The organism is Pseudomonas sp. 9AZ (assembly GCF_902506525.1).
GTDB lineage: Bacteria > Pseudomonadota > Gammaproteobacteria > Pseudomonadales > Pseudomonadaceae > Aquipseudomonas > Aquipseudomonas peli.
This window is the reverse complement of the sequence record NZ_LR733840.1, coordinates 3,108,838-3,163,608: the sequence shown is the minus strand read 5'-3', so window position 1 is coordinate 3,163,608 and position 54,771 is coordinate 3,108,838. Positions and strand designations below refer to the sequence as shown.

Below are 54,771 nucleotides of genomic sequence, written 5' to 3'. Positions count from 1 at the left end.
GCGCAGCACCGGGGCGTTTACCCTGGTGGGTTGTACGGTGACGCCGGGTTTCGACTTCGCTGGCTTCCAGTTGCTCAGCGATGACCCTCAGGCCCAGCGCGACTGGCCCATGCTCGCGCAGCTGCATCCCGAACTGGTTTGACCTGCAAGGCCACCATGCTGGCCGCTAGAGCGACTCACCTTTGCGGCATCCCTCGCTAGACTCCTTGGCACTTCAATAACAAAAGCCGAGGAATTCATCATGACCGTTGCCCACGCACTGCCTGTTGTCAGCCTCAAGGATCAGGTGTCTGCTGCCGAATGGCAGACCCGCGTAGACCTTGCCGCTTGTTACCGGCTTATTGCCCTGTATGGCTGGGATGACCTGATCTTCACCCACATCTCGGCGAAGATCCCCGGCAGCGAAGACTTCCTGATCAACCCCTATGGTTTGATGTTCCATGAGATCACCGCCTCCAGCCTGGTGAAGATCGACCTGGCCGGCAACAAGCTGATGGACAGCCCGTTCGACATCAACCCCGCCGGCTACACCATCCACAGCGCCGTGCACGAGGTGCGCCACGATGTTGGTTGCGTGCTGCATATCCACACCCCGCAGGGGATTGCCGTATCCGCGCAAAAGCAGGGTTTGCTGCCACTGTCGCAGCAGTCGCTGTTCGTTCTCGCCAGCCTGGCCTATCACGGCTATGAAGGGGTGGCGCTGAACCATGACGAGAAGTCGCGGCTGCAGGCGGACCTTGGCGACAAGAACTTTATGATCCTGCCCAACCATGGCTTGCTTACCGCTTTCGGCAGCATCGCCGATGCCTTCCTCGGCATGTTTACCCTGCAGCGCGCCTGCGAGATTCAGGTGATGGCGCAGAGTGGCGGGGCGGAGCTGATCCATATCCCGCAACAGGTCCTCGACGGTGCCCGGGCGATGATTGCCGGCGTGATGAAAAGTCCGCAGGGCATGGGTGGCGCTTTGCCGTGGCCGGCGCTGCTGCGCAAGCTGGATCAACAGATGCCAGGTTACGCAGCATGACGGCGCTGCCAGGGATTGCCCTGGCGGATTGGCGCAGTGCGGGGCTGACCTTTAGCTTTAACGGCCATGGCATCCGCTACTGGACGGCCGGTCAGGGCGAGCCGCTGTTGCTGATTCACGGCTTTCCGACCGCCAGCTGGGACTGGCATTACCTGTGGGCTTCACTGGCTGAGCGTTACCAGGTAATTGCCTGCGACATGCTCGGCTTTGGTGACTCGGCCAAACCCCGTGGACATGCCTACAGCCTGCTGGAACAGGCTGATCTGCAACAGGCGCAGCTGGCGCATCTGGGGATTGGTCAGCCAGTGCATGTGCTGGCCCACGACTACGGCGACAGCGTGGCGCAGGAGCTGCTGGCACGGCATCAGAACGGGCGCGTACAACTCGCCAGTTGTGTCTTTCTCAATGGCGGGCTGTTTCCGGAAACCCACCATCCGGTATTGGTGCAGAAGCTGCTACTCAGCCCCATCGGCCCGCTGATTGGCCGGCTATTCAGCCGCCAGAAGCTGGCGCAGAGTTTTGCCAAAGTGTTCGGCCCACAGACCCAGCCCAGTGAGCGTGAATTGGATGACTTCTGGAGCCTGATCGCCGCCCACAACGGCCCGGCGGTGATGCACCGCTTGATCCGCTATATGCCCGAGCGCCGCGTCAACCGCGACCGCTGGGTGGCGGCGATGCAGTCCACGGCGGTGCCGATGCGGGTGATCGATGGCGCAGTCGACCCGATTTCCGGGGCGCATATGGTGGCGCGTTACCGCGAGCTGATCCCCCAGCCCGACACTGTGCTGCTGGACGGCATTGGTCATTATCCGCAGACCGAGGCCCCAGCTCAGGTGCTGGCGCATTACCTGCAATTCCGTGAAGGGCTGGAGGCCACATAATGCAACGACGTACTGTCCTGAAAGGTGCCGCCCTCGGTGGTGTGGCTGCGCTGGGCGCGGGCTTCTGGGCATTGCCCAGCGGCGAGGCGCCAGCCGCAGTCAGCCTGGATGCGGCCCTGCAGCTTTTGGCCGGTTTGGTCGATCAGCCATTGCGCAGCCTCAAGGGTTGGAGCCCGGCCGAAGTGTTCAACCATTGTGCGCAGAGCATCGAGTATTCCATCAGCGGTTATCCCGAACTCAAGCCGGGTTGGTTCCGTAGCAGCGTTGGCCCGCTGGCCTTTAGCGTATTTGCCGCGCGTGGGGCGATGCGTCATCCGCTGAATGAGGCCATTCCCGGAGCTGCCCCGCTGAATGCGCCAGCCACGCAAGCCCACGCGCTACAGCGTTTGCAGCAAGCCTTTGCCGATTTCGCTGCGTATCAGGGCGAGCTGCAGCCGCACTTTGCCTATGGCGTTCTTAGCCATGCCGATTACGCCCAGGCCCATGTGCTGCATCTTTACAACCACTTGAGCCTGATCCGCCCGGCCTGACTATCCCGCTGCTTTATTGCGCACCATTCAGCGCTGCGCGTAGCTATTGTGACCAGAGCGCGACTGCTGGACACTCGGCGCATTGTTAATCTGCCGAGGAATGCTGCATGAGCGACGCCATCCGTTTTCAAGATCAGGTTGTAATCGTCACAGGGGCCGGCGGCGGCCTGGGCCGCGCCCATGCGCTGTTGTTCGCCAAGCACGGTGCCAAGGTGGTGGTGAATGACTTGGGCGGCAGCACCCACGGTGAAGGCGCCAATGCCTCGGCGGCCGATAAGGTGGTTGAGGAAATCCGCGCAGCGGGCGGCACCGCTGTGGCCAACCACTACTCAGTGACCGACGGCGAGAAGATCGTGCAGTGCGCCCTGGACACCTTTGGCCGCATCGATGTGGTGGTGAATAACGCCGGTATCCTGCGCGACAAGACCTTCCACAAGATGGAAGACGCCGACTGGGACCTGGTTTACAAAGTCCACGTCGAAGGTGCCTACAAGGTCACCCGCGCCGCCTGGCCGCATATGCGTGAGCAGGGTTATGGTCGGGTGATTTTCACCGCATCCACGTCGGGCATTTACGGCAACTTCGGTCAGTCCAACTACGGCATGGCCAAGCTCGGCCTGTACGGCCTGACCCGCACCCTGGCCCTCGAAGGGCGCAAGAACAACATCCTGGTCAACGCCATCGCGCCGACTGGCGGCACGCGCATGACCGAAGGCCTGATTCCGCCGCAAGTGTTCGAGCAGCTCAAACCTGAGCTGGTCAGCCCGCTGGTGGTGTACCTGGCGAGCAACGCCTGCGAAGAAACCTCCGGCCTGTTCGAAGTCGGCGGTGGCTGGATGGGCAAAGTGCGTTGGGAGCGCAGCCTGGGTGCCGGCTTCGATCCGCGTGAAGGCTACAGCCCGGAAGATGTGGCGGCCAACTTCGCGCAGATCTGTGACTTCGAGGGCGCGGCCCATCCGAAGGACAATATCGAAGCGATGAAAGAGATGATGGCCAACCTGCAGAAGTTCGCCCTCTGATTGCGCCACTCTGGCGGGGAGATCGGTCAGCAGGCTGATTTCCACCGCGCAGGGCTTTAAGGTGAAGGCCGGCTAAATGCCGGCCTTCGGCTTTTTAGGGAGCAGGTTATGCGCGTCATTATCGAAAAAAACGGCCCGGTCACCACCCTGATCATCAACCGCGCTGAGGTGCGCAATGCAGTCGACCGGCCGACGGCTGAGGCACTGGCCGCGGCATTGCGGGCTTTTGAAGCGGATGAACAGGCGCGGGTGGCGGTGTTGACTGGCGCGGGTGGGACTTTCTGCGCGGGCGCTGATCTGGGTGCGGTGGCCGCAGGCGCTGAGCGCGCCAATCGCCTGGAAACCGAGGGTGATGGGCCGATGGGGCCGAGCCGCATGCAGCTGAGCAAACCGCTGATTGCCGCCATCGAAGGCCATGCGGTGGCCGGTGGCCTGGAGCTGGCGCTGCTCGCCGACCTGCGGGTGATGGCCGATAACGCCGTACTTGGGGTGTTCTGCCGGCGCTTTGGCGTGCCGCTGATCGACGGCGGCACCGTGCGTTTGCCACGGATTATCGGCCAGGGCCGCGCGCTGGATCTGATTCTCACCGGTCGCCCGGTAGTGGCCGAGGAAGCGCTGAACATAGGCCTGGTCAATCGGGTGGTCGCAGCCGGTAGCGCGTTGGCTGCAGCGCAGCAACTGGCACTGGAGATTGCCGGCTTCCCACAACGCTGCATGCTGGCCGACCGCGCCAGCGCTTATGCGCAGTGGGATCTGCCTTTTGGGCAGGCGCTGGGCAACGAGTTTGCAGGCGGCATGGCGGTGATCGCCAGTGGCGAAACCCAGGCCGGCGCGCAGCGCTTCAAGGATGGTACAGGGCGCCACGGCAGCTTTTGACCGCCGCGTTTAACCCTTGCCCGGAATCCCGTATTTGCGCAGACGCATGGCAATCGCGCTGTGCGAGGTGTGCAGACGGGTCGCCAGTTGCCGGGTCGAGGGATGGCTGGGATACAGCTTTTCCAGCAGGGCTTTTTCGAATTCGTCCACAGCCGCTTCCAGGCTGCTGACTTCGCCTTCGGCCTGCTGCGCTGCTACTGCGGTGCCAGCGATATCCAGATCATCGATCTGCACCAGATTGCTTTCGCAGATCGCCGCAGCGCGGAAGATCACGTTCTGCAATTGACGCACATTGCCCGGCCAGCGATTGCCCAGCAGCGCCGGGTAGGTGTCCGGCGTCAGGCGGCAGGGCAGGCGTTGGATCTGCGCGCAGGCCTGCTGCATAAAGTGCCGCGCCAGCAGCAGGATGTCCTGACCTCGTTCGCGCAGTGGCGGCACCTCCAGGTTGAGCACGTTGAGGCGATAGAACAGGTCCTCACGGAACGCGCCCTCGTTGACCATCTTTTCCAGGTCGCGGTGGGTGGCGCTGAGGATACGCACATTCACCTTGACCTCGCTCTGCCCGCCGACTCGGCGGAAGCTGCCGTCGCTGAGAAAGCGCAGCAGCTTGGCCTGCAGGTACGGTGACATTTCGCCGATTTCATCGAGAAACACCGTGCCCTGGTTGGCCAGCTCCAACAGCCCCGGCTTGCCGCCGCGCTGGGCTCCGGTAAAGGCGCCGGGGGCGTAGCCGAACAGCTCGCTTTCGGCGAGGTTCTCCGGCAATGCCGCACAGTTAAGCGCGAGAAATGGCGCGGTGCGTCGCGTGCTGATGGCATGGCAGGCGCGCGCCACCAGCTCTTTGCCGGTGCCGGTTTCGCCCTGGATCAGCAGCGGCGCATCCAGGGTGGCAACGCGCTGGGCGCGGGTTTTCAGGCTGCGAATCGGCGTGGAGTCGCCGAGCAGCGAGTCGAAACCCTCGGCATGGTCGTGGTGCAGCGCCGCCAGGCGTTCGCCGATACGGCTCGGCGCATACAGGCTGAGCAGGCCGCCGGCCAAATGCCGAGCGCCGCCGTCAACGCCTTCGGTGATCGGCTGCGCATCCAGCAGCAGGGCCTGGCCCTTGAGCGTGACCTCACGCATCGGCAGGCGGAAACCCTGGTCGAGCAGCGCCTGGTGCAGATCGTTGTCGGCGAACAATTCACCAATGCCCAGGCCATCAGGCTGTTGACCACAGAGTTCGATCAGCGCCGGGTTGGCCAGCAACACGCGGCCCTGGCTGTCGACCGCCAACACTGGGTCGGTCATGGCCGCGAGCAGGGCGTCGAGTTGCAGATGCCGGCGCTGGCCCGGGAGGATGTCGACGATGGTCACCGCCTGTACGCCACGCACCTTGAACAGCGCCTCGCGCAGCTCGTCGAGCACATCGGGGCTCAAGGTCGGCGCGTCGATATAGACATTCGGCGGCACCATTTCCACCGCATCCAGATTGAGATTGCGCCCACCGAGCAGCGCCAGCACTTCCTGGGTGATGCCAACGCGGTCGATAAAGGTGACGTGAATACGCATGGAAACGGGCGGCCGACTGGTTTACAGGTGCGCCAGTATGCCCGGTCTGTGGGGCTTAGTTAACCGAGGGGCGCTCAACCGCACGTCAGGCGAATGATCACTTCGCTTTCATCGATATCGATGTTCAGGCGCTGCGGGTTGTAATCCATGGTCGCGGCGTCGCCGGGGGCGAGCACGCGGAGGGTTTTGGCGTTGGCCTGCTGCTGCACCTGCTCGATCAGCTCGCTGCTGGCGGTCTGACCGAGTACGCCATGAACCTGCTCGACATTGCAGTCGCCGCTGATTTCGGCGCTTGGTTGGGCGGGCTGCTGTGAGCTGCAACCGGCCAGTAGGGCGAGGAGGCTGAGGCCGGTGAGGGCGTGACGAAGTGCCATGTTCTATTTCCTTGTCTGCATAAAACTCGGGTCAGCCTAGCAGCCGTATCCGTTGTAGCTCAACGTTGGGCTGCTCAATCCGTGCAGGTTACTGCATCAGCATTTCCGCAAGCCCGGCCAACTTCCCTACAATTGCGCTTTTCCCCAGAGCAGGAGGTTCTGTGCAAGCGGTGATCTCGATTCAACAGCTGAGCAAGACCTACGCCAGCGGCCATCCGGCGCTGCAGGACATCAACCTGGATATTCGCCCCGGCGAGATCTTTGCGCTGCTCGGCCCCAATGGCGCGGGCAAGACCACCCTGATCAGCATCATCTGCGGCATCGTCAATCCAGGCGGAGGGCGGGTGCTGGTGGGCGGCCAGGACATCATCAAGGACTACCGCGCCTCGCGCTCGCAGATCGGGCTGGTGCCGCAGGAACTGGTCAGCGATGTGTTCGAGACCGTCTGGGCGACGGTGAAATTCAGCCGTGGCCTGTTCGGCAAGAAGCCCGATCCGGCCTATCTGGAGCAACTGCTCAAGGACCTGTCGCTGTGGGACAAGCGCGATGCGAAGATTTTCGAGCTGTCCGGCGGCATGAAGCGCCGCGTGATGATCGCCAAGGCGCTGAGCCACGAGCCACAGATTCTGTTCCTCGACGAACCCACGGCAGGCGTTGACGTCGAGCTGCGTCGCGATATGTGGAACATGGTGCGCCGTCTGCGTGAGCGCGGTGTGACCATCATTCTCACCACCCATTACATCGAAGAGGCCGAGGAAATGGCCGACCGCATCGGGGTGATCAGCAAGGGGCGGATCATTCTGGTGGAAGACAAGCAGGCGCTGATGCACAAGCTCGGCAAGAAGCAGCTGACCCTGCAGCTGCAGCAGCCGCTGGCGAGCATCCCCGCCGAGCTTGCGCGCTACCCGCTGGAGCTGATCGACGAGGGCCACGCCCTGGTGTTCACCTTCGACACCCAGAGCGAGCACACCGGCATCGCCGAACTGCTCAAGGACCTGGCCCAGCACGGCATCGACTTCAAGGATTTGCAGTCCAGCCAGAGTTCGCTGGAAGAAATCTTTGTGTCTTTGGTCAAGGAGTCGCGCGCATGAATTTCTACGCAATCCGTGCCATCTACCTGTTCGAACTGGCGCGCACCTGGCGCACCTTGCTGCAGAGCATCGCCACCCCGGTGATCAGCACCTCGCTGTATTTTGTGGTATTCGGTTCGGCCATCGGTTCGAGCATGACCCAGGTGCAGGGCGTCAGTTACGGCGCGTTTATCGTGCCGGGGCTGATCATGCTGGCGCTGCTGACCGAGAGCATTTCCAACGCCTCGTTCGGCATCTACATGCCCAAGTATTCGGGGAGTATCTACGAGCTACTGTCGGCGCCGGTGTCCTACCTGGAAATCCTCATCGGCTATGTCGGCGCGGCGGCCACCAAGTCGATCATTCTCGGCCTGGTGATCCTGATTACCGCGCGGCTGTTCGTCGATTTCGAGATTCTCCACCCGCTGTGGATGCTGGCGTTTCTGGTGCTTACCGCACTGACCTTCAGCCTGTTCGGCTTCATCATCGGCGTGTGGGCCGATGGCTGGGAGAAGTTGCAGGTGGTGCCAGCGCTGATCGTCACGCCATTGACCTTCCTAGGAGGCGCGTTCTACTCGATCAGCATGCTGCCACCGGCCTGGCAGACGGTGACCCTGTTCAACCCGGTGGTGTACCTGATCAGCGCGTTCCGCTGGAGTTTCTACGGCGTGTCCGACGTCAACGTCGGCCTGAGTTTGGCGATGATTCTCGGCTTTCTGCTGCTGTGCATCCTGGCTGTGGGCTTTATCTTCAAAACCGGTTATCGGCTGAAAAGCTGAAGCGCGCTTGATGCGCTAGGGTGAAATGGTTCTTGCTGCGCGGCAGGTGCATCACGCAGCCACTGCCGTTATGGAGTGTAATGCAATGGACCATTCTGCCGCCTTGCCGGCTCTGCTGGCGCTTCTCTACCGCGATGAATCGCGCGCGTGCTGGCCACCCTGATTCGTCTGCTGGGCGATTTCGACCTGGTCGATGACGCGCCGCTTCTCAATCGCCGCCTGGGCCGCGTCCAGCCTGCCCGTGATTCCTATCTGCGGGCATTGCAACTGGCGCAGCAGGGCACTGATCGGCAGTTTCTGCAGATGCGCCTGGACGAGTTGCCGACCGGCTAAGCCGATATCCGCCTGGCGGATAAGCGCAGCTTGGCTACCGTTGGCCAGGCCTGAAAATATTTTGGACGGCGCTGTCGATTCAGCGTCGCGCCAATCGATTAGTCAGTAACCGCGCCGCATCCCCGGAGAACGCCATGAAATTCCCGTGCTTGGTCTACAGCAACGAGCATGCGCTGCATCACTCGCCTGACAGCACGCGTTACGAGGAATGTTTCGCCTACGCCGAGTCGGTGGCGCAGAGCGGCCGCATGCTCGCCGCCGAAGCGCTGGAATCGGTGCAGACAGCCACCACGGTGCGCATGCGCGGCGGCAAGCGGTCGATCACCGACGGGCCGTTTGCCGAAACCAAAGAGCAACTGGCCGGTTTCTATCTGGTCGAGGCCCGCGACCTGAGCGAAGCCATCCAGCTGGCCGGGCATATTCCGGCGGCGCGCGTCGGTTGTGTGGAAGTCCGCCCGGTGCGCGAGCTGCAGGTTTGACCCCACCACGAGAGCAAGGAGCGTAGAAATGAGCAGCACTCAAGCACAGATTCAACAGCAATTGGACTCCTGGGCCACCGCCTGCCGCAGCAAGGATGTCAGCCAGATCATGCGCCATTACGCCGAGGATGTGGTGGCCTACGATGCCATTGGCCCGCTGCGCTTTGTTGGCCGTGAGACCTATCAGGCGCACTGGCAGGCCTGCATGGAAACGTGCCCCGGCCCGGGCTTGTTCGAGATTCATCAGCCGAGTTTTTTGCTCAGTGGCGAGCTGGCCATGGTGCACTACCTGTTCCACTGCGGCGGAACCGATGACCAGGGCGTATTGCACAGTAGCTGGATGCGCGTCAGCCAGTGTTTCCGCCTGCTGGGAGGGCAATGGTTGATCGCCCACGAGCATTTCTCCATGCCGGGCGACATGGAAAGCGGAAAAATTTTGTTTGATTTGCAGCCCTAGTCTTGTAACTCACGAGGGGCAAGGGTTTGAGCACTTCTACAGCATGAATATTGCACATTTGTGGCTGCGACCAACGTCTTAGGGGTTGCCTACAGGGGGGCTTAGTGGCGTAGGCTGGAGTTGTCGCCTTGCTTGGCGACGCTTTCGCGAACAGTTGAAGAAGGAAAGCTTTATGCAAATCCAAGTTCACAGCGATAACCACATCGAAGGCAGTGCTCGTCTGGTTGAGTGGGTGAGTGCCAGTGTTTCCAGCAAACTGGAGCGCTTCGATGACGAGTTGACCCGCATCGTTGTCCACCTGCATGACGACAACGGCGCCAAAGCCGGCGCGCACGACAAACGCTGCCAGATCGAAGCACGGCCAAAAGGCCTGCAACCTATTTCCGTCACCCACAAGGCCGAGTCACTGGAACAGGCCATCGACGGCTCCATCGAAAAACTGCACCACGCCCTTGAGCATCAATTCGGCAAACTGCGCAGCAAGCGCGTCACGCCACTGCACGCCGATGAGGCGAACGATATTCCCGGTCAGGACGCATTGCTGGAAGAGGACTTCCTTGCCGAGGAACGTCTGCGCGCTGTCTAGGTAAACATCACGGGCAACCGGCCAGACTGGCTGCCCATCAACCCATCACACGCGCCCCCGCAGGTTTCTGCGGGGGCGCTGTCGTTTCAGGGCCTCACTAAGTGGTGCGCTGCCTGCCAGCGGCAACAGCCTGCCTGAGGCGGCAAAGCGTTTCCTCTTCGTTCAAGGCTTAGTGCGCAGAAAGCCCGGTTTTACTGGCGTGTAGGTGGTTGGCCCATATTCTGCAGAAATGCCTGCCAGCTGACCTATGCAGGGATTCGCCATGACCAGTATTTCCAACAACTCGCCTCTGGCGAGCTACTTTGCCAACACCGCCAAACCCACGACGGATGGCGCTGCGGCCAGTGCCAACAGCAAGGACAAACCCGCTGCGGCCACTGACCCGCTTGCGGAAATTCGCCGCTTTGCCAGCGGCATGGTGGCCAACAGCCGCGGCGGATTGTTGCGCGCGATGAACGCTGAAAGCAGCGGTGCCAGTAACGCGATTGCCAGTGATCGCTTCCGCCCGGTAACCGAGCAGGCCAGCGATACGTCGAAAATTGCCTTGCCGGATGTCGCTGAACTGGACCGTGACGATGCGGCCAAACTGCTGGCGCAAATCAACAAGCTGGTCGACGCCGGCCTGGACAAGACCGACAGCTTTGTGGGTTACAACGGCGACAAACAGACAGAGTCGTTGACCACCTACCGTGATTGGCTGCAGGCCAGGGGCGGCGTCAGTATTTACGTCTAAGCATTCAGCCGTTGATATTGCCGTCGGGCGTCCAGCCCGTTGGGCTGGTTTCAGCGCGCGAGGTGCGCCAAGATCACCCGAACACATTGATGGACATGCCAGTGAGCCTGTTCAGGTCGAGGGGGATTATGGCTAGCAAGAGTTTTATTCGGGCGATCGTCGCCCCGGGGTTGGCGCTGCTGTGCGCTGCGGGTGCACAAGCCGCCGAGGACGCGCAACTGGTTGGGCTGATCAACAGCTACCGCAGCGAAGTGCAGCGGTGTGGCGAGCAGGTTTCTGCCGAGCTGCCGCCGCTGACGGCAGATCCACGCTTGGTGCAACCGGTAGGACGCGCGGGGGATCTGCAGCAAGCGATGAGCGCCGCCGGCTACCCGATGGTCAACGTGCAGGCCATCAGCCTGTCCGGCCCGCGTGACGCGGCGGCGGCGCTGAACGTGCTGCGGGAGAGCTTCTGCACGATTGTGCTGGACCCGCAGTTTGTCGATATCGGCGTCAATCAGCAGGGCCGCGAGTGGCGCATTCTGCTGGCCCGACCGCTGCTCACCGCACGCCTGGGCGACTGGCAGGCGGAAGGGCAGAAGCTGCTTGAGCAGCTCAACAGTGCGCGCAGCACCGCGCGTCAGTGCGGTAATCAACCCTTTGCCGCCGCTGCGCCGCTGACCTGGAATGCCACCCTGGGCAGTACCGCTGAAGCTCACAGCCGCGCCATGGCCAACGGCAACTTCTTTGACCACCAAGACCCTGATGGCCGCACCCCCGGCGATCGTGCGGAGCTGGCGGGTTACAGCGGCCAACGTGTCGGCGAGAACATCGCTGCCGGGCTTGATACCGCCAGCAAAGTGATCGCCGGCTGGCTGGCCAGCCCGGGGCACTGCGCCAACCTGATGAACCCGCAGTTCAGCGAATTGGGCGCGGCCTACGCCAACGACCCGAAAAGCGATGCCGGGATCTACTGGACGGCGCTGTTTGGCGCGCCGTAACGCCGCCGAGCGTGCCCAGACAGCCGGTCGTGTGCGGACCCGCGTTGCCTAACGCGCCATGCGTTCTGACTCAGCAAGGTGAACACGCTGTTCACCTTGCGCCAGGTCACCTGCGTAATCAGCCCAGTACCCGCGCCAGATGCTGCTCGTAGCGGGCGATATCTGTTTCGATGGCCGGGCGCTTCATCACGTCGACGCAGAGGAAGGTCGGCAGGGCGCTCATGCCGAGGAACTGGTTGGCCTTATGGAATGGGAAGTAGACGGCGTCCACGCCTTTGCCTTCAAAGAAGTCGCTCGGGTCATCGAAGGCCTGCTGCGGGGCGTTCCAGGTCAGTGACAGCATGTACTGCTTACCCTGGATCAGGCCGCCGCTGCCGTATTTCTGCGAGGCGTCCGAGCGGGTGCGGCCGTCGCTGGCATAGAGGCTGCCGTGGCCTTCGGTAAACACCTCATCAATGTACTTTTTCACCGTCCAGGGCGCGCCCATCCACCAGCCCGGCATTTGATAAATGATCACGTCGGCCCAGAGAAACTTCTGCACTTCCTCAGCGATGTCGTAACCGCTGTCGATGTGGGTGTGCTTGAGGTCGAAACCTGCGTGGTCGAGAAAGGCCAGCGCGGTGTCGTGCAGGGTGGCGTTGTAGCGGCCGTCGGAGTGGGCGAACTGTTTACCGCCGTTGAGCAGCAGAATCTTCTTCATGGCATGAGCCTCGGTAAATGATGGCCGCATGCTAGGGCGTGCAGGCGAGTGAAAACAGCCGTTGGCGGGCAAATGACATGTGACTAAAACGCATGAATACGCCGAGTTTGGTTGTTGTAGGGTAACTAAACCCACCCTGCCAGGAGCCCACGATGGCTGATCACTACGGATTTATCCTGCATGCCCATACCCGCCCGGAAAAAGCCGCCGAGTTCGAGGCGCTGTTCCGTGCGTATGTTGCACCCAGTCGCGCGGAGCCTGGCTGCATCGCTTACCACATGCTGCGTGACCAACAGGACCCGACGCTGTTTATCTTCTATGAGGTCTGGCAGTCACGGGCGCACTTGGCCACTCACAGCGCCTTGCCGCATATGCGTGAGTTTCATGAGCGGCGCATGGAATACCTGCGCAGTGATTTCGAGATTCGTGAGATCGAGATGCTTAGCCCGGCAGGCTGACGGCGCGCGTCTGTATGGCATTAGTGAAGGGGCGACTCTCCTGTGCGAGAACCGCCAAGCACTATGTCTGCGGCTTCTCCACCACGACATAACGTTTGCCGCCACTGCGTTTGGCCACGTACATGGCTTCATCCGCGAACTGCACCAGCTGCAATTCGTTCTGGCAGTGTTCGGGGTACACCGCGATGCCCAGGCTTGGCGCGCTGAGCAAGCGATGCCCATCCAGCAGGTAGGGCGCGCTGAGGGCGGTAATAATCTTCTCGGCCACCAGGGTCGCATCCTCCTGCCGGCCGATGTTGTCCAGAATCACCGCAAACTCGTCGCCGCCCAGGCGGCCCACCGTGTCGGACTCGCGCACGCACTGGCGTAAACGCCGCGCCACTTCCTGCAGCAACAGATCGCCGGTGCTGTGGCCGAAGCTGTCGTTGATCTGCTTGAAGTTGTCCATGTCGAGGTAGAGCACCGCCAGCTGCAACGTGTCGCGTTTGGCGCGCTGCAAGGCGCTGCGCAGTCGGTCGAGAAACAGCGTACGGTTGGAGAGTTCAGTCAGCTGGTCGTACTGGGCGAGAAACTCCAGGCGCGACTGTGTGCGTTTGCGCTCAATCGCCGTCGCCACCTGACTGGAGACAAACTGCAGCAGCGCCTGGTCCTGTTCGGTGTAGCGCTCCTTGGCGCTGTGGTTCTGCAGCACCAGTGCGCCGATGGTCTGGGTGCCGGAGATCAGCGGCACGCCCAGCCAGTCCAGCGCGCGCGGCGCGGCCTCGGGTTCATGCTGGGCAAGCCATTGGTTGGCGGTTTCCGGCGTCAACAGCAGTGCGTTGCCGGTGCGGATCACCTCAGCACAAAAGCGGCTGGTGGCCGTGGGCGTGGCGCATTGCTCGACCTGATAGGTCAGGCTCAGCTGATCACTCGCTGCGTCATACAACGCCACGCAGAAATGCCGGGCGGGCAGCAGCTGCGCCATCACCTCATGCACGCGGCCGTAGAGCATGTGCAGATCACCCGCCGCGTGGGCCGCCTCCGAGACCGCATACAACGCCGCCTGCACCGCCTCGGCCCGCTTGCGTTGGGTGATATCACGCGCCACACCAACGCGCACTTGCTCGGCCTCCAGCCACTGGGCAGACCACATGATGTGCACGATATGGCCGTCTTTGTGGATGTAGCGGTTCTCGTGGTCGTGCGAGGGCTGGCCCGAATTGATCTGCTTGACCAGCGCGCGGGTAGCCGCGCGGTCGTCCGGGTGCATCAGTTCAAAGGCGGTGCGGCCAACCATTTCTTCGGGGCGGTAGCCAAAAACCCGTTCGCTGGCCGCGCTGACGGACAGAAAGCGGCCCTCTACATCCACTACGCAGACAACGTCCAGCAGCAGATCCAGTAGTTTGTCGTGAGGCAGGTGCGGGTTTGACGTCATGGCCGTGAATATACTGCCCTGTTTGCGCGGTTCGCTAACGCTATGGTAGCTCTCCGCACGCGGTTGGTCTGTGCCTGCCCAGGCCTGCTGCGCTTAATCAATGTACGGTCAATCGCTCGCGTACCAGCGCTTGCGCGTGCTGGGCCATCTGGTCGAGCAGGCGGTCGCGCTGCTTCTCGGCATCGCTCATGGCGCGCTTGCCGTGTTGTTTCACCAGGTAGGCGTGGATCTGCTGGACTTCGGTGGAGCGGAAGATCGGCGCCAGGTCCTGCACCGCCACCAAACCGTTCGAACGCTGGCTGCGGGTGTTCATCAGCACCTGTGGTCCCTGCGCGGCCAGCACCTGAAAACCCATGGCCTCGAAGGTTGAAACCTTGCTGGCGACGCAGGCCAGTTCAGCGTGCGGGTACTGGGCGACCATCTGCTGCAGCAGGGCGCGGGCAATCCCGCGACGACGCTGGTTAGCCTGCACCGCCATGTAGGCCAGGGTGCAGGCCTCGGGATCATCCTGGGCGGGCAGGTAGAGCGCAAAACCGAGTACCTGGGACGGGTCCGCGTCATCAAGCGCCAGCAGCAACTGCGCGCGGCTGTTGAGGGTGCTGTCCATGGCCTGCAAGTACAGGTGCATTTCGTAGCCGATCACGTACTGGTACAGCTGATACAGCGGGTTGCTGGGCGTTAGCGACACCGGGCTGATGTCACTGAGGTAGTCCACCACCATCTGCAAAACCTGGCTTTTCAGCGACTCGGGCGGTGGGGTGTCCAGGTGTACAAGGGTGAACATCGTCTATAAGGCTCCGGGCGGGCGCGATTGGGCGTTAGCGTGGGCGGCATTGTAACGCCCTCAGCAGTGGATGGTTCCTACGCCAGGCGTGACGACGGCCTGAATAATCCGCTGCCGCGCTGCATCGATAACGTCCCAGGGTGCAGGCTTGCTATATGATGCGCCACCCTCAAAATCCGCGCGTCAGTCATCAGGTCACTATGTCCGTTAATGCTCTTTATAGTGATCTGTCCGATTACTACGACCTGATGTGCGCCGATATCGACTACCAGGGGCAAAGCCACTGCATTCAACGGCTGCAGCAGTTGTTTGGCAATGCCGGCGTCCGCCATCTGGATGTGGCCTGCGGGACAGGGCCGCATGTGCGCCATTTTCTCGATGCCGGTTACAGCAGCAGCGGGCTCGATATCAATCAGCCGATGTTGGATAAGGCCGCCATTCGCTGCCCGCAGGCGCACTTCGCCTTGCAGGACATGTGCAGTTTCAGCGTGACTGAGCCGCAGGACCTGATCACCTGCTTTCTCTATTCCATCCACTACAGCGGCACGCTTGCGCGGCTGCAAGCCTGCATCGCCAGCGTGCATGCCGCGCTCGATGCCAATGGCTTGTTCTGCTTTAACGCAGTTGATAAAGGCAAGATCGATAACAGCCTGTTTGCGGCGCACAACGCCCAGCATGACGACAGCCAGTTCATCTTTAGCTCTGGCTGGAGCTATGCCGGCGAGGGTGAGCAGCAGGCGCTGCGCTTGCGCATTGAGAAGTCGACGGCAGGGCAAACCGAGGTGTGGCACGACGAACACCCGATGGTTGCGGTGAGCTTTGTGCAGTTACAGGCGCTGTTGCAGCCGTACTTTGAGGTGCACGTGCTAGAGCATGATTACCAGAAGCTCATCCCGTGGGATGGGGCGTCTGGAAATGCGTTGTTTGCCTGCGTGAAGATTTAGCGCGTTGAGTCGCACGTGGGGCGCATTGCTTGGCCTGGGCGATGCCGATAGCGTTTTGCGATGCGTGTTTGCTAGGTAGCCGCTTGTAAAGCGCAAGCACCGAGCCATGGCACCTGCTAGCCATCCGTGCCAAGATTTGCCGCTAGATAAGCGAGAGGCTTTGCCATGGAACTGCAGAACATTGGGCATGAAGCCCTGCACCTGCCGAAGAGGGGGCGGGCACGGCTGATCCAGCGTTTGCCCTTATGTCTGAAAGCCCCCTCAGCAGAAGCGCTTCGTTCAGAAGATAATTTCAGCGTTTCCCTCCAGTGTTTTTCGCTATCAATCGGTTACCGAGAAAATTCTGATATTTCAGGTTTTGGCGGTTGCTTGACGCCGTGTGCAATATTCAAATTTTGCAAAGCTGTAAAGCGGGACGGTCAATGCGGCTGCAGCTGGGGGCTGTTTGGCGTAAGTAAGCCAGGGCTCATGGCCGGTGAGAAATTAGTAACCTGATGCCGAGTTTTTCAACGTGGTTGAGTGTTTTTAGATTTCAGTATTAGCCGTTTTTATTTTTGAGTGGATTATGATCAATCAACTGCAGCAAAAATATCAGCTTTCGATGTTGGCGTTACTCGGTGCAGTTGCTGTGTTGGGTGTTTCGCCCTTTGTGGTTATCCGATATCAGGAAGGTAACTTCCTCGCAATGGTCGTTGATATGCTGCTGATTGTGGGTCTCATAAGCATTGTGGCTTGCGCGTATTATTTCAAAAAAATTCGAATTGTCAGTGCGATAGCTGCCGTATTTATTAATGCCGGCGCAGTGACCGTTGCTATTAATAATGGGGTGGATGGTGTTTTGTGGGTTTACCCCGTTTGCGCCAGCACGTTTATCCTCGTAAGGCCTGTTGAAGCTCTGTTTATAAATGCAGTCGCCGGTGCAGTGGTGGTGGCCCTGGCGGATGTGTTTAATATTGTCTCGCTGAATTCTTTTATTATCACGAGCATGATGTTGTCAATGAGTGCCTACGTGTATGCCAGTCATAGTTTGAAGCAGTTCAATCTGCTGGAAACCCTGAATACTATTGATCCTTTGACGGGTGCCTTTAACCGACGGTCGTTGCGTTCAGATATGGCGGCGGCATTATCCAGTGCGCAACGTAATGGCACTCAACAGTTATTGGCTATTGTGGATATCGATCACTTTAAGGGGGTGAATGATAATTACGGTCATGCTGTTGGCGATCAAGTGTTGAGGGATTTTTCCGCCATTACTATGGCCAATATCCGCAAATATGATCGGTTTTACCGGTTCGGCGGCGAGGAGTTTGTCCTGCTCATTCCTGAGGTCAGCCTTCAGCAGCAACAGGCCTGTATCAACAACCTTAGAGAGGCCATCAAAAACAACCTGAAAACGCCCGATGGTAAGGAAGTAACGGTGTCATTTGGCGTGGCACCTTGGCTGCCGGGAATGACTGCTGATACATGGCTGAAACGTGCGGATGAAGCGCTTTATTCAGCCAAGGCGCGTGGCCGTGACTGCGCGGTGTTCAGTGACGATTCTGCTGTAATCGGTTAGCGCGGTTTTGATGATCATTCCCACGCGGAGCATGGGAACGATCTAACAAGGTAATGGTGATTCAAGGCGCGTCATTTTCAATCCGCTGAAGAAAGTGTTAGCGCAGTTTGTCGGTGTTTCTTCGTGGCTGGATCGACAAGGATAAGCCCAGTCCACAGCGAGTGATAACAATGAAACCTCCGATCAAGCACTTAGGTTATTGGCTGTGTGCGCTGATGTTCACTGCCGTCGCCGGATGTGCAAGCCAACCCCCTGAAAGAGCCAACAACATGAACAAACCACTGGTATCCCTTGCAGTACTCAAAGCCAAACCCGGTAAAGAAGAGGCGCTTAAAGCCGGCTTGCTGACCCTGATCGAACCGACGCGGGCCGAGCCGGGCAACCTGGATTACGTGTTGTTTGAGCGACGGGATGAGCCGGGCACGTTCTATATGCGTGAAGCGTTCAAGGACCAGGCGGCGCTGGATGCGCATTTTGCGACGCCGTATTTTCAGCGGTTTGCTGCCACGGCTGATGATTTGCTCAGTGAGCCATTGCAGCTGATTTTCTTGGAGCAGGTTTCGAACTGAGTGTTAGCGATGGGCCGTTGTCGTTTTTAAACGGCCCAAGTTGTGTTCAGACGCCGCTTATATGTTGTCTGGTCGAACGGTTCCGCCCTTACGGCGGCTCACTTTTGGCAGACGCCCCAAAAGTAAGCAAAAAGTCTTGCCCCTTGCATCCGGGTCTCGCTGCGCTCGACTTCCCTCGTTCCATCATTGCTTCAGGGGCCGGCGTACAAGGGCCGTCCCTGGCCCTTTACGCCTCTCGCCGCATCCATGCGGCTCGCTCCCTTCCGCAACGATTCCACTCGGCCTTCTGATGGGGCCTTTGGCGTCGTTTGCGAAAACGCAGAACAAACCGTAGGAGCGGGCTGCCCGCGATGCTCTTGCTTCTGCTTCTGCTTTTGCCTTTCGCTCTGCCGTCCACAAATAGCCCAAACAACGCGGTCCCTGAATCCCGTCAGGAGGCCGAGTGGAGGTGCTGTGGAGAGGGGCGTTTGGCATGGATGCCAAACGAGGAACGATGGGCCAGGGATGGCCCACCGTGACGACCCTCGGAACAGCACCGGAGCGAGGGAAGTTGAGCGAAGCGAAACCCGGATGCCGGGCGCGCTTTCTCTTTGGTTACTTTCTCTTTGCGCGTGCAAAGAGAAAGTAACTCGCCGTAAGGGCGAAACCAGTAGCGGCGTACAACGGAGGAAATGAATAGATTAGTTTTATCAAAGGCTACTCGCCGTCTAATGCGGTCGATTGATCTTTTACCTTTGGATGTCGGCGGTCTTGTGCGAGTGACTCGAATCCGGATTTTGAAAGGGAAATAAATTTATCCCGGAGTTCTGGAATTGTATCTAGTGCTTTTTGGAAGTGAGGTGAACTAAATAACTCACTCCAAGGGCTGTTGTGGTGATCTGTATCGACTAGCCTTAATGGTGCTTCTTCTAATCGAGTCAAAGCGGAGCTAAATAGTCGAGCTTCAAATGCTTCGTCAATTCTAGCGGCTTCTTTTCTATAACCTTCATATGCTTTGGCAACCGATGCTTTGAACGCATAATCTTCAGCTAGTCGGAATCTTTGACTGATTTGTTTTGTTGAAACCCACGCGAACCAAAGCGGAGCCCCTACGCTGAGCGCTGATAGAATTACCTGCGCAAGAATTATTTCCCATCTTGGGTCGGGATTAGATAATGACTTTGTGAGGCTTGATATTCTTTCTGATCCCAGAAATGCACCTATTCCTAAGGACATGATTAGGCCTGCTACCCATACCCACATGGATGCTCCAAGCTTTCCCGCTCTTTGGTCAAATCCTGCAGCTAAACCTTTTGTTGTTGTAATTCTGTATGCTTCTTCGCACTGTGTAACAAGTTTCTCAGCTGCGCTAGCTCGATTGGTTATTGCTTCTTCATAGGTGGTCGTCGCAATGTTGCGCTGCTCTATTGCGCTATGGAATTTAACAGAGTCATCTGAGAGTCGTTCAATTTTAGCTCGTGCATCTATTAATGCTTGTAAGTCGGTTGGTAGCGATTCCGCAGCGGCAGTAGCGTCTTGGATTAGACGAATTTGATTGGTGATTTCATCTTTGTTTGGAGTTAGTTGATCAATTTCCGCTTTTATTGTGCGGAGCCGTTTTGCCATTTGATGTGGCATGGCTTTTGTGTCTTTCAGACTTTCCCATGAAAATAGAGGTTCGAGAACGAGGTTGATCCAGTTCATTGTGGTCATGTAGGCTGGGAGCGCTTGGTGAGCATTTCCATTAAATATATAAGCTATGGTATCTCGTTTAAGTTGTTCTACTTTATTAGGGAATAGCTTGATTTTATCTTCTATTTCTTTGCTTATTTCGTCGATGTCAAATTTTTCAAGCTTGCTAATAAGGGATTGAGGGATTTCAGCGATGTCTTGCCTGGTTAATGGTGGGTGATGCCAACCATGCGCATCTTTAAGCGTTCTGTTATCACTCCAGGCATTCAAGAGCGCATTGGCAAGATCATCAAGGGAGTCGCAGAGGTCGCTTAGAGCTTCGTGCATGTTTTTTCCTTGCTATTAAAAAGCCCCGCATATAGCGGGGCTTTTAGTCTATCTAGCCACCCCGACATCCATGTAAGGCACAGCTTTATGTGATGTGGCTAGCGGCAGCTATAAATCAATCCCAGCTCAATGCCCCACCAGTCTGATACTCAATAACCCGCGTCTCAAAGAAGTTCTTCTCCTTCTTCAGGTCCATGATTTCCGACATCCATGGGAACGGGTTAGTGGTACCTGGGTATTCTTCCTTCAAACCGATCTGAGTCAAACGACGGTTGGCGATAAATTTGAGGTAGTCCTCCATCATCGCCGCGTTCATGCCCAGTACGCCGCGCGGCATGGTGTCGCGTGCGTATTCGATTTCCAGTTGGGTGCCCTGGAGGATCATCTGGGTGGCTTCGTCTTTGAGCTGGGCATCCCACAGGTGCGGGTTTTCGATCTTGATCTGGTTGATCACGTCGATGCCGAAGTTCAGGTGCATGGACTCGTCACGCAGGATGTACTGGAACTGCTCGGCGACGCCGGTCATCTTGTTGCGGCGACCCATGGAGAGGATCTGGGTGAAGCCGCAATAGAAGAAGATGCCTTCCAGTACGCAGTAGTAGGCGATCAGGTTGCGCAGCAGTTCTTTGTCGGTCTCGACGGTGCCGGTGTTGAAGGTCGGGTCGGAGATCGAGCGGGTGTACTTGAGGCCCCAGCTGGCTTTCTTCGCGACCGATGGAATCTCGTGGTACATGTTGAAGATCGCGCCTTCATCCATGCCCAGCGATTCGATGCAGTACTGGTAGGCGTGGGTGTGGATCGCCTCTTCGAAGGTTTGGCGCAGGATGTACTGGCGGCACTCCGGGTTGGTGATCAGGCGGTATACGGCCAGGGCGAGGTTGTTGGCAACCAGGCTGTCGGCGGTGGAGAAGAAGCCGAGGTTGCGCATAACGATGCGGCGCTCGTCGTCGGTCAGGCCGTCCGGAGTTTTCCACAACGCGATGTCCGCGTTCATGTTCACTTCCTGCGGCATCCAGTGGTTGGCGCAACCATCCAGATACTTCTGCCAGGCCCAGTCGTACTTGAAGGGTACGAGCTGGTTGAGGTCGGCGCGGCAGTTGATCATGCGTTTTTCGTCGACGGCTACGCGTGCGGCGGTGCCTTCCAGCTCGGCCAGGCCTTCGGCGATGTCGAGTTGGTCGAGCGAGGCTTTGGCGCGAGCTACGGCGTCGCTGTCGTCAGCGGCTACGGCGCGGGCTTCAACGGCGGCAGCACCGCCCACCTGGTCGAGTTTGTCGATGCTCATGTCTGCCAGTTGGGCAGAGGCTTTATTGGCTACAACGGCGTCGGCGCCGTCTTCCTTGTCAAATTCATCCCAGCTCAGCATGGCTTGGCTCCTGCTTGCGGGCCGGTGAAATAACCGGCCTGTATGGATATACAGATATTTCTGATTATGTTCCGTTGCGTATCGCGCGCAAGGGTAAAACGGGTACCGCTGGTCGGGGTGGCTCTAATGACTGGCCGTTGCCCCGAAGCCCACGCCGGGTAGGGCGAGGGTTGGTAATAAGTGGGGAGGGCGGTGTTGCTGGCCCTTCTCCCGATACAGCTGTGTTGCTTGTGCTCTTTGCTCTTTGCTCGACGTTCAAGCGTGTAGCTGAGCGAGTAGTCGCAAGGCACCTGCTGGAGTGGAGCCCCTGAGCGTACGCATGTACGTGATGGGGGCCGCTCCGGCAGGTAACGCCGCGAATGCCGCTCAGATCCGCGCGTTGCCGAACACCTTACTGGCAGGCTTCGCAGTCTGGTTCATCGATCGCACAGGCCTTTGGTACCGGAGCTGGGCCTGCGCTCATTTCCACTTCCGGGGCCTTGGCCGGTGCTGCGCTCAGGCCTTCGCTGCCACCACTGGACACGGCGTTCAGCTTACCGGTGTTGATGGTGGACTTCTCAGTGCTGGTCGCGGCCAGGGCACGGAGGTAGTAGGTGGTTTTCAGGCCACGGTACCAAGCCATGCGGTAGGTCACGTCGAGCTTCTTGCCCGATGCACCGGCGATGTAGAGGTTCAGCGACTGCGCCTGGTCGATCCACTTCTGGCGACGGCTGGCGGCATCGACGATCCACTTGGTGTCGACTTCAAACGCGGTGGCGTAGAGGTCTTTCAGCTCTTGCGGGATGCGCTCGATCTGCTGCACCGAACCGTCGTAGTACTTGAGGTCGTTGATCATCACCGAGTCCCACAGGCCGCGGGCTTTGAGGTCGCGAACCAGGTACGGGTTGATCACGGTGAATTCGCCCGAGAGGTTCGATTTCACATAGAGGTTCTGGTAGGTCGGTTCGATCGACTGCGATACGCCGGTGATGTTGGCGATGGTGGCGGTCGGTGCGATGGCCATGATGTTCGAGTTACGAATGCCTTTCTGCACACGGGCACGTACCGGCGCCCAGTCCAGGGACTCGGTCAGGTCAACGTCGATGTACTTCTGGCCGCGCTGCTCGATCAGGATCTGCTGCGAGTCGAGCGGCAGGATGCCCTTGCTCCACAGCGAACCTTCGAAGGTGGAGTAGGCGCCGCGCTCGTCGGCCAGGTCACAGGAGGCCTGGATGGCGTAGTAGCTGACCGCTTCCATCGACTTGTCGGCAAATTCCACGGCGGCATCGGAGCCGTACGGGATGTGCTGCAGGTACAGAGCGTCCTGGAAGCCCATGATGCCGAGGCCAACTGGGCGGTGCTTGAAGTTGGAGTTACGCGCCTGCGGTACCGAGTAGTAGTTGATGTCGATAACGTTATCGAGCATACGCACGGCGACCTTGATGGTCTTTTCCAGCTTGGCGGTGTCCAGCTTGCCGTCGACGATGTGGTTCGGCAGGTTCACGGAACCCAGGTTGCACACGGCGATTTCGTCGGCGTTGGTGTTCAGGGTGATCTCGGTGCACAGGTTCGAGCTGTGTACCACGCCCACGTGCTGCTGCGGGCTGCGCAGGTTGCATGGATCCTTGAAGGTCAGCCATGGGTGGCCGGTTTCGAACAGCATGCTGAGCATCTTGCGCCACAGGTCTTTGGCCTGGATGGTCTTGAACAGTTTGATCTTGCCGCCGTACTGGGTCAGGGCTTCGTAGTACTCGTAGCGCTCTTCGAAGGCTTTGCCGGTCAGGTCGTGCAGGTCTGGCACTTCGGACGGGCTAAACAGGGTCCACTGGCCGTCATCGAATACGCGCTTCATGAACAGGTCCGGGATCCAGTTGGCGGTGTTCATGTCGTGGGTGCGGCGACGGTCGTCACCGGTGTTCTTACGCAGCTCGATGAACTCTTCGATGTCCATGTGCCAGGTTTCCAGGTAGGCGCAGACCGCGCCTTTGCGCTTGCCGCCCTGGTTAACTGCAACAGCGGTGTCGTTGACCACTTTGAGGAACGGCACCACGCCTTGCGACTTGCCGTTGGTGCCTTTGATGTAGGCACCCAGCGCACGTACTGGGGTCCAGTCGTTGCCCAGACCGCCGGCAAATTTGGACAGCAGGGCGTTGTCGCGGATGGCGTCGTAGATGCCGCCCAGGTCGTCCGGTACGGTGGTCAGGTAGCACGACGACAGCTGCGGACGCAGGGTCCCGGCGTTGAACAGGGTTGGCGTCGAGGCCATGTAGTCGAAGGACGACAACAGGTTGTAGAACTCGATGGCGCGGTCTTCTTTCTGCTTCTCTTCAATCGCCAGGCCCATGGCCACGCGCATGAAGAACACTTGCGGCAGTTCGAAGCGGGTGCCGTCCTTGTGAATGAAGTAGCGGTCGTAGAGGGTCTGCAGGCCCAGGTAGGTGAACTGCTGATCGCGCTCGTGGTTGATCGCTTTGCCGAGTTTTTCCAGGTCGAAGCTGGCTAGCACCGGGTTGAGCAGTTCGAACTCGATACCCTTGGCGATGTAAGCCGGCAGGGCCTTGGCGTAAAGCTCGCTCATTTCGTGGTGGGTGGCGCTGGTGGCGACACCGAGGAAGCCCAGGCCTTCGGCGCGGATGTTGTCCATCAGCAGGCGCGCGGTGACGTAGCTGTAGTTCGGCTCACGCTCAACCAGGGTGCGTGCGGTCATCACCAGTGCGGTGCTGACGTCGCTTTGCGCTACGCCGTCGTAGAGGTTCTTCAGGGTTTCTTTCTGGATCAGCGCGCCGTCGACTTCCGCCAGGCCTTCGCAGGCTTCGGTGACGATGGTGTTGAGGCGGCCCATGTCCAGCGGCGCAACGGTGCCGTCGAGGTGGGTAACGCGAATGCTTGGGTGCGGCTCGGCAATATCGGCGGCGCCGGTCTTGCGCGCCTGGCTGCGCGATTCACGGTAGATCACGTAGTCGCGGGCGACTTTCTGCTCGCCGGAACGCATCAGGGCCAGTTCGACCTGGTCCTGGATTTCTTCGATGTGGATGGTGCCGCCGGACGGCATGCGGCGCTTGAAGGTGGCGGTGACCTGCTCGGTCAGACGCGCCACGGTTTCATGGATACGCGACGAGGCGGCTGCAGTGCCGCCTTCAACAGCGAGAAAGGCCTTGGTGATGGCAACGGTGATCTTGTCATCGGTGTAGGGCACCACGGTGCCGTTACGCTTGATCACACGCAGTTGACCCGGCGCGGTGGCGCTCAGGCTCTGGTTGTCATCGTTAGCCTGCGGCGCATTGGCCTGCGGGTTCTCGCGGGAGGTGTCGGTGTGCATGAAAGTCTCCATGTTCTGTATTTATTAGTTAGACGCTTTGCCGTCGATCACTGTGGCTACTGCCATTCATTCCATTTCAACAATGCCATGGGCGCAGCCAGAGGCCGGGCACATGGGGACTTGCAAATTGGGCAGGGAAGGTACGACTAAAGCGCCTTCCTGGCTCAAGAGTCACACGTCAAGGCGCTTTTGGCGCCTCAACTACTACATCTAGTGGTGCAACCGCGTGTGCGGTCGCCGCTTTATTCATTTTCAGGCGCGCCAAGCGCTGCACTGAAGGGTGGCCTGCTGCGGTAGAGCAGGCGTACTGCAAAGGTCTTTCAGGCGACCGGTGACGGGCTGGGATCAGGCCGTGTGCGAGTCATTCTTCTTGTATCCGGTTGCCAAGCTAAACCCAACATGTGGTGGGTGTCGCGCGATTGGCATACAAGATAATGCGCTATCTGGGGTATTGCAAGGCGAGAGAGCAAGAACAACCTGTGGATAAGTTGTGGGTGAATTGTGGGTTAAACCGCGCGATCGACGGCAAGCCCGCATGCTTGCTGGGGTGTACCGTTCGTCGGTGTTGATTGGCCTATTTCTGCCGGTTGCCCAGACGTGGTCTATCTCTCAGCGTGATACTACATCTAGTGTTTTTACAGAAATGTGGCATGCGCTATGCAGTGCTCGGGGCATTGATACAATGCCGGCCGTTTCCGTGTTGGCAGGAGTCCGTTGTGGAGCAGCAGTCGTGGCACATTCTTATTGTCGAAGACGACCAGCGCCTGGCCGAGTTGACCCGTGAGTACCTGCAGGGCAATGGCCTGAATGTCGCCATCGAGATGGATGGTGCGAAGGCCGCTGCGCGCATTCTGCAAGAGCAGCCTGACCTGGTGATTCTCGACCTGATGTTGCCGGGCGAAGATGGCTTGTCGATCTGCCGCAAGGTCCGTGGGCAATACGACGGGCCGATCCTGATGCTGACCGCGCGTACCGACGACATGGATCAGGTGCTGGGCCTGGAAATGGGCGCCGATGATTACGTCTGCAAACCGGTGCGCCCGCGCGTGCTGCTGGCGCGTATCCGCGCGCTGCTGCGTCGGCATGAAGGCAGTGAGGTGCAAGCGCCGAGCGAGCGCCGGCGCTTGCAGTTCGGCCCGCTGGTGATCGACAGCGCCATGCGTGAAGCCTGGCTGGGTGAGCAGAGCATCGAATTGACCAGTGCCGAGTTCGACCTGCTGTGGTTATTGACCTCCAACGCCGGACGGATTCTCTCGCGCGAGGAAATCTTCAACGCCCTGCGCGGCATCGAATACGACGGCCAGGACCGCTCCATCGACGTGCGCATCTCACGCATCCGCCCGAAAATCGGCGACGACCCCATGCACCCACGGCTGATCAAGACCGTGCGCAGCAAGGGCTATCTGTTTGTGGCCGAAGCGGCTGAAGCACTGACATGAAGTCGCTGGCATGAACTCAATCTTCCTGCGCATTTATGGCGGCATGCTTGCGGTGCTGGTGCTCGTCGCGCTGCTCGGCGTCGGTGCGTTGCAGCTGCTTAACGAAGTGCGGGTCGATCAATACCGTGAGCGTCTGGCGCAGGGCACCTTCCGCCTGATGGCCGATAACCTCGCGCCGATGGTCGACATCGAGCGGCGTCGCGCCGTGACGGTGTGGGGTCGTTTGCTCGGCATTCCACTGCGCATCGAGGCGCTGGAGGGAGCCGGGCTGGACAGCGGCGCGCGCAACAGCCTGCGCCGTGGTCAGGTGGTGGTACACCAGACCGGCTCGCATGAGGCGCGCATATTTAGCCAGCTGGATGGGAAGCCACTGCTGTTGATTGCCGACGTGCAGCAGGTCAGTGAGCAGCTCGCGCGTGCCACCAGCTTTCTGTTGATCGACGAGCTGGTGCGCTACCCCTGGGATGAGCAGCCGCGACGGCTGGCCGCGTTGAAACAGGACAAGCAGTTCGGTTTTGACCTGCGCCTGGTGCGCCTCGATCAGGCCGACCTCGACCCTGACCAGCGCCGCCGCGTGGATGAAGGCGACACGGTAATGGCCCTGGGCCGAGGCGGTGACAGCATTCATGTGTTCTCCGGCATCGTCGACACGCCCTGGGTGCTGGAAATTGGCCCGCTGTATCAGATGAACCCGTATCCGGCGCAATGGCTGGTGCTGATCGGCGCGCTGGGCCTGAGCCTGATCGGGCTGATGGTGTACCTGCTGGTGCGGCCTCTGGAGCAGCGCCTGAGTGATCTGGAAGGCGCGGCTACACGCATTGCCAGTGGCCGTTTGGATGCCCGTGTGCCAACCCGAGGCAGTGATTCGGTGGGGCGTCTGGCGGCCGCTTTTAACGCCATGGCCGAGCACCTGCAGCGCTCCCTGAGCATTCAGCGTGAAATGGTCCGTGCGGTGTCCCATGAGCTGCGCACGCCGGTGGCGCGGCTGCGCTTTGGCCTGGAGATGATCGGCGACGCGGAAACCGATACGGCGCGGCGTAAATATATGGAGGGCATGGACAGCGATATCCAGGACCTCGACAAGCTGGTCGACGAGATGCTGACCTATGCGCGCCTGGAGCAGGGTGCGCCGGCGCTGAACTTCCAGCCGGTCGATTTGAACGAACTGATTGATCAGGTGATCACCGAGCTGGCGCCGCTGCGCGCCAGCGTGCGGGTCGAGCACGGTCCTTCGCGTAATGCGTTGGATGGTGGCGGTGCGCAGGTTGAAGCCGAGTTGCGCTACCTGCACCGCGCCCTGCAAAACCTGGTGAGCAACGCCATGCGCCATGCCGAATCGCGGGTGCGCGTCAGTTACCACGTGGGTCAGCAGCGTTGTCGCCTGGATGTCGAAGATGACGGCCCGGGCGTACCGGAAGAGGCCTGGGAACACATCTTTACGCCATTCCTGCGCCTGGACGACAGCCGCACCCGCGCCTCGGGTGGGCATGGCCTGGGCCTGTCCATCGTGCGGCGGATCACCTACTGGCACGGCGGTCGCGCGCAGATCAGTCGTAGCGAAGAGCTGGGTGGCGCCTGTTTCAGCCTGATCTGGCCGCGCAAGCAGGGCTGAAAGCAGCCTGGGTGCAAGCAAGGCGACGGAGTGCGTTCCACCCTACAGTGCGGGTCAGCTTTAAAAGGGTGCCGGGCACTCGAAGCGCATGCGCTCGCCCGTTTGTGGGTGGGTCAGGCTGAGCATGCTGGCGTGCAGGCACAGGCGCGGGTAAGCGGCCAGGGCTTGTTCATGGGCATACAGGCCGTCACCGAGCAGCGGGTGGCCGATGGACAGCATGTGCACGCGCAGCTGGTGCGAGCGACCGGTGATGGGCGTGAGTTCGACACGGCAATGTTCGGCGTGGCGTTCCAGCACCTTCCAGTAGGTCAGGGCATGTTTGCCTTGTTCATGATCGACCACGTGGCGCGGCTTGGTCGGCGGGTCATAGCGCAGTGGAAGGTCGATACTGCCGCTGTCCAGTGCGGGTTGGCCCCAGCACAGGGCGGTGTAGGCTTTTTCGGTTTCGCGGTCATGGAACTGCCGGGACAGCTCGCGGTGGCTGTCGGCGTCGCGCGCCAGGACGATAATCCCCGAGGTTTCCCAGTCCAGGCGATGGACGATGCGCGCTTCCGGGTAACCGTTTTCCTGCAGGCGGGTGACCAGGCAATCGCGGTTATCCTCGGCGCGGCCGGGCACCGAGAGCAGCAGGGTGGGCTTGTTGATCACCAGCAGGGCGGCGTCATGGTGGAGGATTTCGACATTCGACAGCGGCATGGGTTTTCCACAAATAGAAACGGCGGCCAGGGCCGCCGTTGCATGCTCTCAACCAATCAACGGTCGGGGAGCGTGATGTTAAGTTCCAGAATGGAACAGCTGCCCTGGTTTTCCAGTGCAACCTGTACTTGATCCGAGTCGATATTCACGTACTTGCGGATCACCTCGACCAGCTCTTGCTGCAGGGCCGGCAGGTAGTCCGGCTGGCTGCGCTGGCCGCGCTCGTGGGCGACGATGATTTGCAGACGCTCTTTCGCAATGGACGCGGTGGTTTCTTTTTTGCGTTCACGAAAGAAGTCAAAAATGTTCATTCACGACCTCCAAACAGGCGTTGCATGAATCCCTTCTTCTGCACATCGAGGAACCGATGTGCCACTTCCTTGCCCAGCAGGCGGTCAACCGCGTCGCTGTAGGCCTGGCCTGCATCGCTCTGGTCATCGAGGATCACCGGCACGCCCTGGTTCGAGGCCTTGAGTACGGCTTGCGATTCCGGGATCACGCCGAGCAGGCGGATGGCTAGGATTTCTTCGACGTCTTCCACGCCCAGCATTTCGCCTTTGACCACGCGCTCAGGGTTGTAGCGGGTCAGCAGCAGGTGTTCCTTGATCGGCTCTTCGCCTTTCTCGGCGCGGCGCGATTTGCTGGCCAGCAGGCCTAGCATGCGGTCGGAGTCACGTACCGAGGAGACTTCCGGGTTGGTCACGACAATCGCTTCATCGGCGAAGTACATGGCCAGGTGCGCGCCTTTTTCGATACCGGCCGGCGAATCGCAGACCACATATTCAAAGTTTTCGCGCAGCTCATTAATGATTTTTTCAACGCCTTCCTGGGTCAGGGCGTCTTTGTCACGGGTCTGGCTGGCGGCCAGCACGTAGAGATTTTCCAGGCGCTTGTCTTTGATCAGGGCCTGGGTGAGGGTCGCTTCGCCGTTCACAACGTTGACGAAGTCGTACACCACGCGGCGTTCGCAGCCCATGATCAGGTCAAGGTTACGCAGGCCGACGTCGAAATCGACGATGACAGTCTTGTGCCCGCGCAGGGCGAGACCGGTACCGATGGCAGCGCTGGTGGTGGTTTTACCGACGCCACCTTTGCCGGACGTAACAACGAGGATCTTGGCCAAGGTGATTCACCCTAAAGTGTAGAGAAAACGCAGGTTCCGTGGCCTATTCAGGCGTCCGGCTGCCCTGTTTGAAAAGTGGCGGCAGTATCCGTTAAAGGCGGGTGATGTTCAACACGTCACCCGACAGGCTGACATGCACCGCTTCGCCCCAGAGCGGGTCGCGGCGCAAGTCTTCGGCCACCTTGTACTGGCCGGCGATGGACAGTAGCTCGGCGCCCATCTGCTGGCAGAAAATCCGCGCCTTGAGATTGCCCTTGATCCCGGCCAGTGCTCGGCCGCGCATCGGGGCGTACACATGGATGTTGCCATCGGCGAGAAGTTCCGCACCGGCGCTGACCGGGGCGAGGACGATCAGGTCGCCGCCCTGGGCGTACACCTGTTGGCCGCCGCGTACCGGGCTGGTGATGATCTTGCTTGGTTTGAATTCGGGTTCAGCGGGCTTTTCCGGTTTTGGCGGGGCCAGATCGATCAACCGTTCACGCGCGCCGGAGGGCGGCAGCACGGGTAAATCCAGGGCTTCGGCGGCGGCGATATCGGCCTCACGGTTGGCGCGAATGGCCAACGTGCGCAGGCCGTGCTTGCGGCAGACCGCCATCAGCTCCGCCAGGTCGAGCATGCCTTCGCCTTCGGGTAGCTTGTCCAGTGCCAGCACCAGCGGGGTGTTGCTGAAGAAGGCCGGGGCTTGGGCGACTTTTTCGCTGAGCTGCTGGTCGAGGCGGGCGAGGTCGTTGTGCGCCAGCTCCATCACGGTGATGGCCAGCATGCTGCCTTTAAGCTGGAATACGGGGTCTTGCGCGAGGAGATCAGCTTGGCTCATGGTCTGCCTGATACGGCCCTTGTTAAGAAACTGGGGGAAAAGTAAGCCGGACTTATAGCGATAACGCCGCGTGCTCGCAAGTTGCGCGCCGCGAAACCAGGCGCCGGACAAACTCCTGATAGAATGCCGCGCTTTATTGCGTGCCTCGGACCTGTGTTATGGATCGCCCTGTATTTCGCGCTTATTTCCTGCATCCCCGCTTCTGGCCCCTATGGCTAGGCCTGGGTCTGTTGTGGCTGATTGCCCAGCTGCCTTACACGGTGTTGCTGCGGCTGGGGCGTTGCCTGGGCGGTGTGATGTATCGCCTGGCCAGCTCGCGGCGCAAGATTGCCGCGCGCAACCTGGAGCTGTGCTTCCCGCAGATGTCCGCCGCCGAGCGCGAGGCGCTGTTAAAGGAAAACTTTGCTTCCACCGGCATCACCTTTTTTGAAATGGCCATTGCTTGGTGGTGGCCCGCTGAGCGCCTGCGTCGCTTGGGCACTATTGAGGGCTTGGAGCATCTGCGCCAGGCCGAAGCCGGCGGGCAGGGTGTGATCCTGATGGCGCTGCATTTCACCACGCTGGAAATGGGCGGCGGCCTGCTTGGCATGGCGCAGAACATGTACGGCATGTACCGCCCGCACAAGAATCCGCTGTTTGACTACGTGCAGCGTCGCGGCCGCGAGCAGCGCCTGCTCGGGGTGATTGGTCGTGATGACGTGCGCGGCATGCTCAAGCTGCTGCGTGCCGGCGGGGTGGTCTGGTATGCGCCTGATCAGGATTACGGCGCCCAGCGCAGTGTGTTTGTGCCGCTGTTCGGTGTGCCGGCGGCCACTGTCACCGCCACCAGCAAGTTCGCCCGTATGGGCCGTGCGCAGGTGATTCCTTTTACCCAGCAGCGTTTGCCCGATGGCCAAGGCTATCGCCTGGTGATTCATCCGCCGTTGGCGGATTTCCCAACCGACAGCGAAGAGGCCGACTGCCTGCGCGTCAATCAGTGGATCGAGCAGGCGATCAGTGCCTGCCCCGAGCAGTACCTATGGGCGCACCGACGCTTCAAGACGCGGCCCGAAGGCGAGCCGAAGCTCTATAAGAAGAAGCGTTAGGGCCGCCATCCAATTGGCGGGTTATTGCGCTGAGGTGAGGTTTCCTGGCGTTGGGTTGTTCCGTGTGCGCCTGAGTGGCTCCTATACTGGCTGAAAAATAATAGGAAACAGCCTATGCCGCTCACTGCTTCAACCAATCAGCCGGTTACCGGGCTGATCCTTTCTGGCGGTGGCGCCCGGGCGGCCTATCAGGTTGGCGTGTTGTCGGCGATTGCCGACTTGCTGCCCAACGCCGCGCACAATCCCTTTCCGGTTATCGTCGGTACTTCGGCCGGTGCCATCAATGCGGTGGGGTTGGCCTGCGGCGCGTTGCACTTCACTGAAGCGGTGCGCCGGCTGACCAGCGTTTGGCAGGGCTTTCATACCCATCAGGTGTACCGCAGCGATTGGCCGGGCGTATTGCGCCAGGCCAGTCGTTTTATTGGCCACAGCATGCTCGGGTTGGGTGGTCAGGTGCCGGTGGCGCTGCTCGACAGCGCGCCGCTGGCCGATCTGCTCGGGCGTGAGCTGGATTTCAGTGGGATTGCCGCCGCCGTTCGCCATCGGCAGCTGCGCGCGGTGGCGGTGACGGCGTTTGGTTATGAGACCGGCCAGGCCGTGACCTTTTACCAAGGCCGTGCCGCTATCGACCCCTGGTTCCGCCATCGGCGTGTCGGTGTGCCGACCCGCCTGGCCCTTGAGCACCTGCTGGCCAGCGCTTCGATTCCGCTGATATTTCCGCCGGTGAAAATCAATCGCGAATACTTCGGTGACGGTGCGGTGCGCCAGTCCGCGCCGATCAGTCCGGCCTTGCACCTAGGGGCGACGCGGGTGCTGGTGGTCGGGGTCAGTGGCAATCCGGCGGCTGGGCCGCAGAATCCGGTGCCGGTGGTGCGGCCACAGCAGAACCGGCCGCCAAGCCTGGCGCAGATCAGTGGGCATATGCTCAACAGCACCTTTATTGACAATCTGGAAAGCGATATCGAGCTGCTTGAGCGGCTTAACCAGATGGGCCGGCTGATCCCCGCCGAAAATCACCCGCGTGGCCTGGGGCTCAAGCCGGTGGATGTGCTGGTGATTTCCCCCAGCCAGCCGCTGGACCTGATTGCCGCGCGCCATCGCCATGAGTTGCCCAAGGCGTTGCGCCTGTTTCTGCGTGGCCCAGGGGCGACCAAGGCCAGCGGCGCCGGGGTGCTGAGTTACCTGTTGTTTGAGCCGGGTTACTGCAATGAGCTGATCGAGTTGGGTTATCAGGACGCCATGGCGCAGAAAGCCCGCTTGATCGAGTTTCTCTGTCTGGACAGTCCGCCGGTACCGGCAGTGATTCCGGTAACCGCCTAGCCAGGCCATCACTCTTGTTTTATTCCGGCTGTCTGGGCGGCCAAATTCCTTTTCCGCGTGGCCGAGAAAACCGCGCCAAGGCCGGTGGCTGCATTTAAACTGCGCCTTCCCGATGCTTTCTGTCGCATTTGCGAAAGCAGCGGATTTCCTCGGGTTGGCGCTATAAGAAGTTGTCGCATGGCGGCAATGCCGACCCCGGATCAGTCCCTACAATCCTTCACATCGCCTGCTATTGAATGCAGGTGTTCCTCGTCAGGAGAGCTCAGATGTCCGTTCAGCACGACCCGGTGAATCGTCACCCGGTACAACGCGCCGATTTCGACCAAGTGATGGTGCCTAACTACGCACCCGCTGCCTTTATTCCAGTACGTGGCGCCGGTTCGCGCGTATGGGATCAAAGCGGTCGCGAGCTGATCGACTTTGCCGGCGGCATTGCCGTCAACGTGCTGGGCCACGCCCATCCGGCGCTGGTCAAGGCGCTCACTGAGCAGGCCGGCAACCTCTGGCACGTATCCAACGTGTTCACCAACGAGCCGGCCCTGCGCCTGGCCAAGAAGCTGATCGACGCGACCTTCGCGGATCGCGTGTTCTTCTGTAACTCCGGCGCCGAAGCCAACGAGGCCGCGTTCAAGCTGGCCCGTCGCGTGGCGTTCGATAAGTTCGGCGAAGACAAGTGCGAAATCATCGCCGCGACCAACAGCTTCCACGGTCGTACCCTGTTTACCGTCAGCGTTGGCGGCCAGCCGAAGTATTCCGACGGTTTCGGCCCTAAGATCCAGGGCATCAGCCACATTCCGTATAACGATATCGACGCGCTGAAAGCGGCTGTATCGGACAAAACCTGCGCCGTGGTGCTGGAGCCGATTCAGGGCGAAGGTGGTGTGCTGCCGGCTGACCTGGCTTACCTGCAAGCGGCCCGTGAACTGTGTGACCAGCACAACGCGCTGCTGGTGTTTGACGAAGTGCAGAGCGGCATGGGCCGCAGTGGCGCGCTGTTCGCCTACCAGCATTACGGCGTGACTCCGGACATCCTCTCCAGCGCCAAGAGCCTGGGCGGTGGTTTCCCGATTGGCGCGATGCTGACCACCGAAGCACTGGCCAAACACTTGGCCGTTGGCACCCACGGCACCACCTACGGCGGCAACCCGCTGGCTTGTGCGGTGGGCGAGGCGGTGATCGACACCATCAATACGCCTGAAGTACTCGACGGCGTGAAGGCCAAGCATCTGCGCTTCAAAACCAAGCTGGAGCAGATTGGCCAGCAGTACGGCGTGTTCAGCGAAGTACGCGGCCTTGGTCTGCTGATTGGTGCGGTGCTGTCCGATGCCTGGAAGGGCAAGGCCAAGGCAATTCTCGACGCTGCGGCCGTGGAAGGCGTGATGGTGCTGCAAGCCAGCCCAGACGTGGTGCGTTTCGCCCCGAGCCTGGTGGTGGAAGACGCCGATATCGATGAAGGTCTGGCGCGTTTGGAACGTGCTGTGGCCAAGCTGACCCAAGCCTGATTGCCGGCCTGGCCTGCCGTTATACGGTGGATCAGGCTGTGCCCGCTCGACCCACGGATGGGTTGAGCTAACAGCAAGGAAGCCTGTCTCTGTGTGTGCCGCAGCGTTGGTTGCGGTTTTCTCTAGGCCGCCCGGTTTGGGCAGCTTGGAGCTTTTATCAAAAGGAGTGGCACCATGCTGGTGATGCGCCCCGCGCAAATGGCCGACCTCACTGAAGTGCAGCGTCTCGCCGCGGACAGCCCGGTTGGTGTGACTTCACTGCCGGACGACAGCGATCGTCTGCGCGAAAAGATCGCCGCGTCGGAGGCCTCGTTCTCCGCCGAAGTCAGCTTCAACGGTGAAGAAAGCTACTTCTTTGTGCTGGAAGACAGCGAGAGTGGTCGCCTAGTCGGCTGCTCCGGCATCGTCGCTTCGGCCGGCTACTCCGAGCCGTTTTACAGCTTCCGCAACGAAACCTTTGTGCACAACTCCCGCGAGCTGAAGATACATAACAAGATCCACGTACTCTCGCTGTGCCACGACCTCACCGGCAACAGCCTGCTGACCAGCTTCTACGTCGAGCGGCCGTTGGTGAACACCGCCTGGTCGGAACTTAACTCGCGTGGCCGTTTGCTGTTTCTCGTCAATCACCCGGAGCGCTTTGCTGATGCGGTGGTGGTGGAGATTGTCGGCTACAGCGATGAAGGCGGTGATTCGCCGTTCTGGGATGCCGTGGGGCGCAACTTCTTCGACATGAATTACACCGAGGCCGAGCGCCTGTGTGGGTTGAAGAGCCGCACCTTCCTCGCTGAGTTGATGCCGCATTACCCGATCTACGTGCCGCTGCTGCCGGATGAGGCGCAGGAAGCCATGGGCCAGGTGCATCCACGGGCGCAGATTAGCTTCGACATTCTGATGCGCGAAGGCTTTGAAACTGACCACTACATCGACATTTTCGACGGTGGCCCGACTCTGCACGCGCGCACGTCGGGCATTCGCTCGATTGCCCAGAGCCGTGTGGTGCCGGTGCGTATCGGTGAGCCTGGCAAAGGCGGGCGGCCGTATCTGGTCAGCAACGGTCAGCTGCAGGATTTCCGCGCGATTGTCGCGGAGCTGGATTGGGTGCCGGGTAAGCCGGTCACCCTGAGTGTTGCGGCCGCCGAGGCCCTGGGCGTCGGCGAAGGCGTCAGCGTACGCCTGGTTGCGGTTTAAGGAGTTAGCGCATGATCGTTCGTCCCGTCCGCAGCACCGATCTGCCGGCTCTGTTTCAGCTGGCCCGCAGCACCGGCGCAGGCCTGACTACCTTGCCGGCCAACGAGGAGCGTTTGGCGCACCGCGTGGGCTGGGCCGAGAAAACCTTCCGTGGTGAAGCCGCGCGTGCCGATGCCGATTACCTGTTCGTGCTCGAAGACGACAACGGTGAAGTGGTGGGTATCTCGGCTGTTGCAGGTGCCGTTGGCCTGCGCGAGCCCTGGTACAACTACCGGGTCGGCTTGACCGTCAGCGCCTCGCAGGAGCTGAACATCCACCGGCAGATCCCCACTCTGTTCCTGGCCAACGACCTGACCGGCAACTCCGAGCTGTGCTCGCTGTTTCTGCGCAGCGACCAGCGCAGTGGCCTGAATGGCCGGCTGTTGTCGAAGGCGCGCTTTCTGTTTATCGCCGAATTCCGCGAGCTGTTCGGCGACAAGGTGATTGCCGAGATGCGCGGCATGTCCGATGAACAGGGCCGTTCACCGTTCTGGGAAAGCCTGGGCCGGCACTTCTTCAAGATGGAGTTCAGCCAGGCTGACTACCTCACCGGCGTGGGCAACAAAGCCTTTATCGCCGAGCTGATGCCCAAGTTTCCGCTCTATACCTGCTTCCTCTCCGAGGATGCGCGCAACATCATCGGCCGCGTCCACCCGGACACCGAGCCGGCGCTGGCCATGCTCAAGGGCGAGGGGTTCAGCTATCAGGGTTATGTCGACATCTTCGACGCCGGCCCGGCCATCGAGGCCGAAACCGCGAAAATTCGTGCCGTGCAAGACAGCCAGGTATTGGTGCTGGCCGTCGGCACCCCGGGCGATGACGCGCCGCAGTTTCTGATCCACAACCGCAAGCGCGAAGCCTGCCGGATTACTGCCGCACCGGCGCGTTTGGCCGCTGGCACTCTGGTGGTCGATGCGCAAACCGCCAAGCGCCTGCAGCTGTCGGCGGGCGACCAAGTGCGTGCTGTCGCGGTTTCCGCTCGCGGCTAAAGCCGAGCGTCGTTGTTTCAATTTGCTGATCCGGCGCAGGCCGGGTCGATACCTTGCTGGGAGTGATAAAACAAAATGAGCACTCATTACATTGCCGGTGCCTGGCACGCAGGCCAGGGTGAAGCCCTGGAATCGCTCAACCCGGTCAGCCAGGAATTCATCTGGCAAGGTCATGCGGCCAGCGCCGCACAGGTCGACGCTGCCGTAGAGGCTGCGCGTGCTGCATTCCCAGCCTGGGCCTCGCGCTCGCTGGATGAACGCATCGCCGTGCTCGAACAGTTTGCCGCCACCCTGAAAAGCCATGCCGACGCCTTGGGCCACTGCATCGGTGAAGAAACCGGCAAGCCGCTGTGGGAAACCGCCACCGAAGTCACCAGCATGGTCAACAAGGTTGCCATCTCGATCCAGAGCTACCGCGAGCGCACCGGTGAGAAGAGCGGCCCGCTGGCCGACGCCACCGCCGTGCTGCGGCACAAGCCGCATGGCGTGGTGGCGGTTTTTGGCCCGTACAACTTCCCCGGTCACCTGCCTAACGGCCATATCGTGCCGGCGCTGCTGGCGGGTAACTGCGTGGTGTTCAAGCCCAGCGAGCTGACCCCGAAAGTCGCCGAGCTGACGGTCAAGTGCTGGATCGAAGCCGGTCTGCCGGCAGGTGTGCTCAACCTGGTGCAAGGGGCGCGCGATACCGGTGTGGCTCTGGCTGCGCATGACGGTATCGACGGCCTGTTCTTCACTGGCTCCAGCCGTACCGGCAACCTGCTGCACAACCAGTTCGCCGGTCGCCCGGACAAGATTCTCGCCCTGGAAATGGGCGGCAATAACCCGCTGGTGGTCGATCAGGTCGCTGATCTCAACGCAGCCGTGTACACCATCATCCAGTCGGCGTTTATCTCCGCTGGCCAGCGCTGCACCTGTGCGCGCCGCCTGTTGGTGCCACAAGGAGCGTGGGGCGATAGCCTGCTGGAACGTCTGGTGGAGGTTGCTGCAAGCATCAAGGTCGGCAGTTTCGACGCCCAGCCAGCGCCTTTTATGGGCTCGGTGATTTCCCTGGCCGCCGCGCAGCACCTGATCAAGGCGCAGCAGCACCTGCTGACCCAGGGCGCCAAACCGCTGTTGGAAATGACCCAGCCGCTGGCCGGCGCCGCCTTGCTCACCCCAGGCATCATCGATGTGACTGAGGTCGCCAATCGTCCGGATGAAGAGTTCTTCGGCCCGCTGCTGCAGGTGATTCGCTACGCCGATTTCGATGCGGCCATCGCCGAGGCCAACAACACCCAGTACGGCCTGGCCGCTGGCCTACTGTCTGACTCCAAGGCGCGCTACGAGCAGTTCTGGCTGCAGAGCCGCGCCGGTATCGTCAACTGGAACAAACAGCTGACCGGTGCCGCCAGCACCGCGCCATTCGGCGGTGTGGGCGCCTCTGGTAACCACCGCGCCAGTGCCTATTACGCAGCCGATTATTGCGCCTACCCGGTGGCCTCGCTGGAATCCAACAGCCTGAGCCTGCCCGCCACCCTGACCCCCGGAGTAAGTCTGTGAGCAACTCATTTGAAGTGAATTTTGATGGGCTGGTCGGGCCGACTCATAACTACGGTGGCCTGTCTTACGGCAACGTTGCCTCGCAGAGCAACAGCCAGGCCGCGTCCAACCCGAAGGAAGCGGCCAAGCAGGGCCTGGCCAAGATGAAGGCCTTGATGGAAATGGGCTTCAAGCAGGGCGTATTGGCCCCGCAGGAGCGCCCGAATGTCGCCGTACTGCGCAGCCTGGGTTTTACCGGCACTGACGCGCAGGTGATCCAGAAGGCCGCGAAAGACGCCATGCCGCTGCTGGTTGCCAGCTGCTCGGCTTCCAGTATGTGGACGGCCAACGCCTGCACCGTCAGCCCGAGTGCTGATACTGCGGATGGTCGGGTGCATTTCACTGCCGCCAACCTCAACTGCAAATTCCACCGCTCGATTGAGCACCCGACCACCAGCCGTGTGCTCGGCGCCATGTTCGCCAATGAGCAGCACTTCGCTCATCACGCCGCGTTGCCGGCCGTCGGTCAGTTCGGCGATGAAGGTGCGGCCAACCATACGCGCTTCTGTAAAGGCTACGGCGATGCCGGCGTGGAGTTCTTCGTCTTTGGCCGCAGCGCCTTCGACAGCCGTTTCCCGGCCCCGCAGCGTTATCCGGCGCGGCAGACCCTGGAAGCTTCGCAGGCGGTTGCCCGTCTGCACGGCCTGAGCGATGACGGCGTGGTTTATGCCCAGCAAACGCCTGCAGTGATCGATCAGGGTGTGTTTCACAACGACGTGATCGCGGTGGGCAATGGCGAGGTGTTGTTCTATCACCAGGACGCCTTCCTCGACACCGACAAGGTGCTGGCTGAGCTGAGCGATAAGCTCGCCCGCCGTGGCGGCAACTTCCAGGCGGTGTGCGTGCCGCGTGATGCGGTGACGGTGGAAGATGCGGTCAAGTCCTACCTGTTTAACAGCCAGCTGTTAACTCGCGCGGATGGCGGCATGCTGCTGATCGTGCCGGAAGAGTGCCGCAACAACGGCAATGTCTGGCGTTACCTGGAGCAACTGACCAGCGGTAATGGGCCGATTCGCGAGGTTAAGGTCTTCGACCTCAAACAGAGCATGCAGAACGGCGGTGGCCCGGCGTGCCTGCGCTTGCGCGTGGCGCTCAAGGAGCACGAGCTGGCAGCGGTCAATCAGGGCGTGATAATGACCCCGACCCTGCACGACAGCCTCAACGTTTGGGTCGACAAGCACTACCGTGATCGCCTGAGCGAAAACGATCTGGCTGACCCACAATTGTTGAACGAATGCCGTGCGGCCTTGGACGAACTGACGCAGATCCTTAAACTGGGCGCGGTTTATCCATTCCAATTAGCTTGATTGAGTACTTATTACCATGTCCGACGCCCTGCAACTGATCCTCGAAGACACCGACGGCACCCAGCTGGAAACCTCCTGCACGCGTTTTGCCGTGATCTGGCAGGGCCAGGAAATCTGGTTCCAGCAGGTTGGCAACAACCAGCTGATGATCGGTGTAGACGTGGAGGAGGGCGCTGCCGAGTACGCCAACCTGCTGCTGCGCCCGCTGGCCACCAACCTGGTCAGCCTGGAGCTGGAAATGGAAGCCGCTGGCCTGGACGAAGACGACGATCACGTGCACGGCCCTGACTGCAACCACGATTGAGGAAACGCCCATGCTTGCCCTCGGCAAACTGCTTGAACTGACCCTGGCCGGCCACGAACCGGCAGCGAAGATTCAGCTGACTCCCGAGGGCGCGCGTTTGCGTTGGCTGGCCGAAGGCGCGTTGGAAATAACGCCGCCGGTGGCCCGCGACAATGGCCTGGACCTGCTGCTGTCAGCTGGCATCCATGGCAATGAAACCGCACCCATCGAATTGCTTGACCGCTTGCTGCAGGGCATTGCCCGCAGTCAGCTGAAGCCGCGAGCGCGCATTCTCTTTCTGTTCGGTAATCCTGCCGCCATGCGCAGCGGGGAGCGTTATATCGAGCAGGACATCAACCGCCTGTTCAATGGCCGTCACGATCAGCACACCGGTGCCGAAGCGTTGCGTGCCTGTGACTTGGAGCATCTGGCCGCTGCCTTTTTCAGCAAGCCGGAGCGCACCCGCCTGCATTACGACCTGCACACTGCGATTCGCGCGTCGAAGATCGAGCAGTTCGCCCTTTACCCGTTTCAGGAAGGTCGCCCGCGCAGTCAGCGTGAACTGGCGCGCCTGAGCGCTGCCGGGATTGAGGCGGTACTGCTGCACAATAAAAGCTCGATCACCTTCAGCGCCTACACCTACACCCAGCTTGGGGCGGAAGCCTTCACCCTGGAGTTGGGCAAAGCGCGGCCGTTTGGGCAGAACGAGCTGGTCAACTTGGACCTGCTCGAAATGCACCTGCAGGCTCTGATCGAAGGCCGTGAGCCCGAAGGTGCCACTGATGATCTAGGCGAACTCAAGCTGTTTGCCGTGGCGCGTGAAGTGATCAAACACAGCGACGCCTTCAAGCTGCACCTGCCGGCCGATATCGAGAACTTCAGCGAATTGCCGATTGGCTACCTGCTCGCCGAGGATCTGGCCGACACCCGCTGGGTGGTGAATGAGCCATGTGCACGCATCATCTTCCCCAATCCCAAGGTCAAGAACGGCCTGCGCGCCGGCATCTTGATTATTCCCGCCGAAGACGTCCAACTGGCTTGAGCCAGTTACGATCTGCTGCGCGTCGGCCCTGCTGCGTTAAAAACAGACTCGGAATGCTCATGTACAAAAGTACACTCCGCTTCCTCGTCTGTTTTTGCCTTGCATGGCTCTAGCTCGCGAGATCGTATAGCGATTTCTTGGTGCAATCTGTCCTGCGTTTTCTCGCCTGATCTGTACCTTGTTTGCCCAGTGGGTGGGCTTTAGCATCGGGGTTTAGCCCCGTCTAAGGACTGCCCGCCATGCCCGTTATCGACCTGCGCAGCGACACCGTCACCCAGCCGACCCGCGGTATGCGCGAGGCCATGCAAGCCGCCGAGCTTGGCGATGATGTGTATGGCGAAGACCCTACAGTCAACCGCCTTGAGCAGCATCTGACCGCTGAGCTCGGTTTCGAGGCCGCGCTGTTTGTGCCGACTGGCACCATGAGTAATCTGCTTGGGCTGATGGCTCATTGCGCACGCGGCGACGAATATATCGTCGGTCAGCAGGCGCACACCTATAAATACGAAGGCGGCGGCGCGGCGGTGCTCGGTTCGATCCAGCCGCAACCCATTGAGGGCGAAGCCGATGGCTCGCTCGACCTGGCCAAGGTCGAAGCAGCAATCAAACAGGATGACTTCCACTTCGCCCGCACCCGCCTGCTTGCGCTGGAAAACACCATGCAGGGCAAGGTACTGCCTCAGGCCTATCTGCAATCGGCACGCGAGCTGACCACGCGACGCGGCTTGGCCCTGCATCTGGACGGCGCGCGGCTGTATAACGCAGCAGTCAAGCTGGGCGTGCCGGTGCGGGAGATCACTCAGTACTTCGATTCGGTGTCGGTGTGCTTGTCCAAGGGCCTCGGCGCACCGATTGGCTCGGTGTTGTGCGGCTCAGTAGAGTTGATCAACAGGGCGCGGCGTTTGCGCAAAATGGTCGGTGGCGGTATGCGCCAGGCCGGCATGCTCGCGGCGGCCGGCTTGTATGCCCTGCAACATCAGGTGGCGCGCCTGGCCGAGGACCACGCCAATGCCGAGCGCTTGGCCGCAGGCCTGCGTGAGTTGGGTTATGTGGTGGAGCCGGTGCAGACCAATATGGTCTACGCCCAGGTGGGCGAGCAGGTCGGTGCGTTGAAGGCCTTCTGTGCAGAGCGCGGGATCAAGCTCACTGCTGCGCCGCGGCTACGCATGGTGACTCACCTGGATATTGTTCCTGCGGATATCGATCAGGTGGTCGCAGCCTTCGCCGAGTTTCGCCGGAGTTGATTGTCTTGGAGCGATGAATAGTCGCTCTCTATCAATAAAGGCACTAGCCCCCTAGCGCAGGCCCGATATAATGCGGCCCTTTGCCGGCTTTGTCGTGGCCGCTGGTTTTTGGAAGATTCCTATGAAAAGCGCAGAAATCCGTGAAGCCTTCCTCAGCTTCTTCGAAGAGAAGGGACACACCCGTGTCGCCTCCAGCTCCCTGATTCCGGGCAATGACCCGACCCTGTTGTTCACCAACGCGGGGATGAACCAGTTCAAGGATTGCTTCCTCGGCCTGGAAAAGCGTGCCTATACCCGCGCCGCCACCAGCCAGAAGTGCGTGCGTGCTGGCGGCAAGCACAATGACCTGGAAAACGTCGGCTACACCGCGCGTCACCACACATTCTTCGAAATGCTCGGCAACTTCAGCTTTGGCGACTATTTCAAGCGCGACGCCATTCACTTCGCCTGGGAGTTCCTCACCGGCGAAAACTGGTTGAACCTGCCCAAGGAAAAATTGTGGGTCACCGTCTACGCCACCGACGATGAAGCCTTTGATATCTGGAACAAGGAAATCGGCATTCCTGTCGAGCGCATGATCCGCATCGGCGACAACAAAGGTGCGCCGTACGCGTCCGACAACTTCTGGACCATGGGCGACACAGGCCCATGCGGCCCGTGCACCGAGATTTTCTTCGATCACGGCGATCACATCTGGGGCGGCCCACCCGGCTCGCCAGAAGAAGACGGTGATCGTTACATCGAAATCTGGAACAACGTGTTCATGCAGTTCAACCGCACCGCTGACGGCGTATTGCACCCGCTGCCTGCACCGAGCGTGGACACCGGCATGGGCCTGGAGCGCATCAGCGCCGTGCTGCAACACGTCAACTCGAACTACGAGATCGACTTGTTCCAGAGCCTGCTCAACGCTGCGGCCAAGGCCATCGGCTGCACCAACGAAGCTCAGGCTTCGCTGAAAGTGGTGGCTGACCATATCCGTTCGTGCGGCTTCCTGATTGCCGACGGCGTGACACCGTCTAACGAAGGTCGTGGCTACGTGCTGCGCCGCATCATCCGCCGCGCCTGTCGTCACGGGAACAAGCTGGGTGCCAAGGGCAGCTTCTTCTACCAGATCGTTGCCGCGCTTGTGGCCGAAATGGGCGATGCCTTCCCTGAGCTGAAACAACAGCAGGCGCATATCGAGCGCGTGCTGAAAACCGAAGAAGAGCAATTCGCCAAGACCCTGGAGCAGGGCTTGAAGATTCTTGAACAAGACTTGGCCGAGCTCAAAGGCACGGTGATTCCGGGTGAAGTGATCTTCAAGTTGTACGACACCTTCGGCTTCCCGATGGACCTGACCGGCGACATCGCCCGTGAGCGCGAACTGACTCTGGATGAAGAAGGTTTCGAACGCGAAATGCAGGCGCAGCGCGAGCGCGCACGTTCTGCCAGCGCGTTCGGCATGGACTACAACAGCCTGGTCAAAGTTGACAGTGATACCGCGTTCCTTGGCTATCAGGGCACCAGCGGCAGCGGCAAGATCATTGCGCTGTTCAAGGCCGGTCAGGCAGTCGACAGCCTAGGTGAAGGCGAGGAGGGCGTAGTCGTCCTCGACCAGACGCCGTTCTACGCCGAATCCGGTGGTCAGGTGGGTGACTGCGGCTTTCTTGAAGGCGCTGGCGTGCGTTTCGATGTGCGTGATACCACCAAGGCTGGCGGCGCGTTCCTGCACCACGGCGTTGCGGTCAAAGGCGGCTTGAGCGTCGGCACTTCGGTCAAGGCCGAAGTCGAGGCCAGTGTGCGTCAGGCCACTGCGCTGAATCACTCGGCCACTCACTTGCTGCACGCCGCACTGCGTCAGGTGCTGGGTGAGCACGTGACCCAGAAGGGCTCGCTGGTCGACAGTCAGCGTCTGCGTTTTGACTTCAGCCACTTTGAGGCGATCACTCCAGCGCAACTGAAAGAGCTGGAAACCATCGTTAACCGTGAAGTGCGCGGTAACAGCGAAGTCGAAACCCTGGAAACCGACATCGAAACCGCCAAGGCCAAAGGTGCCATGGCGCTGTTCGGTGAGAAGTACGGCGATCAGGTTCGCGTGTTGAGCATGGGCGGCGATTTCTCCGTTGAGCTGTGCGGCGGTACTCACGTTAAACGCACCGGCGATATCGGCCTGTTTAAGATCACCAGCGAAAGCGGTGTGGCCGCAGGCGTGCGTCGAATTGAAGCGGTTACTGGCGCGGCAGCCTTTGCTTACCTGAACGGCGCGGAAGAGCAGTTGAAAGAAGCCGCGGCGCTGGTCAAAGGCAGTCGCGACAACCTGCTGGACAAGCTCGCCGGTGTGCTGGAGCGCAACCGTCAGCTGGAAAAAGAACTGGAGCAGCTCAAGGCTAAGGCCGCCAGCGCTGCCGGTAACGACTTGGCCGGCTCGGCGGTCGACGTAAAAGGCATCAAGGTGCTGTCGGCACGTCTCGACGGTCTGGACGGCAAGGCGCTGCTGGCGATGGTCGACCAATTGAAGAACAAGCTCGGCAGCGCGGTGATCCTGCTCGGCGGCGTGCAGGACGACAAGGTCGTGCTGGTGGCCGGCGTGACCCAGGATCTGACCGCCAAGCTGAAAGCCGGTGAGCTGATGAAGCAGGCAGCTGCTGTTGTTGGCGGTAAAGGCGGCGGTCGTCCGGACATGGCTCAGGGCGGCGGCGTTGATGCAGCGGCTCTCGATGATGCGCTGGCGTTGGCCGTTACTTTTGCTGAGCAAGGTCTGTAAGTACCGGATTGCTTGAGTCTACAGAGCAAGGCCCGGTATACGCCCGGCGGGCCTTGGCAGGGTATTGAGTTATCTGTTTAATGGGCGCCCTTCACGGGCTGAGGCGGCTTTGAAATGGCTTTGATCGTACAGAAATTTGGCGGCACCTCCGTCGGCACTGTTGAGCGTATTCAGCAGGTAGCCGCGAAGGTGAAAAAATTCCGCGAAAACGGCGATGACATTGTGGTTGTGGTTTCCGCCATGAGCGGTGAAACCAATCGTCTGATCGATCTGGCCAAACAGGTCAGTGATGGTCAGCCGGTACCGCGTGAACTCGACGTGATGGTCTCTACCGGCGAGCAGGTGACAATTGCCCTGCTGGCCATGGCGCTGATCAAAATTGGCGTACCGGCGGTGTCCTATACCGGCAACCAGGTGCGCATCCTGACTGACAGCGCACACAACAAAGCGCGCATCCTGCAGATTGATGACCAGAAGCTGCGTGCCGACCTCAAGGCCGGTCGTGTAGTAGTGGTCGCAGGTTTCCAGGGTGTCGACGAGCACGGCAACATCACCACGCTAGGTCGTGGCGGTTCCGACACCACGGGTGTGGCGCTGGCGGCGGCCTTGAAGGCTGACGAGTGCCAGATCTACACCGACGTTGATGGCGTATACACCACTGACCCACGTGTGGTGCCACAGGCTCAGCGTCTGGAAAAAATCACCTTCGAAGAGATGCTGGAAATGGCCAGCCTCGGTTCCAAGGTGCTGCAGATTCGTTCGGTGGAATTCGCCGGCAAGTACAACGTCCCGCTGCGCGTGCTGCACAGCTTCCAAGAGGGGCCGGGCACCCTCATTACCCTTGATGAAGAGGAATCCATGGAACAGCCGATCATCTCCGGCATCGCTTTCAACCGCGACGAAGCCAAGCTGACCATCCGTGGCGTACCGGACATCCCGGGCGTGGCGTTCAAAATTCTCGGCCCGATCAGTGCTGCGAACATCGAAGTGGACATGATCGTGCAGAACGTTTCGCACGATAACACCACTGACTTCACCTTCACCGTACACCGCAATGACTACACCGCGGCGTTCGAGGTACTGGAAAACACGGCTCGCGAACTGGGTGCGCGTGAAGTCATCGGTGACACCAAGATTGCCAAAGTGTCCATTGTCGGTGTTGGCATGCGTTCCCACGCTGGCGTAGCAAGCCGCATGTTCGAGGCGCTGGCCAAGGAAAATATCAATATCCAGATGATCTCCACCTCGGAGATCAAAGTCTCCGTGGTAATCGAAGAGAAATATCTGGAGTTGGCAGTGCGCGCCCTGCACACTGCTTTTGAACTGGATGCCTCGGCCCGACAGGGCGACTGAGGCATTATCCGAAAGGCGCGGTTTATCCCGCGCCTTTCGTCTTTTTGGTTGGCATGAGCAGGAACTTTCTTTCTGCTCACACTGGTCAATACTTGGGTGAAGGCTCTGCTTGAGATGTTCGGGGCTGCCACCATTTTATTTTTGCAGACTGCTGTTGTCCTGAACTGAAATCCGTAAGGAGAAAGGAATGCTGATTCTGACTCGCCGGGTCGGAGAGACCCTGATGGTGGGTGACGAAGTCACTGTCACCGTGTTGGGCGTTAAAGGTAATCAGGTGCGCATTGGCGTTAACGCGCCTAAAGAGGTAGCTGTGCACCGCGAAGAAATTTACCAGCGCATCCAGAAAGAGAAAGGCGAAGAACCAAGCCACTAATTTTTATCGAAATTTTGGCTTTGCAAACGGGGAAAACATGGTTATCATGCGCCCCGTGTTGCGGAGAGGTGGCCGAGTGGCCGAAGGCGCTCCCCTGCTAAGGGAGTACATCTCAAAAGGGTGTCGGGGGTTCGAATCCCCCCTTCTCCGCCATTATTTAGTGCTGTAGGCGTTGATTTAGGAGTCTGCAGTGCAAGTGTTACATGCACTCATAGCTCAGCTGGATAGAGTACTCGGCTACGAACCGAGCGGTCGGAGGTTCGAATCCTCCTGAGTGCACCAACTTGAAATGGCTTGCAGCAATGCAGGCCATTTTGTTTCAGCCAGCGGTGATCTGGTTAAAAAGCGCCATTTGCACTCATAGCTCAGCTGGATAGAGTACTCGGCTACGAACCGAGCGGTCGGAGGTTCGAATCCTCCTGAGTGCACCAACTTGAAATGGCTTGCAGCGATGCAAGCCATTTTGTTTCAGCCAGGGGTGATCTGGTTAAAAAGCGCTTTTGCACTCATAGCTCAGCTGGATAGAGTACTCGGCTACGAACCGAGCGGTCGGAGGTTCGAATCCTCCTGAGTGCACCAAACAAGAAGGGCCTGCAGCGATGCAGGCCCTTTTTTATTGCGCATGCTTTATGGCCCGCCGCCCAGCGGGGTGTCGTTGTACGACGTCAAAAGTGACTATTGGTCATTTTTTACTCGCCGATTTTCGTTTGGCCTTGCCTTTGACGCAGCCGGCTTCATCGAAGCTGACGTTGCGCTTGTTGCCTTTCTTGCCCTGGTAAACGTAACGCGTCTGGCCGTTCTGTTCGGTGACCTTGTCGGGCCTGCCAAGGCTGCTCTCGACGTCGCTGCGGTTCATGCCCAGGCGTATCTGCTGTTTGATGATGGCGGCGCGTCGTTCGCTGCTGCTCAGGAGATTGCCGCAGCCGTCCTGCTTCACTCCGATCACTGTCAGCTCATACTCATCTTTCTTCTTGCTTTCGCGGCTGGCCTTGCGCGGTTTGGCCAAAGGCACTGGTTTACCGCTGCCGGGTGTGGGGTTATAGGCTTGTTGCAGGCTTTGGCTGTGTTCGTTGGGGCAACCCTGGCGGGTGAAGGTGACGTGGCCTTTGGCGTCTTCGCAGCGAAATACGGTTGAGCTGAGTGTGGGCAGCGGGCAAAGCAGAATGGCGCAGAAAGCTGCGCAGCGCAGTTCATGCATGGTGCGTCCTCCGTGACGGTCCATGTGCAAGGGTAGTCGATGCCTTTGTCCGCGCCAGGCGTGCCTTTGCCAGTGCCAGGCACGTCGCAGTTACAGATGTGCAAGTGCGCTTAAGTTTGTCGTGCAAGCGCTTGTTCTAGGATTGTTTTTGTCACATGCAAAGCGCCTGGGCGGTGGTATCATTCGCCGCGTCAGCCCCGCCGGGGCTTGTGGAAAACCACCATGGACTTACCCAGTAGTTACTCTGAATCTCGATTGTGCAATCACGTGTTGACTGATTGACCCTCTGTGGCGTGCGCTGCCGCTGGGGGTGGAGCGCGCCATGACTGAAGTAGAAGCAAAAAAGCCGCAAGAAAGCCTGCAAAATCGCCTGGCCCAGGTGGTCGAGCTGTTGCATCGGCACAAGCTGGTTGAAGACCTGACTCATCGTCAGGAAGGCCAGCACCACGACCGCGTGGAAAACCTGGTGCATCGGCAGAACCTCGCCGAATTGCAACGCAAGCTCGATGAGCTGCACTCCGCCGACGTTGCCCACATCCTTGAAGCCTTGCCGCTTGATGACCGCCTGACTGTATGGCAACTGGTCAAGGTCGAGCGCGACGGCGACATCCTCCTTGAAGTGTCCGATGCAGTGCGCGAAACACTGCTCGCGGACATGGACGACCACGAAATTCTCGCGGCGGCCAGGGACATGGACGCCGATGAGCTGGCCGACCTGGCCTCCGAGCTGCCGCGCGATGTCGTGCATGAGCTGATGGAAACCCTCGATGCGCAGCAGCGTGAGCGTGTGCGTTCGGCGTTGTCCTACGAGGAAGATCAGGTCGGCGCGCTGATGGACTTCGAGATGGTCACCATCCGCGAGGACGTCAGCCTGGAAGTGGTGTTGCGCTACCTGCGCCGCCTCAAGGAGCTGCCAGGGCACACCGACAAATTGTTTGTGGTCGATTATGACGGCGTGCTCAAGGGCGTGTTGCCGGTCAAACGCCTGTTGGTCAATGACCCGGAGAAGCTGGTCAGCGAGGTCATGGCCACCGACCCGGTGAGTTTCCACCCGGATGAGGATGGCTACGACGCCGCGCAGGCGTTCGAGCGTTACGACCTGATTTCTACGCCTGTCGTGGACAAGAATGGCAAGTTGATCGGCCGTTTGACCATCGATGAGATGGTCGACCTGATTCGTGAGGAGAGCGAAAGCGAAGTCCTCAATATGGCCGGTCTGCGTGAGGAAGAAGACATCTTCGCCTCGGTGTGGAAATCCCTGCGCAACCGCTGGGCCTGGCTGGCGATCAACCTGGTCACAGCCTTTATGGCGTCGCGGGTGATCGGTCTGTTCGAGGATTCCATCGAGAAACTGGTGGCCCTGGCGGCGCTGATGCCGATTGTTGCGGGCATCGGTGGCAATTCGGGTAACCAGACCATCACCATGATCGTGCGCGCCATGGCGCTGGATCAGGTCAGTACCGGCAATACCTCGCGGCTGATCCGCAAGGAGCTGGGCGTGGGTCTGGTTAACGGTATCGTCTGGGGTGGGGTGATTGGCGTGGTGGCCTACCTGCTCTACGACAGCTGGTCGCTGGGCGTGGTGATGACGGCCGCGATGGTGCTCAACCTGCTGCTGGCCGCGCTGATGGGGGTGTTGATCCCCATGACGCTGGTGCGTATGGGGCGTGATCCAGCCTTGGGCGCCAGTGTGATGATCACAGCGGTCACCGATAGCGGTGGTTTCTTTATCTTCCTGGGCTTGGCCAGTCTGTTTCTGCTCTAGGTCGATGGCGCATTTTCTACAGTAAGTGTCTCATTGGCCTGTGCTGGGTTTGCTTCAAACGCTCGTTTCACGCTAAGGTTCGCCAGCTTTGCCCGGGATCTGCTCCCGGGCGCTCCTATCTAATAATTAATGCAGCTCATATGAAGCTACTAATGGAGCCAAGATGACCCCTAGTGAACTCCTGCTCGAGGGTGTCGAGCTCATGCTGTTCGGCATGGGCACCGTATTCCTCTTTCTGATGCTGTTGGTGTTGATGATCCGCGTGATGTCGTGGGTTATCGAGCGTTTCGCCGAAAAGACACCCATTCCCGTATCCGTGCCATCGGCAGTCAAGCCGGCCTCTGACGAGCCGAGCGCTGATGTGTTAGCCGCTATCCAATCCGCTATTCACCAGCACCGTGCCCGTCGCGGGTGAGTCAGGTTTGACAGGGAGCATCTGTATGACAGCTGTAAAGAAAGCACTCGGAATTACTGATGTAGTGCTGCGTGACGCCCACCAGTCGATCCTGGCCACCCGTGTGCGCCTGGAAGACATGTTGCCGATCGCGTCCAAGCTGGATCAGGTCGGTTTCTGGTCCGTGGAGTCTTGGGGTGGCGCGACCTTCGATGCGTGCATCCGTTACCTGGGTGAAGACCCGTGGCACCGTATCCGCGAGCTGAAAAAAGCCATGCCCAACACCCGCCAGCAAATGCTGCTGCGCGGGCAGAATCTGCTGGGTTATCGCCATTACGCCGATGACGTGGTGGAAAAATTCGTCGAGCGCGCCGCCTTCAATGGTGTCGATGTGTTCCGCGTGTTTGACGCGATGAACGATCCGCGCAACCTGCAGACCGCGCTCAAGGCCGTCAAGCAGTTGGGCAAGCACGCTCAGGGCACCATCTCTTACACCACCAGCCCGGTGCATACCCTGGAAATGTGGGTCGACCTGGCCAAGCAGATCGAAGACATGGGCGCCGACTCGGTGGCGATCAAGGACATGGCCGGTATTCTGACGCCCTACACCGCGTTCGAACTGGTGACTCGCCTGAAGGCAACCCTGTCTATCCCCGTGCATATGCAGTGCCATGCCACGGCAGGGCTGTCATCCGTGGCCATTCTCAAGGCCGTGGAGGCCGGCATCGACAATGTCGACACCGCTATTTCCTCGTTGTCGATGACCTATGGCCATTCGCCGACTGAGTCTGTGGTTGCGATGTTCCAAGGCACTGAGCGCGATACCGGGCTTAACCTGGAGCTGCTCGAAGAAATTGCCGCCTACTTCCGTGAAGTACGGAAGAAGTACGCCAAGTTCGAGGGCAACCTCAAGGGTGTCGACTCGCGGATTCTGGTTGCCCAGGTTCCTGGCGGCATGTTGACCAATATGGAAGGCCAGCTGAAAGAGCAGGGCGCCCAGGACAAGTTCGACGAAGTGCTCGCCGAGATTCCGCGTGTACGTGAAGACCTCGGCTTTATCCCGCTGGTGACTCCGACCTCGCAGATTGTTGGTACCCAGGCGGTGATCAACGTGCTGACCGGTGAGCGTTACAAGTCGATCACTAAGGAAACCGCCGGCATTCTGAAGGGTGAATACGGCGCAGCGCCGGCGCCTTTCAATAAAGAACTGCAGGCGCGGGTGCTGGATGGTGCTGAAGCCGTTACCTGCCGTCCGGCTGATCTGCTTGAAGCCGAGATGGACAAGCTAACCGCCGAGCTCAAGGGCATTGCCAAAGAGAAGGGTTTCAAGCTCGCTGTCGACGAAATCGATGACGTGCTGACCTACGCCCTGTTTCCGCAGATCGGCCTGAAGTTTCTGGAAAACCGCGGCAACCCAGCGGCCTTCGAGCCGGCACCGACCGGCAAGGAAGCGCCTGCTCGTGAAGCTGGCAAGCCTGAGGTTTACACCGTTGAAGTGGGCGGCAAGTCCTACGTGGTGCAAGTCAACGAAGGCGGCGATATCGAAGGGCTCAAAGCTGTCGGTGGTGCTAATTCCGCTGAAGCAGTAGCTGCGCCAGTGGGCGCCGGCGAGCCGCAGAATGCCCCGCTGGCCGGCAACATCTTCAAGGTACTGGTGCAGCCAGGTCATGCCGTGGAAGAAGGGCAGCTGGTGATCATCCTCGAAGCCATGAAGATGGAAACCGAAATTCGTGCGTTCAAGGCTGGCACCATCGGTTCGGTCAACGTCAAGGTGGGTGATGCGGTGGCGGTGGGCGACAGCCTGCTGACCATCGGTTAAGGGAGCGCGGTAATGGATAAGCTCCTCAAGCTTTGGCAGAGCACCGGCCTGTACCACGTCGAGCCGGGTCAGCTGTTTATGATGGCGGTATGCATCCTGCTGATCTATCTGGCGATCAAGAAGGGCTTTGAGCCGCTGCTGCTGTTGCCGATTGGTTTTGGCGGTCTACTGGCCAACATCCCGGTAGCCAATATGGCCGAGGGTGCGGGTTTCCTGCACATGATCTACGAGGTGGGCTTGCCCACCAGTATCTTCCCGCTGCTGATCTTCCTCGGCGTCGGCGCCATGACCGACTTCGGGCCGATGCTGGCCAACCCCAAGACCTTACTCTTGGGGGCCGCGGCGCAGTTCGGGATATTCGGCACCCTGATGGGTGCGTTGGCGCTGACGGCGTTGGGTATTCCCGGGCTTGAGTTCACCCTCAAGGAGGCTGCTTCCATCGCCATCATCGGTGGTGCCGATGGCCCTACCTCAATTTTCGTGACCTCCAAGTTGGCTCCGCATCTGCTCGGTCCGATTGCAGTGGCGGCCTATGCCTATATGGCGCTGGTGCCGTTGATTCAGCCGCCGATCATGCGTGCACTGACCACCAAGGAAGAGCGGGCTATCGTGATGCAGCAGTTGCGCCCTGTTGGGCAGGCCGAGAAGATCATCTTCCCGATCGTGCTGTGCTTGCTGATCGGTATGCTGCTGCCCGATGCTGCGCCGCTGATCGGCATGTTCGCCCTGGGTAACCTGCTGCGTGAGGCCGGTGTGGTCGAGCGTCTGGCCGACACCTCGCGCAATGCGCTGATCAATATCGTCACCATCTTCCTCGGCCTGACCGTGGGTTCGAAGTTGTCGGCGGATTCTTTCCTGCAGCTGAAAACCCTCGGCATCCTCAGTTTGGGCATGCTGGCGTTCTGCGCCGGTACCGCGGCGGGGGTGTTGATGGCCAAGCTGATGAATGTATTCAGCAGCAACAAGATCAACCCACTGATTGGCTCGGCCGGCGTCTCTGCGGTGCCGATGGCGGCGCGGGTGTCGAACAAGGTGGGGCTGGAAGCCAACCCGCAGAACTTCCTGCTGATGCACGCCATGGGTCCGAACGTGGCTGGGGTAATCGGCTCGGCAGTGGCGGCGGGTGTGCTGCTCAGCTTTGTAGGCTGACTGTCACGCGCAATAAAAAACCGCCTAAGGGCGGTTTTTTATTGCCTGCCATCCCTGGCGGCCACCTTGCAGGCCGTTGCGGAGCAACGTTAAAAATGGCTCCCGGCCATTTTTTATTGGCAGCAAAAAAACCGGCCTGGGCCGGTTTTTCTTTGTGCAGCGCAATCAGTCTTCTTCGGCAGCCATCTCGGCGTCGTGAGCAATCAATGCCACCAGGGCATTCTGCTGACGGCGTGACAGCTGGCGGAAGCGTTGCAACAACTCACGTTCGTGCAAGGACAGATCTGGGCTGTCCAAGCGCATGTTGAGGTCATCACCCAGAGCGCTTTCCTGGAGCATGCTTTGCTCAAGGCGAGCAATGATCTCCGAGTTCATGCTGCGGTGATGGTTACGTGCGACATCCGCAATGCGTTCGCGCATGCCATCGGGCAGACGAACTACGAATTTGTCAGCGGTACGGCTGGAATAGAGTGCTGGTTTCATAGGGCGCGTACATTAAACCGGTTAGTTTAGGAAAGCGATACTGGCAATGGGCTATAGGATTGTCACCGGTTTGACCGCCTATAGCACTAACCGTTCAGCCAGAAAGCCGCTTAGATCAAGTATGACTCTACAGTCGCTTGGTCGGTAAATTGACGCCAATTGCGTGTCGCATTTTGCGGTGAGTAAAGGCGTTATGCCAGCACCAGTCATCAGAAATGCGCCGTGCTGTGCAAAAAGCAAGGAAATTCACCCTCGCGTAGAAAAAACTTCAAGCAATGGTCACGTAAGTGTCACGGCCCATTAATCGGCCTGACACAGGATTTGCCTACCTTGGTCTACACCAGAAGGCGGCTTCACGCCGCGGTGTAACCGCTAATAAGAAGGAGGCATTCCATGAGCGCAGTGATCCGGGTTGAGAGCCTGAACAAAACGTTCGGCCGCAAGCAGGCGCTGTTTGATCTGGCGCTGTCCGTAGAGCCCGGTGAAATGGTGGCGCTGATCGGAGCCTCGGGTTCCGGCAAGTCGACCTTGCTGCGTCATGTTGCCGGCCTGGCCTGCTGCGATCGCAGCGGCGGTGGCAGCATTCAAGTGCTGGGCCGTGAAGTGCAGGCCGCAGGCCGGCTGAATGGCGAAGTGCGCCGTCTGCGTGCTGACATCGGTTACATCTTCCAGCAGTTCAATTTGGTCGGCCGTCTCAGCGTGCTGCAGAACGTGCTGCTTGGTTGCCTGGGGCGCATGCCGCGCTGGCGCGGCACCCTCGGCCTGTTCAATGCCGAAGAAAAGCAACGTGCGCTGCAGGCCCTGGCCCGTGTTGGCCTGGCGGATCTGGCGCAGCAGCGCGCCTCGACCCTGTCCGGCGGCCAGCAGCAGCGTGTGGCGATTGCCCGCGCCCTGTGTCAGCGCGCCAAGGTAATCCTGGCCGACGAGCCGATTGCCTCGCTCGACCCCGAGTCAGCGCGCAAGGTCATGCAGATTCTTGCCGACATCAACCGTGAAGACGGCACCACCGTGGTGGTCACCCTGCATCAGGTTGATTACGCCATGCGCTATTGCCAGCGCGCAGTGGCGTTGAAAGCGGGGCGTATTCATTACGACGGCGCCGCGGCGGAGCTGCATGCCAACTTCCTTAACGATCTTTACGGGGCCGAGCTGCTAGACGAGCCGCAAACCGCTGAGAAACCGCGCCGTGCGCGCAAACCGAAAGTCCCGCTGGCTCTGGCCAAAGCCTGAGCCGCCCCCTGTTATGCCAACCCCTGTATGTCCATCTGCACTAGGAGTGCTTTGCATGTTCAAACGTATCAGTCGCGTTCTCGCCGCGTCCACGCTGCTGGCCGGTTCGGTTCTGGGCGCCGCCCAGGCCGCTGAGCAGGAAATCAATTTCGGCATCATCTCCACCGAGTCCTCGCAGAACCTGAAAAGCATGTGGGACCCCTTCCTGGCAGACATGAGCCAGCAGACCGGCCTGA

At 60.0% G+C, this 54,771-nt stretch carries 53 protein-coding genes, 4 tRNA genes and 1 pseudogene (2 of these 58 cut by a window edge); 44 read left to right on the top strand and 14 right to left on the bottom strand.

Features of this window, described 5'->3' with window-relative positions; translation table 11 throughout:
* From ALTER154_RS14855 to ALTER154_RS14830, 6 genes are all read left to right on the top strand, one after another.
* Positions 1-142 carry the 3' portion of a cupin domain-containing protein gene (locus ALTER154_RS14855; RefSeq protein ID WP_160088176.1) on the top strand. 326 nt of this gene lie to the left of the window's left edge, so the window shows 142 of its 468 coding nt (coding positions 327-468); its start codon lies off the left edge, out of view; the stop codon is at positions 140-142.
* Positions 143-241: 99 nt separating this feature from the next.
* Positions 242-1,024, top strand: coding sequence for a class II aldolase/adducin family protein (locus ALTER154_RS14850; protein ID WP_108489704.1), 783 nt, complete (start codon positions 242-244; stop codon positions 1,022-1,024).
* A complete protein-coding gene (locus ALTER154_RS14845; protein WP_160088174.1) occupies positions 1,021-1,905 on the top strand; it encodes an alpha/beta fold hydrolase in 885 nt (294 codons plus the stop codon). Before ALTER154_RS14850 ends, ALTER154_RS14845 begins: the two co-directional genes overlap by 4 nt.
* Positions 1,905-2,435: a DUF1569 domain-containing protein gene (locus tag ALTER154_RS14840; protein WP_160088172.1), complete on the top strand. Its 531-nt coding sequence runs from the start codon at positions 1,905-1,907 to the stop codon at positions 2,433-2,435. Before ALTER154_RS14845 ends, ALTER154_RS14840 begins: the two co-directional genes overlap by 1 nt.
* A 107-nt stretch (positions 2,436-2,542) precedes the next feature.
* Positions 2,543-3,454, top strand: coding sequence for an SDR family oxidoreductase (locus tag ALTER154_RS14835; RefSeq protein WP_160088170.1), 912 nt, complete (start codon positions 2,543-2,545; stop codon positions 3,452-3,454).
* Positions 3,455-3,562: 108 nt separating this feature from the next.
* Positions 3,563-4,330: a crotonase/enoyl-CoA hydratase family protein gene (locus ALTER154_RS14830; protein ID WP_160088168.1), complete on the top strand. Its 768-nt coding sequence runs from the start codon at positions 3,563-3,565 to the stop codon at positions 4,328-4,330.
* Positions 4,331-4,339: 9 nt separating this feature from the next.
* On the opposite strand, the gene ALTER154_RS14825 is transcribed toward ALTER154_RS14830, so the two are convergent.
* Complete coding sequence (locus tag ALTER154_RS14825) at positions 4,340-5,878, bottom strand: sigma-54-dependent transcriptional regulator (RefSeq protein ID WP_160088166.1); 1,539 nt, start codon at positions 5,876-5,878, stop codon at positions 4,340-4,342.
* Positions 5,879-5,952: 74 nt separating this feature from the next.
* Entirely contained in the window at positions 5,953-6,252 is a 300-nt protein-coding gene (locus ALTER154_RS14820; RefSeq protein WP_090251717.1) for an I78 family peptidase inhibitor, read from the bottom strand.
* Between the two features lie 161 nt (positions 6,253-6,413).
* Between ALTER154_RS14820 and ALTER154_RS14815 the strand changes: the two genes are divergently transcribed.
* The 8 genes and pseudogenes from ALTER154_RS14815 to ALTER154_RS14780 all read left to right on the top strand — a co-directional run bounded on the left by ALTER154_RS14815 (position 6,414) and on the right by ALTER154_RS14780 (position 11,669).
* On the top strand, positions 6,414-7,343 hold the full coding sequence (locus ALTER154_RS14815) for an ABC transporter ATP-binding protein (RefSeq protein ID WP_160088164.1): 930 nt from the start codon (positions 6,414-6,416) through the stop codon (positions 7,341-7,343).
* On the top strand, positions 7,340-8,101 hold the full coding sequence (locus tag ALTER154_RS14810) for an ABC transporter permease (RefSeq protein WP_090375288.1): 762 nt from the start codon (positions 7,340-7,342) through the stop codon (positions 8,099-8,101). The genes ALTER154_RS14815 and ALTER154_RS14810 overlap by 4 nt, the downstream gene beginning before the upstream one ends.
* Before the next feature lie 85 nt (positions 8,102-8,186).
* Positions 8,187-8,302: pseudogene (locus ALTER154_RS21330) on the top strand (hypothetical protein); the annotation flags it as partial.
* A gap of 266 nt (positions 8,303-8,568) precedes the next feature.
* Positions 8,569-8,913, top strand: a complete 345-nt coding sequence (locus ALTER154_RS14800; RefSeq protein WP_160088160.1) for a YciI family protein — start codon at positions 8,569-8,571, stop codon at positions 8,911-8,913.
* A 28-nt stretch (positions 8,914-8,941) separates the two neighbouring features.
* Entirely contained in the window at positions 8,942-9,370 is a 429-nt protein-coding gene (locus tag ALTER154_RS14795) for a nuclear transport factor 2 family protein (protein ID WP_160088158.1), read from the top strand.
* Positions 9,371-9,542: 172 nt separating this feature from the next.
* Positions 9,543-9,956 (top strand): HPF/RaiA family ribosome-associated protein, encoded by a 414-nt coding sequence (locus ALTER154_RS14790; protein ID WP_090251725.1) that lies wholly within the window; start codon positions 9,543-9,545, stop codon positions 9,954-9,956.
* Positions 9,957-10,218: 262 nt separating this feature from the next.
* A complete protein-coding gene (locus ALTER154_RS14785; RefSeq protein WP_160088156.1) occupies positions 10,219-10,689 on the top strand; it encodes a hypothetical protein in 471 nt (156 codons plus the stop codon).
* A gap of 128 nt (positions 10,690-10,817) precedes the next feature.
* Entirely contained in the window at positions 10,818-11,669 is an 852-nt protein-coding gene (locus ALTER154_RS14780; protein ID WP_160088154.1) for a CAP domain-containing protein, read from the top strand.
* 118 nt (positions 11,670-11,787) lie between these two features.
* Here ALTER154_RS14780 and ALTER154_RS14775 read toward each other — a convergent pair whose 3' ends face one another.
* Positions 11,788-12,369, bottom strand: a complete 582-nt coding sequence (locus tag ALTER154_RS14775; RefSeq protein ID WP_160088152.1) for an NAD(P)H-dependent oxidoreductase — start codon at positions 12,367-12,369, stop codon at positions 11,788-11,790.
* A gap of 152 nt (positions 12,370-12,521) precedes the next feature.
* Between ALTER154_RS14775 and ALTER154_RS14770 the strand changes: the two genes are divergently transcribed.
* A complete protein-coding gene (locus ALTER154_RS14770) occupies positions 12,522-12,827 on the top strand; it encodes a putative quinol monooxygenase (RefSeq protein ID WP_160088150.1) in 306 nt (101 codons plus the stop codon).
* A gap of 61 nt (positions 12,828-12,888) precedes the next feature.
* Here ALTER154_RS14770 and ALTER154_RS14765 read toward each other — a convergent pair whose 3' ends face one another.
* Positions 12,889-14,241 (bottom strand): bifunctional diguanylate cyclase/phosphodiesterase, encoded by a 1,353-nt coding sequence (locus ALTER154_RS14765; protein WP_160088148.1) that lies wholly within the window; start codon positions 14,239-14,241, stop codon positions 12,889-12,891.
* 97 nt (positions 14,242-14,338) lie between these two features.
* Positions 14,339-15,025, bottom strand: coding sequence for a GNAT family N-acetyltransferase (locus ALTER154_RS14760; protein ID WP_160088146.1), 687 nt, complete (start codon positions 15,023-15,025; stop codon positions 14,339-14,341).
* A gap of 200 nt (positions 15,026-15,225) precedes the next feature.
* On the opposite strand from ALTER154_RS14760, the gene ALTER154_RS14755 reads away from it, so the two are divergent.
* From ALTER154_RS14755 to ALTER154_RS14740, 4 genes are all read left to right on the top strand, one after another.
* Positions 15,226-15,969: a class I SAM-dependent methyltransferase gene (locus ALTER154_RS14755; protein ID WP_160088144.1), complete on the top strand. Its 744-nt coding sequence runs from the start codon at positions 15,226-15,228 to the stop codon at positions 15,967-15,969.
* Positions 15,970-16,134: 165 nt separating this feature from the next.
* Positions 16,135-16,464, top strand: a complete 330-nt coding sequence (locus ALTER154_RS14750; protein WP_160088142.1) for a hypothetical protein — start codon at positions 16,135-16,137, stop codon at positions 16,462-16,464.
* Positions 16,465-16,534: 70 nt separating this feature from the next.
* Positions 16,535-17,527, top strand: coding sequence for a GGDEF domain-containing protein (locus ALTER154_RS14745; RefSeq protein WP_160088140.1), 993 nt, complete (start codon positions 16,535-16,537; stop codon positions 17,525-17,527).
* Between the two features lie 269 nt (positions 17,528-17,796).
* Positions 17,797-18,096 (top strand): putative quinol monooxygenase, encoded by a 300-nt coding sequence (locus tag ALTER154_RS14740; protein WP_160088138.1) that lies wholly within the window; start codon positions 17,797-17,799, stop codon positions 18,094-18,096.
* Positions 18,097-18,792: 696 nt separating this feature from the next.
* Here the strand turns inward: ALTER154_RS14740 and ALTER154_RS14735 are convergent.
* From ALTER154_RS14735 to ALTER154_RS14725, 3 genes are all read right to left on the bottom strand, one after another.
* Positions 18,793-20,094 carry a hypothetical protein gene (locus tag ALTER154_RS14735; protein WP_160088137.1) on the bottom strand — a complete coding sequence of 434 codons (1,302 nt, stop codon included), beginning with the start codon at positions 20,092-20,094 and terminating at the stop codon, positions 18,793-18,795.
* Between the two features lie 115 nt (positions 20,095-20,209).
* Positions 20,210-21,460 (bottom strand): ribonucleotide-diphosphate reductase subunit beta, encoded by a 1,251-nt coding sequence (locus tag ALTER154_RS14730; RefSeq protein WP_090382856.1) that lies wholly within the window; start codon positions 21,458-21,460, stop codon positions 20,210-20,212.
* Positions 21,461-21,851: 391 nt separating this feature from the next.
* Positions 21,852-24,758 (bottom strand): ribonucleoside-diphosphate reductase subunit alpha, encoded by a 2,907-nt coding sequence (locus tag ALTER154_RS14725; protein ID WP_090251763.1) that lies wholly within the window; start codon positions 24,756-24,758, stop codon positions 21,852-21,854.
* Between the two features lie 716 nt (positions 24,759-25,474).
* Between ALTER154_RS14725 and ALTER154_RS14720 the strand changes: the two genes are divergently transcribed.
* Both ALTER154_RS14720 and ALTER154_RS14715 read left to right on the top strand, forming a co-directional pair.
* Positions 25,475-26,197 (top strand): response regulator, encoded by a 723-nt coding sequence (locus ALTER154_RS14720; protein ID WP_090251766.1) that lies wholly within the window; start codon positions 25,475-25,477, stop codon positions 26,195-26,197.
* Between the two features lie 10 nt (positions 26,198-26,207).
* Complete coding sequence (locus ALTER154_RS14715; RefSeq protein ID WP_160088135.1) at positions 26,208-27,809, top strand: ATP-binding protein; 1,602 nt, start codon at positions 26,208-26,210, stop codon at positions 27,807-27,809.
* A gap of 60 nt (positions 27,810-27,869) precedes the next feature.
* On the opposite strand, the gene ALTER154_RS14710 is transcribed toward ALTER154_RS14715, so the two are convergent.
* From ALTER154_RS14710 to minC, 4 genes are all read right to left on the bottom strand, one after another.
* Positions 27,870-28,505 carry an RluA family pseudouridine synthase gene (locus ALTER154_RS14710; protein ID WP_160088133.1) on the bottom strand — a complete coding sequence of 212 codons (636 nt, stop codon included), beginning with the start codon at positions 28,503-28,505 and terminating at the stop codon, positions 27,870-27,872.
* 56 nt (positions 28,506-28,561) lie between these two features.
* Positions 28,562-28,816, bottom strand: a complete 255-nt coding sequence (gene minE, locus ALTER154_RS14705; RefSeq protein WP_025165363.1) for a cell division topological specificity factor MinE — start codon at positions 28,814-28,816, stop codon at positions 28,562-28,564.
* Positions 28,813-29,628 (bottom strand): septum site-determining protein MinD, encoded by an 816-nt coding sequence (gene minD / locus ALTER154_RS14700; RefSeq protein ID WP_090251774.1) that lies wholly within the window; start codon positions 29,626-29,628, stop codon positions 28,813-28,815. The genes minE and minD overlap by 4 nt, the downstream gene beginning before the upstream one ends.
* A 91-nt stretch (positions 29,629-29,719) precedes the next feature.
* Entirely contained in the window at positions 29,720-30,445 is a 726-nt protein-coding gene (minC, locus tag ALTER154_RS14695; RefSeq protein WP_160088131.1) for a septum site-determining protein MinC, read from the bottom strand.
* A 158-nt stretch (positions 30,446-30,603) separates the two neighbouring features.
* Here minC and ALTER154_RS14690 point away from each other — a divergent pair, with 158 nt between their 5' ends.
* From ALTER154_RS14690 to ALTER154_RS14610, 17 genes are all read left to right on the top strand, one after another.
* Entirely contained in the window at positions 30,604-31,530 is a 927-nt protein-coding gene (locus ALTER154_RS14690) for a lipid A biosynthesis lauroyl acyltransferase (protein WP_160088129.1), read from the top strand.
* Between the two features lie 114 nt (positions 31,531-31,644).
* Positions 31,645-32,850, top strand: a complete 1,206-nt coding sequence (locus tag ALTER154_RS14685) for a patatin-like phospholipase family protein (protein ID WP_160088127.1) — start codon at positions 31,645-31,647, stop codon at positions 32,848-32,850.
* A gap of 266 nt (positions 32,851-33,116) precedes the next feature.
* A complete protein-coding gene (locus tag ALTER154_RS14680) occupies positions 33,117-34,352 on the top strand; it encodes an aspartate aminotransferase family protein (protein ID WP_090251783.1) in 1,236 nt (411 codons plus the stop codon).
* Positions 34,353-34,526: 174 nt separating this feature from the next.
* Positions 34,527-35,543, top strand: coding sequence for an arginine/ornithine succinyltransferase subunit alpha (gene aruF, locus ALTER154_RS14675; RefSeq protein ID WP_160088125.1), 1,017 nt, complete (start codon positions 34,527-34,529; stop codon positions 35,541-35,543).
* A gap of 11 nt (positions 35,544-35,554) precedes the next feature.
* Positions 35,555-36,571 carry an arginine N-succinyltransferase gene (gene astA / locus ALTER154_RS14670; protein WP_160088123.1) on the top strand — a complete coding sequence of 339 codons (1,017 nt, stop codon included), beginning with the start codon at positions 35,555-35,557 and terminating at the stop codon, positions 36,569-36,571.
* A gap of 75 nt (positions 36,572-36,646) precedes the next feature.
* Positions 36,647-38,110, top strand: coding sequence for a succinylglutamate-semialdehyde dehydrogenase (astD, locus tag ALTER154_RS14665; protein ID WP_160088121.1), 1,464 nt, complete (start codon positions 36,647-36,649; stop codon positions 38,108-38,110).
* Positions 38,107-39,456: an N-succinylarginine dihydrolase gene (astB, locus tag ALTER154_RS14660; RefSeq protein WP_160088119.1), complete on the top strand. Its 1,350-nt coding sequence runs from the start codon at positions 38,107-38,109 to the stop codon at positions 39,454-39,456. Before astD ends, astB begins: the two co-directional genes overlap by 4 nt.
* A 16-nt stretch (positions 39,457-39,472) precedes the next feature.
* A complete protein-coding gene (locus ALTER154_RS14655; protein WP_090251796.1) occupies positions 39,473-39,760 on the top strand; it encodes a topoisomerase II in 288 nt (95 codons plus the stop codon).
* Positions 39,761-39,770: 10 nt separating this feature from the next.
* Positions 39,771-40,781, top strand: a complete 1,011-nt coding sequence (gene astE / locus ALTER154_RS14650; protein WP_160088117.1) for a succinylglutamate desuccinylase — start codon at positions 39,771-39,773, stop codon at positions 40,779-40,781.
* A gap of 239 nt (positions 40,782-41,020) precedes the next feature.
* Positions 41,021-42,025, top strand: a complete 1,005-nt coding sequence (ltaE, locus tag ALTER154_RS14645) for a low-specificity L-threonine aldolase (RefSeq protein WP_160088115.1) — start codon at positions 41,021-41,023, stop codon at positions 42,023-42,025.
* A 121-nt stretch (positions 42,026-42,146) separates the two neighbouring features.
* Positions 42,147-44,771, top strand: coding sequence for an alanine--tRNA ligase (alaS, locus tag ALTER154_RS14640; RefSeq protein ID WP_160088113.1), 2,625 nt, complete (start codon positions 42,147-42,149; stop codon positions 44,769-44,771).
* A 114-nt stretch (positions 44,772-44,885) separates the two neighbouring features.
* The gene (locus tag ALTER154_RS14635) at positions 44,886-46,124 is read left to right on the top strand and encodes an aspartate kinase (protein ID WP_160088111.1); all 1,239 of its coding nucleotides are present in this window, start codon (positions 44,886-44,888) and stop codon (positions 46,122-46,124) included.
* 187 nt (positions 46,125-46,311) lie between these two features.
* Positions 46,312-46,497: a carbon storage regulator CsrA gene (gene csrA / locus ALTER154_RS14630; RefSeq protein WP_025165378.1), complete on the top strand. Its 186-nt coding sequence runs from the start codon at positions 46,312-46,314 to the stop codon at positions 46,495-46,497.
* A gap of 62 nt (positions 46,498-46,559) precedes the next feature.
* Positions 46,560-46,650: transfer RNA gene (locus ALTER154_RS14625), tRNA-Ser, on the top strand.
* Between the two features lie 52 nt (positions 46,651-46,702).
* Positions 46,703-46,779 (top strand) — tRNA-Arg (locus tag ALTER154_RS14620).
* A gap of 72 nt (positions 46,780-46,851) precedes the next feature.
* Positions 46,852-46,928, top strand: a tRNA-Arg gene (locus ALTER154_RS14615).
* A gap of 71 nt (positions 46,929-46,999) precedes the next feature.
* Positions 47,000-47,076, top strand: a tRNA-Arg gene (locus ALTER154_RS14610).
* Positions 47,077-47,179: 103 nt separating this feature from the next.
* Here the strand turns inward: ALTER154_RS14610 and ALTER154_RS14605 are convergent.
* Positions 47,180-47,695, bottom strand: a complete 516-nt coding sequence (locus tag ALTER154_RS14605; protein ID WP_160088109.1) for a DUF4124 domain-containing protein — start codon at positions 47,693-47,695, stop codon at positions 47,180-47,182.
* 322 nt (positions 47,696-48,017) lie between these two features.
* Between ALTER154_RS14605 and mgtE the strand changes: the two genes are divergently transcribed.
* The 4 genes from mgtE to ALTER154_RS14585 all read left to right on the top strand — a co-directional run bounded on the left by mgtE (position 48,018) and on the right by ALTER154_RS14585 (position 52,822).
* Positions 48,018-49,460 (top strand): magnesium transporter, encoded by a 1,443-nt coding sequence (gene mgtE, locus ALTER154_RS14600; protein ID WP_160088107.1) that lies wholly within the window; start codon positions 48,018-48,020, stop codon positions 49,458-49,460.
* A 163-nt stretch (positions 49,461-49,623) separates the two neighbouring features.
* Positions 49,624-49,875: an OadG family protein gene (locus ALTER154_RS14595; RefSeq protein WP_160088105.1), complete on the top strand. Its 252-nt coding sequence runs from the start codon at positions 49,624-49,626 to the stop codon at positions 49,873-49,875.
* Positions 49,876-49,900: 25 nt separating this feature from the next.
* Entirely contained in the window at positions 49,901-51,673 is a 1,773-nt protein-coding gene (gene oadA / locus ALTER154_RS14590) for a sodium-extruding oxaloacetate decarboxylase subunit alpha (RefSeq protein WP_160088103.1), read from the top strand.
* 12 nt (positions 51,674-51,685) lie between these two features.
* Entirely contained in the window at positions 51,686-52,822 is a 1,137-nt protein-coding gene (locus tag ALTER154_RS14585; protein ID WP_090251820.1) for a sodium ion-translocating decarboxylase subunit beta, read from the top strand.
* Positions 52,823-52,987: 165 nt separating this feature from the next.
* Here the strand turns inward: ALTER154_RS14585 and ALTER154_RS14580 are convergent, their stop codons facing one another.
* Positions 52,988-53,305 carry an Arc family DNA-binding protein gene (locus tag ALTER154_RS14580; protein ID WP_160088101.1) on the bottom strand — a complete coding sequence of 106 codons (318 nt, stop codon included), beginning with the start codon at positions 53,303-53,305 and terminating at the stop codon, positions 52,988-52,990.
* Positions 53,306-53,698: 393 nt separating this feature from the next.
* On the opposite strand from ALTER154_RS14580, the gene phnC reads away from it, so the two are divergent.
* Both phnC and phnD read left to right on the top strand, forming a co-directional pair.
* Positions 53,699-54,535 (top strand): phosphonate ABC transporter ATP-binding protein, encoded by an 837-nt coding sequence (gene phnC / locus ALTER154_RS14575; protein WP_160088099.1) that lies wholly within the window; start codon positions 53,699-53,701, stop codon positions 54,533-54,535.
* Positions 54,536-54,590: 55 nt separating this feature from the next.
* Positions 54,591-54,771, top strand: partial view of a phosphonate ABC transporter substrate-binding protein gene (gene phnD / locus ALTER154_RS14570; protein ID WP_090251828.1) — the 5' portion only. The gene runs 824 nt beyond the window's last position; only the first 181 of its 1,005 coding nucleotides appear in the window; its start codon is at positions 54,591-54,593; the stop codon falls past the right edge of the window.

Bases quoted from the DNA above. Each gene is read 5' to 3' on its own strand.
- ALTER154_RS14770 (WP_160088150.1), top strand. From the start codon at position 12,522: ATGGCTGATCACTACGGATTTATCCTGCATGCCCATACCCGCCCGGAA.
- astD (WP_160088121.1), top strand. From the start codon at position 36,647: ATGAGCACTCATTACATTGCCGGTGCCTGGCACGCAGGCCAGGGTGAA.
- ALTER154_RS14780 (WP_160088154.1), top strand. From the start codon at position 10,818: ATGGCTAGCAAGAGTTTTATTCGGGCGATCGTCGCCCCGGGGTTGGCG.
- ALTER154_RS14690 (WP_160088129.1), top strand. From the start codon at position 30,604: ATGGATCGCCCTGTATTTCGCGCTTATTTCCTGCATCCCCGCTTCTGG.
- ALTER154_RS14850 (WP_108489704.1), top strand. From the start codon at position 242: ATGACCGTTGCCCACGCACTGCCTGTTGTCAGCCTCAAGGATCAGGTG.
- ALTER154_RS14715 (WP_160088135.1), top strand. From the start codon at position 26,208: ATGAACTCAATCTTCCTGCGCATTTATGGCGGCATGCTTGCGGTGCTG.
- ALTER154_RS14730 (WP_090382856.1), bottom strand. From the start codon at position 21,460: ATGCTGAGCTGGGATGAATTTGACAAGGAAGACGGCGCCGACGCCGTT.
- minE (WP_025165363.1), bottom strand. From the start codon at position 28,816: ATGAACATTTTTGACTTCTTTCGTGAACGCAAAAAAGAAACCACCGCG.
- ALTER154_RS14830 (WP_160088168.1), top strand. From the start codon at position 3,563: ATGCGCGTCATTATCGAAAAAAACGGCCCGGTCACCACCCTGATCATC.
- ALTER154_RS14725 (WP_090251763.1), bottom strand. From the start codon at position 24,758: ATGCACACCGACACCTCCCGCGAGAACCCGCAGGCCAATGCGCCGCAG.
- ALTER154_RS14840 (WP_160088172.1), top strand. From the start codon at position 1,905: ATGCAACGACGTACTGTCCTGAAAGGTGCCGCCCTCGGTGGTGTGGCT.
- ALTER154_RS14745 (WP_160088140.1), top strand. From the start codon at position 16,535: ATGATCAATCAACTGCAGCAAAAATATCAGCTTTCGATGTTGGCGTTA.
- csrA (WP_025165378.1), top strand. From the start codon at position 46,312: ATGCTGATTCTGACTCGCCGGGTCGGAGAGACCCTGATGGTGGGTGAC.
- ALTER154_RS14685 (WP_160088127.1), top strand. From the start codon at position 31,645: ATGCCGCTCACTGCTTCAACCAATCAGCCGGTTACCGGGCTGATCCTT.
- ALTER154_RS14835 (WP_160088170.1), top strand. From the start codon at position 2,543: ATGAGCGACGCCATCCGTTTTCAAGATCAGGTTGTAATCGTCACAGGG.
- ALTER154_RS14710 (WP_160088133.1), bottom strand. From the start codon at position 28,505: ATGCCGCTGTCGAATGTCGAAATCCTCCACCATGACGCCGCCCTGCTG.
- phnC (WP_160088099.1), top strand. From the start codon at position 53,699: ATGAGCGCAGTGATCCGGGTTGAGAGCCTGAACAAAACGTTCGGCCGC.
- ALTER154_RS14775 (WP_160088152.1), bottom strand. From the start codon at position 12,369: ATGAAGAAGATTCTGCTGCTCAACGGCGGTAAACAGTTCGCCCACTCC.
- ALTER154_RS14735 (WP_160088137.1), bottom strand. From the start codon at position 20,094: ATGCACGAAGCTCTAAGCGACCTCTGCGACTCCCTTGATGATCTTGCC.
- ltaE (WP_160088115.1), top strand. From the start codon at position 41,021: ATGCCCGTTATCGACCTGCGCAGCGACACCGTCACCCAGCCGACCCGC.
- aruF (WP_160088125.1), top strand. From the start codon at position 34,527: ATGCTGGTGATGCGCCCCGCGCAAATGGCCGACCTCACTGAAGTGCAG.
- ALTER154_RS14790 (WP_090251725.1), top strand. From the start codon at position 9,543: ATGCAAATCCAAGTTCACAGCGATAACCACATCGAAGGCAGTGCTCGT.
- ALTER154_RS14680 (WP_090251783.1), top strand. From the start codon at position 33,117: ATGTCCGTTCAGCACGACCCGGTGAATCGTCACCCGGTACAACGCGCC.
- ALTER154_RS14595 (WP_160088105.1), top strand. From the start codon at position 49,624: ATGACCCCTAGTGAACTCCTGCTCGAGGGTGTCGAGCTCATGCTGTTC.
- ALTER154_RS14820 (WP_090251717.1), bottom strand. From the start codon at position 6,252: ATGGCACTTCGTCACGCCCTCACCGGCCTCAGCCTCCTCGCCCTACTG.
- ALTER154_RS14755 (WP_160088144.1), top strand. From the start codon at position 15,226: ATGTCCGTTAATGCTCTTTATAGTGATCTGTCCGATTACTACGACCTG.
- ALTER154_RS14810 (WP_090375288.1), top strand. From the start codon at position 7,340: ATGAATTTCTACGCAATCCGTGCCATCTACCTGTTCGAACTGGCGCGC.
- ALTER154_RS14765 (WP_160088148.1), bottom strand. From the start codon at position 14,241: ATGACGTCAAACCCGCACCTGCCTCACGACAAACTACTGGATCTGCTG.
- ALTER154_RS14605 (WP_160088109.1), bottom strand. From the start codon at position 47,695: ATGCATGAACTGCGCTGCGCAGCTTTCTGCGCCATTCTGCTTTGCCCG.
- ALTER154_RS14655 (WP_090251796.1), top strand. From the start codon at position 39,473: ATGTCCGACGCCCTGCAACTGATCCTCGAAGACACCGACGGCACCCAG.
- minC (WP_160088131.1), bottom strand. From the start codon at position 30,445: ATGAGCCAAGCTGATCTCCTCGCGCAAGACCCCGTATTCCAGCTTAAA.
- oadA (WP_160088103.1), top strand. From the start codon at position 49,901: ATGACAGCTGTAAAGAAAGCACTCGGAATTACTGATGTAGTGCTGCGT.
- alaS (WP_160088113.1), top strand. From the start codon at position 42,147: ATGAAAAGCGCAGAAATCCGTGAAGCCTTCCTCAGCTTCTTCGAAGAG.
- mgtE (WP_160088107.1), top strand. From the start codon at position 48,018: ATGACTGAAGTAGAAGCAAAAAAGCCGCAAGAAAGCCTGCAAAATCGC.
- ALTER154_RS14795 (WP_160088158.1), top strand. From the start codon at position 8,942: ATGAGCAGCACTCAAGCACAGATTCAACAGCAATTGGACTCCTGGGCC.
- ALTER154_RS14800 (WP_160088160.1), top strand. From the start codon at position 8,569: ATGAAATTCCCGTGCTTGGTCTACAGCAACGAGCATGCGCTGCATCAC.
- ALTER154_RS14760 (WP_160088146.1), bottom strand. From the start codon at position 15,025: ATGTTCACCCTTGTACACCTGGACACCCCACCGCCCGAGTCGCTGAAA.
- astA (WP_160088123.1), top strand. From the start codon at position 35,555: ATGATCGTTCGTCCCGTCCGCAGCACCGATCTGCCGGCTCTGTTTCAG.
- ALTER154_RS14750 (WP_160088142.1), top strand. From the start codon at position 16,135: ATGGAACTGCAGAACATTGGGCATGAAGCCCTGCACCTGCCGAAGAGG.
- ALTER154_RS14825 (WP_160088166.1), bottom strand. From the start codon at position 5,878: ATGCGTATTCACGTCACCTTTATCGACCGCGTTGGCATCACCCAGGAA.
- ALTER154_RS14635 (WP_160088111.1), top strand. From the start codon at position 44,886: ATGGCTTTGATCGTACAGAAATTTGGCGGCACCTCCGTCGGCACTGTT.
- astE (WP_160088117.1), top strand. From the start codon at position 39,771: ATGCTTGCCCTCGGCAAACTGCTTGAACTGACCCTGGCCGGCCACGAA.
- ALTER154_RS14740 (WP_160088138.1), top strand. From the start codon at position 17,797: ATGAACAAACCACTGGTATCCCTTGCAGTACTCAAAGCCAAACCCGGT.
- ALTER154_RS14585 (WP_090251820.1), top strand. From the start codon at position 51,686: ATGGATAAGCTCCTCAAGCTTTGGCAGAGCACCGGCCTGTACCACGTC.
- ALTER154_RS14580 (WP_160088101.1), bottom strand. From the start codon at position 53,305: ATGAAACCAGCACTCTATTCCAGCCGTACCGCTGACAAATTCGTAGTT.
- ALTER154_RS14845 (WP_160088174.1), top strand. From the start codon at position 1,021: ATGACGGCGCTGCCAGGGATTGCCCTGGCGGATTGGCGCAGTGCGGGG.
- ALTER154_RS14785 (WP_160088156.1), top strand. From the start codon at position 10,219: ATGACCAGTATTTCCAACAACTCGCCTCTGGCGAGCTACTTTGCCAAC.